The following is a 45540-nucleotide window of genomic DNA, read 5'->3' on the forward strand; positions in this document are numbered from 1 at the left end:
TTCGACTGCACTCCAAATTTAACACTTTCTGTACTTTGCGAAGGAATTACAAATACATCTTCAATACTTTTGGATTCGGTATTATATAGAGCAAACTCACGTCCATCCTCACTCTCGCCCATTAGATACAATGTAGAGCCATCATATACCATAACTTCTTTACCTTGATGTTCTTTCGGAAAATCCAATGCTTTCTTTTCCCCAGTTTCGAGGTTATATGCGAAGTATTGCTGGTTGCCTTTATCGGCCTCTTTAACTTCACCAGTCATATTTCCTTCAGGTCTCTGCCCTATATTTTCCTTGTTTATAGAAAAGACAATGTTCTTGTGGGCACTTAAAGCATCGGAGTCCCGAATCGAGCCTATATGTTTACGCATATTGTTGTTATTATTCTGTTCAACTGCTGCAAACTTCTCTTCTCCATTTATATTTTTCTTGGAGAGATTGAAACTATACAAATGCAATTCATTAGTACCAAAACCTCCCCCTGTTTGTTTAAGATTGTTTTGTGTAACTACCTTCAATTCTCCATCAATCATTTGTACATCTTCAACGTTAACGTTCATATACATAGCACGGTTAGGCACCGGTACATTAAATGATATTGTTTCATTACTTTCTTTATTCAGCACCTCTATATCAAACTCCATTTCGCTTGGTGAGTTGCCTAATCTCTGATTAATAATATCCACATATGCAAGTGTATCCTTCGTATCATAGTATGAAGATACAACTCCATTTTTCCCGCGCATGAAATTACGGTACTTATCTTGTAATTGGCTCATTTCAGGACTATACATACCCTGCATCCGCTCAAAAAATGATAGTTCTCCTCGATAAGTTGACCCCTCTGCAGTAGCCTGAACACTTTCACCTGTTCCATAACGACCTATACGGTAGTTGCCATTAATGATTACAGAATCTAATTCTTCTTCATTTCCGCTAACTTTTTCAAACACAATCTCCGGATAGCTGTTAGCCGATAAAGCAGAATTTATATAAAATGTGCCAACGGTGAGCACAATAATTAATGTGATAGCAATTAATTTCCAATAGCGTTTCATCCTATTACTCCTCTCAAACTGTTACTTTCTTCTTCAATAAGAAGTCGCTTATCCAGATAGAAGCTGCAAGTACAACTATCCCCAAAAATGTTTCCACAGCAAGCATTTCAAGTGGATACAAGTAATCCTGATTAAACACGATCATCAATAGTACAGGCATGGCAAATATCACGATAGAAAGCAGAGTATACCCGATTCCCATAAGAATTCCTTTCCACTTGTAGCTTCGCTCGAACAAAATAGCTGTGAATAATACAGAAACCACTATGAATCCTGCACCATAATATAAAATAAACTCAATAAAACTCTGAGGAACAAGGATTGTCAGGTAATCAAATTTAATTATTTCACTTAACGCCAAATCAACCCTGAAGTCTGTTGGAACAACCCACTTCAAAATAGTACTTTCCAACGGCAGGAGTATAAGCTGGACCGAAACAAGTCCGAGTACCATTAGAAAAATAGAAGTAGCCTTTGCAAAGAATACATTGATTCGGGCAGTTGGAATCATTAGCAAGCGATATATAAATGTATTTTTACCAAACCAGTCACGATACCAAATAAGAAAAATATAAAAGGCTAGTGCCGCAGCACATAAAGCAATCGGACCCATAAACCATAAGCTACGTGCAAAATTCAAAAATGACATTTGACCATATTGTTCAATAAATTGTGATTGAGGCATTAATTCTTCATATATAGCTTTATCTGCCTGTGCTAAATAGTCATTTGCCTTAACGATTATACCTGTAACTTGTACTATAATTGTTATGGCAATCAACACAAGATATACTTTTATAAAACGTCCTAATTCAAAGTTAACTAATTTTAAATAACGATTCATTTGTGATACACCTCTCTCATTACATCGACTACCGACTTCCCTTCATTTTCCCGAACTTCCTCACTGTTGAATTCCTTTAGTACAACGCCATTATCAAGTAACACAACTTTGTCGATTAAATGTTCAATATCATGTACTTCATGGGTTGTAATAATAACACCTCGACCTTCCACTAAATGACTTGTAAAGACTTCGGCAATCTGTTCACGGCTGAAAATATCAATCCCTGAAAACGGCTCATCCATTAAAAGAAAATCAACATCAAGTGCCAATCCAAGCAACAGGTTTATTTTTGCAGCGTTCCCTTTGGACAAGCTTGCGATTTTCTCCGTTTCCTCTAATTTAAAAAAACCAAGTAATTCCGTTGCACGCTCCTGATTCCAACCCTCATAAAAATCCTGCATAAATTGCATTGCGTCTGCAATCGTCATTTGCGGCAACATGGTAATGGCATCTGGGATGAACGTGACTTTTTCAAAGCTATGTTTATTTATTTTTTCTCCATTAATTAATATTTCACCTTTATTAAGTGGTGTTAAGGCCATAATTGCGTTTAATATGGTCGTTTTGCCAACCCCATTGATACCAATAAGGCATGTGATTTCACCTTTATTAGCAGTGAAAGATACGCCGTTTAATACTTTTTTACGACCGAATTTTTTCTTAATATCCTTTACTTCTATCATGTATAAACCTCCTACTCATTGCTCTCTTTTTCGTACTTTTTCTGAACTAAATCCAGCACTTCTTCAACCGGAACATTAATCGAACGGATAGAAGTAACGAAGGATTCCACCGCTTCGACAATAAGTTCCTCTCTAACCGCACCAAGAATCTGTTCATCCTTCGTGATACGGCTTGGCAAATTTCGTTCTGTATAAATCAATCCCTGCTCCTCCATTTCCTTATACGCTCGCTGCGCCGTATTCGGATTTATTTTTATCCTGTTTGCTAATTCTCTCCTTGAGGGAATCTCCTGCCCCGGCTCAAACATTCCAGTAGCAATCTGTTCCTTAAAATAACGGATCACCTGAATATAGACCGGGTCACGATTGTTTAAGTCTATTTGCATAAACACAGCTCCTATTTACCTCAGATGTGTAGCTTCTATTTGTTTTTGTGTATTAACCAATTAATACACCGAAGTCAAAAAACCCGTGTATTAATCAGTTAATACAACCATGAATGTATTATACGGTTAATACAGTTAGATTGTCAACATAGTTTATTAAATTATTTCAGACCAGACACTTAAAACACTAGTCATAACTTCTTGTATGTTAGAATTAAATTATAGATATCGTAATTTTCGGAAGGATTGATTACATATGACTGATTCAATAAAACTTACATCTTTATCTTCTAAAGGAGGCTGTGGCTGTAAAATTGGACCCGCTGATTTATCCGAGGTCTTACGCTCCCTTCCTCCCACCGCTTCTAACCCAAATTTACTTGTAGGGCTTGATACAAGTGATGATGCCGGAGTATACAAGCTAAATGATGAACTGGCTATCGTACAAACAGTTGATTTTTTCACTCCAATTGTTGATGATCCCTTTGCCTTTGGTCAAGTTGCTGCAGCAAATGCGATTAGTGATGTATATGCAATGGGAGGAAAGCCAATAACTGCTCTTAACATCGTTGCATTCCCAATATCTACTTTAGATAAAGGAATCCTTGCTGAAATATTGCATGGTGCCCAGGAAAAGCTGGCCGAGGCAGGGGTTGCACTAGTTGGCGGCCATTCCATTGATGACAAGGAACCAAAATTCGGACTTGCAGTAACAGGGACCGTAAATCCCCAAAAAATCCGAACAAATACAGGAGCTAAACCCGGGGATAAGCTTATTTTAACCAAACCAATTGGAGTCGGTATCTGTACAACTTCCATTAAAAATAACTTGTTAAATGATGAGGAAATAAACCGTGTTACAGAAGTCATGACAACGTTAAATAAAACAGCTACTGAGACAATGGAAGGATATGATGTCCATGCCTGTACCGATGTAACCGGGTTTGGTTTGCTGGGCCATGCTTCTGAAATGGCAGGAGGCAGTGACGTCGAAATCCAGATTAATTATAAAGAAGTTCCTCTTTTGCCAAGAGTTAAGGAGCTTGCTGAATCCGGGTCCGTACCTGGTGGAACAAAGAGTAACTTTAGCCATGTACAAGATATTGTATCTTATCCGGAAGAAATGGATCAGGTTGATAAATGGATTTTATGTGATGCTGTAACATCTGGGGGACTTTTCATTTCCATAGCAAATGAGGATGCAAACTCACTAGTTAGTGATTTACAGAAAAATGGAGTAGAAGCACAGATAATCGGGGATGTAGTAAACGGCGAAAACGGAAAAATCACCGTAAAATAGAATTAATTTTTTACTAGGAAGTGACGAATTTATGTTTCAGGATATAACGTTACAGGATTTATTTAATAAACAACATAATGAACCTCATACAGTAATTGATGTACGCTCTCCAAAAGAATATTATGATGCCACAATTCCAGGCAGCATTAACATTCCCGTTTTTTCAGATGATGAGCGCGCTGAGGTTGGAACACTTTACAAGCAAGTTGGTAAGGAAGCAGCGAAAGAGCGAGGACTTGCCATTTTTTCTGCTAAACTTCCGGAATTCATAGCAGCGTTTAATCAAATTGAAACACCTAAAACAGTATTTTGCTGGCGTGGTGGTATGCGCAGTAAAACGGCAGCAACTGTACTTGATTTGATGGGGCTAGAGGTGAAACGATTAACAGGTGGCTACAGAACCTACCGTCAATGGATAGTCAGTATGCTGGAAAATCCGGAATTTAAGCCTGAAGTCCTTGTGCTGAATGGGAATACAGGATCAGGCAAAACAGCTCTGTTAAAACAGCTTTCGCAAAAAGGGTACCCCGTATTTGATTTGGAAGGGATGGCTAGTCACCGTGGATCCATCTTTGGGCAAATTGGACTTGTGCCAAGCAATCAGAAGAAATTTGAGTCGCTGCTTGTTCAGAAAATGTTGCGTTATAAGGATGCACCATTTGTCTTATTAGAAGGTGAAAGCAAACGGATCGGGAAAGTAACTATTCCAGAGTTTCTATATGACAAAAAGGAACAAGGGATGCAGTTATTCATCGATCTGCCATTAGACGAGCGGGTACGAAACATTCTCGATGACTACCAGCCTTGGAATTCACCAGATGAATATCTTGAGGCATTTCGACTTATTAAAAAACGAATACATACACCGATTGCAGCTGAAATTGATTATGATCTGCAAAATGGTAATTATCATAATGCGATAAAGCTGCTGCTGGAATATTACTACGACCCGAAGTATGAGCATTCGGCAAAACAATACCCGAACGGAAGGAAAATTCACCTTCAAGCAACTGATACTAACGACGCCCTCCAACAGATTGAAGACGAATTGACAGAGGCAGTAAAAAAATAAAAATAAAGGCGAGGGATTTTAATGAAACTTGGTGTGCTTTCCGACATTCATGAAGACTTTAACCGTAAAGAAACCCAGTCAAATATCATGTCAATTTTAAGTGAATGGATAACAACGAAACGCCCTGATGTATTTATTATAGGCGGTGACATGACTGATAATCCAAATAAAGCACTTGCATTACTGAACCAGCTACAGAAGGAATGTCCCGACACAACAATTCTTTTTGTCCATGGTAATCATGATATTTATGACGAGAGCTCGGTAAATGCTTATGAAACGTTACTTAAATTTCCAGGAAATCTCGGAAATGGTGTCATTGAACTAAATGACGATTGGGTCGTTATAGGTGATGGCGGCTGGTATGATTACAGTTTCGGGGTTCCTGACTATTCAAAAAACGATTTTAAAAAAGGAACATTTAACAACTTTACATGGCCTGATAAACTGTATGCCAATTGGGCTGAGTCTGATTCAGATGTCGTTGGTCGTTACACACTCAAATTATCGTACTGGCTGGAAAAGTATCGTGACCGAAATATTGTTATGGTTACGCATTTCGTTCCCTTTGCCAAATATGTAGAATATAAAAACGAACCCGGTTGGGATTTTTTCAATTCCATGATGGGCAGTGAAAAATTTGGTCAATTAGCTGATAAGTACAATATTAAAAAATATATATTCGGACATGTGCATAAACGATACCATGAACAGCACAATGGTATGGAAATTATCTGTAATCCATTAGGATATTACCCACATGAATGGACACACGAATCAGCCGAAGAAGAAATAACGTCCACAATTAAAATGATTGAAATTTAGCCTTTTCCAGATGTAATGTATTATTCATACTCCGTTCATATGAGTAAGCTATTCTGTTATAAAGCTGATTTTATTAAGGAGAGAGAAACGTGAATACGTACAGTAAAACTTTACTGCGATTTTCGGCATTATTCGCATTAATAGGTGCATTCCTGGGCTCCCACATGGCAGGGGCAGGCAGTCTTGCGTTTAAAACCGTACACGCACACATATTAGTTGTCGGATGGCTAACCCTGTTCGCATGGGCAGTATATTACAAAATCTTCACACCAGCCAATAAGGTGCTGGCAGCATTCCATGTCTGGACAGCAATTATTGGGGCAGTTGGCTTAACAGTTGGCATGTGGCTTTATTACTTAAGACCATTTGATCTTGCTGATGGGATAGTAACCGTCTTCTTCATCGTTGGCGGATCCATATTGCTGTTAAGCTTTTTATTCTTTGCAGTACTAACGTTTATGAAAACCGAAGATGAGAAATAAAGGAACAAAAGCACAAGCGCCTGTTCAGCGCCGTATGGACTGTGCTCAGCGCTGCGGGTGGGTCGACGTTGCCGCGCAAAGCGGCGGTGTTAGTCGATCTTCCTTTTCCCGTGTGAGATAAAGGATACACGAAGAGCGTAAGCTGCCCCACAGGACATGGGGTAGTTCGACGTTGCCACAGGATGTGGTGGTTTTAGTCGAACATCCTTTATTTATTTCTTATCATAGACACGGGGAGGGAAGTCCACTAGGCGCTAGGCGCTGGCCGGTGACGCCACGTCCTGTGGCGTCACCGGCACTAGTACGTCCTGTACGTCGAAGCTGAACGTCGCTGATTCGGAAGTCCAAATATCCACAGCACTTAAATTTTATAATTTCCTATAAAATAAATCAGAACCTGTCCTCCTATAGCCTATGGTTGGACAGGTTTTTAATAGTTACTTTCGTATGTTGCTCAGCGATTTATTGAGCTTATTAACATTTACAGGATCTGTTCTTTCGTCATTAAGTCTGTATTTCTCTTTTAGTTCCATGATTCTCGTGACACTTTTGTTGATTCTTTCCTCGGTAATTTCTCCTTGTTCAACAGCCTCTTTCAACGCATTAATGACTGTCATCACCTTATTAAAATCGTGTGCAACCATTATCATATCGCTTCCGGATTTCACAGATTGAACCGCTGCATTTCCAATATCATAGTTATTTGTTATCGCCCTCATGGTCATGTCATCTGTTACAATCACCCCGGAAAAATTAAGCTGTTGCCGTAATAATCCGGAAATGATTTGTTGTGACATAGAAGATGGGTACTCCGAATCAATCTGAGGCAGTAATATATGAGCGACCATAACAACATCTGCACCATTATTGATTGCTTTTTTAAAGGGAATCAATTCAAGGTTCTCTAATTCCATTAGTGTTTTGTTAACTGTTGGCAGTTGAAGGTGGGAGTCAACCGAGGTATCACCATGTCCAGGAAAATGTTTTATAACAGATATGGTGCCTTGTGACTGTATTCCTTTCATTGTCTGGATACCGAGATTACTTACAACTTTAGGGTCCTCACCAAAAGATCGCTCACCAATAACCGGATTATCTGGATTGCTATTCACATCAAGAACAGGAGCGAAGTTAAGATTAAAACCAAAGGACTTTACCATCTTTCCTAAATGTGCTCCTATTTTATAGGAATACTCCTGGTTATTCCTGTCTCCAATTTTACCGTTTCCAGGAATCTCATTTAAGTCCCCAGGAAGCTTGGAAATCTCCCCACCCTCCTGATCAACTCCAAGTAGAATGGGCAAATGATTATCGCTATTTTCAGCCCTGATTTTGTTCGTTAATTTCACCGTCTGATCGGGTGTTTGCATATTTTCCCTATATAAAATAATCCCACCTATTTTATAGTGATTGACAAGTTTTTTTGTGTTTTTTGTTAACGTTGTGCCAGAAATTCCTGCAACTATCATTTGGCCAATCTTTTCATTTAGACTCATATCTTTAATAAGTGCCTTTTTATGATTCAAATCTGGTTCTGTAAATATAGAAATATGGTGTACTTTGGGATTAGGCTTATCGTCAGTTGGTTTTGGCATGATCCACTTTAACTGATAGTTTGAATTGACTTGATAAACTAAAATTATTTGATCATGGCTATCATCTTTGTAATAACGGGTCTCGTCAGGATTACCTTTTTGTTTTTTTAGATCATTAAAATGTATTTTCTTTAATTTTGAAGTATGTAAACGAATATCAAATACAATGCCATCATGATAACCCATATTAATATTGTGTTTTGGGTATTCAATATAGTGTCTATCTTTAGTTGTTTCAGATTGTATTGCGTCTCCCCATTTATCAGTTACCACTTCTATATTTGTCTCCCCAGCTACAAAGGAAGTATTGGGAACTTTGCCTTCTTCAGCTAAAGAAAATATCTTATCTATTAATGCATTAGTCTGATTCAAATTGTTCTCTTCTTTACCAGTTGGATTCTCGATTTTAGAGGTGTTTTCTTTTGGGTTGAATATAAACAAAGCCCCTGTAAGAACGATAATACCTATCAGAATGAAACTCAATTTTTGCAGCATTTGAACACCTCCAGCATTTCTATTTAAATAGACGATATTCATCTGAAAATGTTGCATGGCTTTGATTTATACCTGCCTGCAATTATTAGAAAACTAAGGCTTATCGCCAGGCTTTAATATAGATAAGCCTTAGTTGCACTTATGCAGTATAACTGCTCATAAAGACTGTTTCTAAAAGTTTGCTGTTTATGACACAAAAGATGTAAAATGCGAAGTAACATGGAAAATTGTTGAGTGCTATAACACCGCTTCGGAAATACACTTCGCGCACCTAGGGCGGCTGATGAGCCTCCTTGCTCCTACGTCGCTGGGTTGTTCTCATTTTATCCTAGCAATTAGCAAATATTTTAGATACATGCGGTTCTTTTTAATTCCAGCTATGGAAAAATACTTACCTTCACAGTGACATCTTAACCAGTGGAGGCAGAATACGTAGACTCCTATGGGAACAGCACGTTCCGAAGACCCCGGAAGAAGCGTTCTGTGCTTCTGAGGAGGCTGAGGTCGTGCCCATGGAAAGCGAAGTATTCTGCCGAAACGAGTCAAAGCACTTTACCCTCTTTAGAACTAGAAAAAAGGCTAAAAAATTTTTCCACAGTACGTCGCATTTTATATCAACTCCGATGGTTAAAGAGCAACAGATTTTACGAAAAGAGTTATAATAGAAATAGAAAATGGAGGTTTTTGTTAATGAAAAAGCTTGTACCACATATCAGAATTGAAAATTGTAAAGAAGAGGTCGAATACTACCAGCAAGTGTTTGGCGGGGAAATTAAAAACACACAACTAGCTGATGGGATCGACATGTTCAAAGGTCATGAAGGAAAGTATATCCACGCCGAGCTACACATAAATGAGGATTGTATTATCTATTTAGCTGACGTATTTGGTGATAAATTTCCTAAAGACAGTAATATTCTACTTGGACCTGATCTTGAAAGCGAAGAAGAAATTACAGCTATTTATAATAAGCTTGCAGAAGAAGGAAAAGTTAAGATGGAGTTGCAGGATACATTTTGGGGTGCAAAGCATGTATTGTAAAAGACCGAAACGGAATCTCCTGGGAATTAAATTATACAAAACAATAATTGGTTTATTATATAAAGTGCCTATCACCGATGATAGGCACTTTTCTTATTGCTTCACTTTGTTAAAATAATCTATAATCCCAAGTGCGCTAACTTGCATATCAAGATTGATCAGTACATAGACGTCATGGTCTTCAGGAACATTAAGACTGCTCAAGTGATCTTTTACACGATGAAGCAGTTTTCCAGCAAGTACATCATATGCTTTCCCCTCTGTTATCACTTCTTCACTGATCTCCATAAAGGTTTTCAGCCATTCCGAAACCTGATCTAGTGCATCGTCTACCTGCTCCGTCATTCCAAAATGCCCATAATATATTCTGCTTAAATTCATTTTCCGCATACGTTCAATCGCTGCTTGCATGGCGTTGGGATCAAATTGATTTGGTGATGTTGATGGCAGAAAAAAATCAATACCATCACGTACTAGCTGCTGATAGCGAATCCCAACAGTATCGCCGGTAAACATACCGTTACTAACTGGATCATAGATACTAAAATGATGTTTCGCATGTCCCGGTGTGTCCAGGAATTCCAAAGTACAATTAGTTCCGATTTTTAATATATCGCCTTCCCCTTTAACAAGCAGGCGTTCTTCTGGGATAGGGACAATCGGATCAAATAAATCACTAAAGCTATCTCCGTACACAGCCCTTGCACCTGCTGCTAATTTTTTAGGGTCTTCCAAATGTCGTGCACCCTTTGGATGAACAACTACCGTTGCATTCGGGCACTCCTTAAGGAATACACCAGCACCTCCAGCATGATCAAGATGAACATGTGTAACAATAATATATTTGATTTCTTCTAACGAAAACCCGAGTGATTCCAGTCCTTTTTTTATATACTTTACTGATGGGCTTGGTCCTGTTTCGACTAGTGTTAATTCATCATCATCAATCACATATGTACCGGTACGTTCCGGTATCGCCAAATCAAAGCCGTCAATTAAATGAATTCGCTTATCCAACTCAACTGGTTTTTTCTCCTCCATTTTCTTGCCCTCCTATCATAAAGTTTTGTTCTATTTCTCATAGCTATCGGTGATTAGAAAACTTGGCATTCGCCAAGCCTTTGGGCGAATTGCCTTAGTTGCACTTATGCAGTAAGAAAGTAGTTATACTTTCTTATCTGCTAAAATTATACATGAATTACCTTAAATAAACGAATAATCATAACTAGAATTTTCAATATATTATTGAAAAAATCCCCTTAAAGAGATTTTGCACAAGCTGTAAACGTTTCATCTGTCATTCAACATTAAACGTGCAAGGACAGGAACGAGAAAATTTACTTCGCCAGATACATAATAAGCCCTTTTTAGTTCAAAATAACATTGACTATTTAAAGGAGGTCATATATTTATGCATAATGAAGAACAACAAAATTTACAGGGAACTTCTCAAATGCCGCCCCAACAGCACTATGGCGGACATGATATGTTCGATGCCCATGAAGCCATGTCAACATTAGTAGGCGCAATGGAGCAAGGCGTATTATACGAACAGCATATTCAAGACCAGGAATTGAAGGCAATGTGCCAAAAGCATCGCGCATTCTGTACCCAACTTTACAATACAATTGTTGATACGCTAAAAACTGGACAAGACCCTGCTGTACCGACACAATCCTATAAAATGGACCAAAATAACGATGTCATGTATGGCATGCAGCCTTCACAGCCAAAAACACCTGCCCAATCTGTTACAGAGCTAAATGATCAAAGCATTTCCGGCTTCATGTTGGGTTCAATGAAAACTGCTGCATCTGCATTTACAATGACGTCACTGGAAATGACAAATCCAATTATGCGACGTATTATGGCAGATAGTGTTCCAAACATGGTTGAAATGGCTTATGAAGTATTTTTATATCAGAATAAGAATCAATATTATCAAGTTCCACAGCTACAGCAACAGCACATGCAAGCCTTCCAGAACAGCTATGCACCTGCTCAGGGGACAATGCCGCACTAATTGTTAGAAAACCAGGCTTCTCGCCAAGCTTTAAATATGGATAAGCCTTAGTTGCACTTATGCAGTAAGAAAGGACTTATACCTTCTTAACTGCTAAAAAACTACCTGTTCGCTTGATGCGAATAGGTAGTTTTTATTCGTCAATATTTGACAAAATTCGGGGAGTGACAGGCACCACGCAGGACAGGCACCATGCAGGCACTCTTAATCCAGCAGGCGGTTATTCTCGTCTACTTCCATTATTCTGGCTGATCTTGATATATCAGCTAGGTCGTATTGTCCGTCTCCGTGACACACACTGCATTGGTATTGCCAGCCTTCATCATCTGATAGCATTCCTGTTCCTTCACATGCTTTACAGGTATCTTCTCTATTCATAATTTAGCCTCCATTACTGTTTATTTTTCACCCAGTTAATAATTCCGCCTTTTAACATGATTTCAAGTTGGCGCTCTGATAGGGCATGTTGAACATTTATTTCTTGGTCCTTATCTTTTACTGTTATCGAAAATTGATTTCCCTGTTGAATTTTATTACACAAATCCGTTAATTCCAATACATCACCAGAGGAGAGTAAATCATAATCTTCTTCATTCACGAATGTTAGTGGTAATACACCAAAGTTAACTAGGTTCTGCCAATGAATCCGAGCAAAGTCCTTTACCAAAGCAACACGTAAACCAAGATATCTAGGTGCCAGTGCAGCATGTTCGCGGCTTGAACCTTGACCATAGTTATATCCACCGACTACAGCATGTCCTCCCTTATCTACCGTTGCTTTCCCTCGTTTATAGTAAGTATCATCAATAATCTCAAACGTAAACTTGCTAATTTCAGGCAAATTACTTCGAAATGGCAATACACGTGCCCCACCAGCTAATATTTCGTCTGTTGATATGTTATCTCCCATTTTTAAGAGTATAGGAAGTTCTAAACGGTCAGCCATTTCGTCCATTTTTGGAATGGAAGCAATATTTGGACCTTTGTATAACTCGACTTTCTTAGCTTCCTCAAGCGGAATTGGTGTATCCAATAAGCTGATATCATTCGTAGGATTCTTAGGATCTTTTAGCTTAGGATAATCCATTCCGAGTGTTCTAGGATCGGTAATTTGCCCAGTTAGAGCTGAAGCTGCTGCAGTTTCTGGACTGCATAAGTAAACACTATCTTCCTTCGTACCAGATCTGCCAGGAAAGTTCCTTGGAGTAGTACGCAAACTAATTCTGCCTGTTGCTGGAGCTTGCCCCATTCCAATACATCCGTTACAGCCGGCCTGATGCATCCGCGCGCCAGACTGAAGCAAACTCGCTATGTGACTCTCCTTAACTAAATCAGTCAACATCTGTCTCGACGTAGGATTAATGTCCAGCGAAACTCCATCTGCAATTTGCTTATCATGTACAATTTGTGCAGCTACAGCAAAGTCACGAAACCCTGGATTTGCTGATGATCCAATGTATGATTGATAAATTGGTGTGCCGACTAATTCAGATATCGACACTACGTTACCTGGACTTGATGGCTTAGCAATTAGCGGTTCAATTTGTGTCAGATCAATCTCTTCATATATATCATATGTTGCGTCCTTATCAGCAGTCAACTCAATCCAGTCATCTTCCCGATCCTGTTCCTTTAAAAATCGCTTAACTTCTTTGTCAGAAGGAAACACGGTACCAGTAGCACCAAGTTCAGCCCCCATATTGGCAATGACGTGACGATCCATTGCACTTAACTCCTTAAGTCCAGGACCGAAGTATTCGATTACCTTCCCAACACCGCCTTTTACATCATGTCGGCGAAGTAGTTCTAAAATAACATCCTTGGCACTAACCCAATCAGGTAATTTCCCTGTTAAATTTATACCCCATACTTTAGGCATTTTTACATAAAAAGGTTCACCCGCAATAGCAAGTGCTACATCTATCCCTCCAGCACCCATTGCCAGCATGCCCATGCATCCATTAGCACAAGTATGACTGTCTGATCCAAGTAACGTTTTTCCTGGTTTCGCTAATCGCTGCATATGAACCGGGTGACTAACACCGTTGCCAGGACGACTATAATACATCCCAAACCGTCTAGTTGCACTTTGTAAAAATAAATGATCGTCAGGATTCTTACTATCCACCTGAATCAAGTTATGATCCACGTATTGAGCTGAAGCTTCCGTCTTTGCACGTTCCAATTCCATTGCTTCTAGCTCAAGCATTACTAGTGTTCCGGTAGCATCCTGTGTTAACGTTTGATCAATTTTAAGACCTATCTCTTCCCCAGCCTCCATCTTACCTGCCATAAGATGGTCTTTTATAAGCTTCTGTGTAATATTTAGCGGCATAGAATTCCTCCTATTTACTTTTCATATAAATTTTTATACTCTAGTATACTTTTTTAGTATATGAAAAAAAGCCTATAATTATTTGTAAGATATACGAATCTCTTGATTAGTTATCACGTATTATCTAAAAACAAGGTAAAGGGGCTGTAAAAATTGAATAATCATGAAATCGATTACGAATTACATGGGGATGATATGCAATTTGTAGAGGTGGAGCTTGATCCGCAAGAAACTGTTATTGCCGAAGCAGGAAGCTTAATGATGATGGATGAGCAAATAAGCATGGAAACCATTTTTGGTGATGGTTCTTCTAATCAGGGAAGCGGTATAATGGGAAAACTTCTCGGCGCAGGTAAACGTGTGATTACTGGCGAGAGTCTATTCATGACTACTTTCACAAATGATGGATCAGGAAAAAAGCATCTATCCTTTGCTTCACCATATCCTGGAAAGATTATTCCGATGGATTTAAGTGAAATAAATGGAAAGCTAATTTGTCAAAAAGACGCATTCCTTGCCGCCGCAAAGGGGGTTTCTGTTGGTGTTGAATTCCAGAAGAAAGTTGGCGCAGGTTTCTTCGGTGGTGAAGGATTTATTATGCAAAAGCTTGAAGGTGATGGAATGGCTTTTGTTCACGCAGGTGGGACAATTCACAAAAAAGTACTTGAACCGGGTGAATCTTTAAAAGTGGATACCGGATGTCTTGTATCAATGACAGGGGATGTTGATTACAACGTTGAATTTGTAGGTGGTATTAAAACAGCTATGTTCGGTGGTGAAGGGCTATTTTTCGCAACATTGAGAGGTCCTGGAGAGGTTTGGATTCAATCGCTTCCGTTCAGCCGTCTGGCAAGCAGAATATTTGCGGCAGCACCAGAAAAAGGCGGATCAAAGGGAGAAGGAAGTGTAGCTGGAGGTTTATTCGATTTATTGGGCGGAGACAGAAAATAGAATTTATAAAGTCCTTTCATTTTGCACATACTACCCAGGAAACCATTAAAAAGAGGTGGATAACTTGGGTAGAGATGAACACAACAAACCCAGAGGAAGAAACTTTTTAGCACAAACACCAAAGAATCAAAAAACAGATGGCCGTGATGTTGAGTTTTCTAATGAATTTGCTGACCACGAAGATAAAGAAGCACAAGCGAGAAGTCAACAAGCAGATAAACGCGCCAAACGGAAGTAACATTCAACGTGCCCCAACAATTGGGGCACGTTTTTGATTGTTAGATGCGTGCCTGTCACTTCCCGGTTTTTGTCGAATAATATTTAAAATTGGATGATATGTTTATCATATTATACAATTAACTAAATTGGTTTTATAAATGAGGTGCAGACATGGGAAAAAAGAACGTTGAGGATTATCTGACGGAAGGAATTTATGGTTCCAAACAAACCAAAAAAGCAGAACGCAAGCAATTTTTAGGAACAATTAGAGAGAGAATAGTTATTGCACTTACTAAAGGTCAAGTGATGACAGACAAAGGTCTGATTAAACTGGATGAAGCAATGCAAAGCAATAAAGATGCCAAGCTACTAATCAACGGGCACGTGTCTTCCAAATTTTTAACAGAAGAAAAAGCTCTGGCTAAAAAGAACAATATCCCATACACCGTCATCACTAACAATGATGCCGATACAGATATAGGTGCCGTGTTAACATATGATTATGCTATCGACAAAGAAGATATCTTTGTACAAAACACAGAGGAAAAGGATGAACCCGAAGAACCTGCATCATTTCTTTCTAAAGTAAAACGATGGTTTACATAATAGCTGACCTCCAACTCATAATTTAATGCAATTCAGGAATAATAAGGGTTGGAGGTGTTTAAATGACACAACAATACCTTTGCCCAAATTGCAAAACAAATCGTTCACGCTTTAACATAATCGAACAAGTAGCAAAACCAGTAAAGCTGGATGCACAGACAGGTGAAATAACGAATGAATACACCAGTGATAATATGGATGTCTTCCACATTGCCTACAAAGGACCGGAATACAGAATTCAATGTGGTGCCTGCGGGCTTATTGAAGATGAAAACACGTTTGTGAAATTTGCCAAGTATAGTGGCCAGTAACACTATATTCGAAATGGCGGTATCCCTTTGGTACACTTGAAATAACATGGAGGGATTATTATGCGATTATCAGACAAAAAAGTAATTGCGCTTGTAGAAGATGACTTTGAAGATCTTGAATTATGGTATCCAGTTTTAAGACTCCAGGAAGAGGGAACTGAGGTTCACCTGGTTGGAAAAGAGGCAAAAAAGAAATATGTTGGAAAATATGGTGTTCCCGCAACATCAGACTATGCCTTTTCCGATGTTAATGGTGAAGATTATGATGCCATCCTTGTTCCAGGTGGCTGGGCACCAGATAAGTTAAGACGCTATCCGGAAGTTCTAAAATACGTTCGAGTAATGGACGATGCCAAAAAGCCAATCGGTCAAATCTGTCATGCAGGCTGGGTGCTTATTTCTGCTAACATTTTACAAGGGAGAACAGTTACCAGCACACCAGGCATTAAGGATGATATGTCAAATGCAGGCGCAACATGGATTGATGAAGCGGTTATTGTCGATGGACATATCGTTTCAAGTCGTCGTCCACCAGACCTGCCAGCCTATGTAAAAGCATTTGCCGACAAGTTAGCTGAAATAAACTAGAAAACTGGTATATCGAGATCTTAGAACTCCTATGATTTAAGAGTGCAGCATTAATATAGCGAGTTCAGGTCTATGGGAGAAAACAATATAAAATACAACTTAAACTGCTGGCTGAAGTATTGACGCTCGGAATAAGTATCCAACAATCAGTCGAATGAATCCTCGTTCCGCTATTTAGCAGAAAAGGTGCTCTCGGAAGGGGTGAGACGGATCCTCGTTCCGTTAAGTAGCAGAAAACCGGCCAAATTTGAGGCAGAAATGACAAATAGCGGAATGAGGATCCGCCAAGTCAATCGAAGCGGATCCTCATTCCGTTAATAAATGGGTTATTCAACAACAGGAGCGGAATAATGCTAATATTTTCTACATCATTTCCCTCTCCCGAAACTGAAGCTCAACCGCCGCCCCAAGCGCGCGCAGTGTATTTCGTTAGCGGTTGTCATAGCACTCAAGCATTACATCGTAAACATATCAAATATATTGTGATAAAGCATCTTCTAGCTCAAAGTTCCGTCCCACGATAAACGGCCATTCATGCTGCATATACAGCCTTGATTTAGACTCGCGCAGTTTACGGACACAATCAACCAGAAGCCCTAAGTTATTTGTTTCGAACGATAATAGCCATTCATAATCACCTAGCCCAAAGCCATACACGCCATTAGTTAAAATTCCAGGAATAAATTCATGTCCGATATTCCCATGATCACCAATTAGTGCTTTTCGTTCCCACTTTGGTAATAAATAGTATTCAGGGGTCCGGATAAACGGATAGAAGCACAAGTATTCTCTTGCAGGAACTCCCATTTGAAAAGAGGTCGGGTGCTCGGAAAACTCAAAAGGCTTAGTCATTCCTGTAAACGCATGTGGAATATCGATATATTTCCCCCATGTTGAACGACGTAAATCCAATTGGAGGTCCTGAATATCTTGGAATCGATCCGCATACATCCAAAATAATAAATCCGTATGCGCCTGAAATCCCTGTGTTACGTATGCCCCTCTTAGACCAACTGTATTCTCATACTTTTGAAAGATTGCTACAGCTTCCCTTACCGCTTCTTTCTTTTGATCGACTGAAAGCTCGTCCCACTGTGATGTATATTTAACTGCCAAATGATTCGTAAATTGCTCCTCCATGTGTATTCCTCCTTAAGTTTTAGTTATAAATTTAATTTCTCTCTGATTTCGTGAATTTGATAAATATGGCGTTTTTCATGCAGCCAGATAAGATCGACTGCATTCTTTAAACTTATTACTCCAAAATCCTGATGCTTCATAGACTTTTTAGCCAAAATTCGCTCGTGTGTTTCATTAAAGACGAATTGTAAGTGCTGAAATCTGGATTTCTCTAATAACTGAAGTAAATTTTCCTTTGTGATCATTTCATTCGGTGGTTCACTCATTGCTTTGGATTTTTTGGTTCTGTCAGTAATAAAAGTTAGGTCTTTTTCCTCCACCTTTTCTGTTTTAGCCTGCAAAGCGTCCAAAACAAGTCCTGCCATCGCTTTTTCTGATGTATATAAATGATGAAGCACCTGGGCAATACTCCAGCTTTTATTAGATGGATTCTGATTTAACTGCTCATCACTTAAATCTTGAAAGCTAGTTAATAGTTTCGTTCGCGTCCTGCCAAGATTAGAAATTAACATCCCTTTCACCTCGTATATGTAAAGTTTATTTTCTGTTTCACAAAGCAATCATAATTGAATTTTTTATTTCAATATGTGATATTTATCACATTTTTTATCTGATTATGGCTTTTTTGTGACTATTTAGGTTAACTACACTTACTTTCGTTTCCTTTACACCTGGTAAACGGTTTCATATAATAGGGTTAGTGACTGTTCAATCAAGGAGGGGTATGATGAGTGAAATTAAAGAGGGAACCCTGTTGTGGGAACCAGATGAAAAACGTAAACAGCAATCAAATATCTATGATTATATGAAATGGTTAAAACAACATAAAAACCTGCATTTTAACGACTATCATTCACTTTGGAAATGGTCTGTTCATGAGCTGGAGTTATTTTGGGAATCGATCTTTGAGTATTTCGATCTTCAAGCGGAACAACCTTACCAAACGGTATTAACCTCACACAATATGCCTGGGGCTAAATGGTTTCCAGAGGCGACAATCAATTATACCGAACATATTTTCAGGAATCGGGATGAAAATAAACCAGCAATCATCCACTCCTCAGAAACAAGGGAAAATGCAGAAATAACCTGGAAGCAGCTTTACCAGGAAACTGCTGCACTACAGCAAACCCTTAAAGATTTTGGCGTAACAAAAGGGGATCGTGTTGTTGCCTATGTAGCCAACATCTATGAATCAGTCGTTGCATTTCTAGCAACTGCAAGTCTTGGGGCAGTTTGGTCGAGTGCATCACCTGACTTTGGTACACAAAGTGTCATCGATCGCTTTAAGCAAATCGAACCAAAAGTAATGATTACCGTTGACGGATACAGCTATAGCGGGAAAGAATTCGATCGGACAGAAGTTGTAGAAAATATACAAGCAGAGATTCCAACGTTAGAAGCGACAATTGGAATACCTTATTTAAATGAAAACTCCAGTTTTAGTCATCTAAAAAATGTAACGCTCTGGAATGACGCAGTTCAAACCAGTAAGCAGCATACGCTCACATACGAGCATGTACCATTCAATGACCCATTATGGGTATTATTTTCATCAGGAACAACAGGTAAGCCAAAACCAATCGTCCAGAGTCAAGGTGGCATTTTACTCGAACATTTAAAAGCACTTACATTCCATGCCGACCTTGGAAAAGAAGACCGGTTCTTCTGGTTTACTACAACAGGCTGGATGATGTGGAACTACCTTGTTGGCGGGCTTCTTACAGGCAGTACGATTATTTTGTATGATGGGAATCCAGGCTACCCGGATAAAAAAATGCTGTGGAAATTTGCTGAAGATACAGGAATGACTGTCTTTGGTACAAGCGCAAGCTACATTACTGCATGCATGAAGGATGATGGGCTTACTCCTGGTGAAGAATTTGATTTGAGCCAGTTGAAGAATATCAGCTCAACAGGTTCACCTTTGCCACCTGAAGGATTCCAATGGTGCTATGACAATGTCAAAGAGGACCTGTGGATTGCATCTGCTAGCGGCGGTACAGATGTTTGTACAGCATTTATCCTTGGAATTCCGACTGAGCCGGTGTATGCCGGTGAGCTTCAATGTCGAGGACTTGGTGCCAAAATTGAAAGCTTTAGCGATGAAGGAAAGCCGCAAACAGAAGAAGTTGGCGAACTGGTTTTAACGGAACCTTTCCCATCAATGCCAATCTATTTTTGGAATGATGAGGATGGCAGCCGCTTACATGACAGCTATTTTGAGGTATTCCCAGGAATCTGGCGTCATGGGGATTACCTGAAAATTACCAACCGACACACATGTGTTATTTATGGACGGTCGGACGCAACAATTAACCGCGGAGGGATTCGGATCGGTACGAGCGAGATATATCGTGCTGTTGATCATGTGAAACAAGTAGCTGATAGCTTAATAGTAGATATCCCTGCCAACAATGGTGACTCAAGCACACCATTATTTGTCACCATGAAAGAAGGCGAGGAGTTAACAGATTCTATTAAAAAAACCATTAAAAACGAAATCAAAAAACACTGTTCACCACGTCATGTTCCAACTGGAATATACGAAGTACCTGAATTACCGACAACATTAAACGGTAAAAAGCTGGAGATTCCGGTCAAAAAAATCTTGATGGGTAAGCCAGTGGATAAAGTGGTAAATAAAGGCTCATTAAGTAATGAGGATTCATTGGATTATTTTATATCCTTTGCAAAGAAAGACAGTGAGCAACAAACCGAGCTTGATTGACCAAGCTCGGTTTTCTCTTACATCTAGGAAATTATCACATCACCTGATCCCGCTTTTAGCGAGATAGGATTTGCACCCTCTCCAACAACTCCCTCTAATTGATTATCTAAATGTTTTTTAACACTCATTAATGATAGCTTATTAAAAATATCTCCTGAACCAGTACTAACTTGGACAGTTGCATTCAAATTTACTTTTCCAGCAAGCAATGTTATATCTCCACTAAATGACTCAATATCAAGCGAGCTTTCATCTAGAAGTGACAACAATATATCCCCCGATATCGTGTAGCCTTTAGCATCTCCTGTAAAACGAGTACATTTAATATCACCAGAATTTGCGTGAAGCACCACTTTTTCGCCCTTTAGACTATCCGCTTGTATATTGCCAGACGAAGTGTTTAGACTCATATCTTCAACAATGCCATTACTATGCTGTATCTTTCCGGAAGAAGTAACAACATGAAAATTTTCTCCTTGAAAATTCATCACAGTAACATCTCCTGAACTCGTTGAACCATTAAAATCACCCTTTATTCCATAGAATGCTGCCTCTCCAGATGAAGTTTCAAAGTAAGTCTCACTTACATCGATATCACTGGCGGTTATTTTGCCGGATGATGTCTTTAAATGTAGTTTTTGCGCTTCTAAATTAGCAAGATTTAATTCGCCAGAACTTGTTCTAATATCGAATGAATCGGATATTAGATTTCCTGCAGAAACGTCTCCCGAACATGAAATGATACTCCAATTTCCAGAAATCTCACTGGGAACAACAATATGAAGCATGCAGGGAGGAGTATTAAAGGACTTATACGTTTTTGATCCTTTTGCCGATATGTTCAGACTGTCCTCAAAGTGATCTATTATTAATTCCGGTCCACCCTCATATGTTTCCAGCAACAGATCTACTCGCTTATCTTTATGGGTACTAATGTTAACGGATGCTTCAGAAGTTGAAATGTTCAACTCTTTTAACTTAGCGACATTATCAATCGTATCTTTTTGTGTGATAACTTCTTTGTAAACCGCTTTTCTGCCGCCATGTATAACGCTGTCAATAACCTTACCAACTGTCTTCCCTTCCTTCATTATTTCCACCTCTATCTTCTCTATTAGTAACTCTAGTTTAGCTAAAATATTTTTTCAAGAAACCTGCCTTAGATTGATTCGTGCTCCATCTTAAGGCTTAAAGAATAAAAGCGCTCCCGAATTCATCGAAAGCGCAAAACAATTAAATATGTCTATTTTGAGTACTCAGGCTAGCCACAACATACGCAACGAACGACAATACAATCGGCAACACAACCGAATGAAGTCCCAGTGGTTGAGGGAAGAATGATTCTGATAAGATATATAGGCCTACCCCAACAACCATTGAAGCAAGCGCACCATATTTATTTCCTTTCTTCCAGTAGAGCCCCATCACAATTGGCCAAATAAATGCTGCTTCCAGTCCACCAAACGCAAATAAATTTAACCATATTATTAAATCTGGCGGGTTTAATGCCATTATAAAAATAATAATTCCTAATACAGCAGTAATTCCAATACTCAACCGTTTAACCTTAACATGTGATGCGTCAGGCCTGACATAATTTAAGTATAGATCCTTAACTATTGATGAACTAACAAGCAGCAATAGTGAATCTACTGTCGACATAATTGCTGCCATTGGTGCCGCCAAAACAACGCCCGCGAGCCAGTTCGGTAAAACCTCCAGCGCAATCAGCGGCATTACCTTATCACCCACTTCAATCCCTGGTAAAACCGGGCGGGCAAATACGCCGATTAAATGCATATTCAGCATAATAAAGCCGACAACAATTGTTCCGATAATCAGGGCACGATGCATGGAACGGGCATTCTTGTAGGACATTGCCCGGACAGCGATTTGCGGTAAGGCAACAACACCGACACCGACAAGAATCCAAAAAGATGAAACATATGTAGGCGTGAGACTGCCATCTGCTCCAAATGGGGTAATCAAATTTGGATTCTCTGCACTGAGATCTGTCATAATAGCGGGAATCCCGCCCCCGGCAATCACAACCGCAATAAGTAATATAAGCGTTCCAATAAACATGATTGTTCCTTGAATCGCATCCGTTAATGCAACTGCTCTGAATCCACCGATGGTCACATAAATCAGTACTGACAGCGCGAAAATAAACAATGCACTCGTGTACGAAATACCAACAAGTGACTCAATTAACCGAGCACCGCCAATCCATTGGGCTGCCATCGCTGAAAATAGAAATATAATAATGCTGAATGCAGAAAGTAAGACAACCCATTTAGATTTATAGCGTTCTTTCAAAAAGTCCACCATCGTTACCGCATTATATTTACGGGTAACAATCGCAAATTTTTTGCCTAGTATCATTAAAACAAAATACCCAGTTGCAACCTGAGACATTGCCAATAATACCCAGCCAAGACCTTCATTATATGCTACACCAGGACCACCAATAAAACTGCTTGCACTTCCATAGGTAGCAGTCATCGTCATTGCTAAAACGAAGCCGCCCATGTTCCGTCCACCAAGGAAGTACTCATGCAGAAATGTATTTGATGACTTTATATACTTTCCTGCCCATATACCCACACCAAAAATTATCAGTAACAGACCAATTAACGGTATTAACGCCTGCCAGTTCATTCGTCTTGCTCCTCGTCATCAAAGGGTGTATCCACGAACCATTTTTTGACAATTATCGTCACCAATACTGCCATTACTACAAATCCAAGCACACAACTGTAAAAGAACCATGCAGGAAACCCCATTACATATGAATACTCAGACGGGTCTTTCCCACCTAATCCATATGCAAATGCGAACCACCAAACAAAATTAAAAATAACCAGTCCAACCCCTATTAATGCCTCGCGATTTGCAATCTTATAACGATGATCATTGTCTTGCACCTGATAATCTCTCATTTTCCACGCTCCCTTTAAATCTAGAGCTAACTGTTTATAATATAACGGAAAGCACCTGCAGTTGTAAATTTGAAAATTACATATTTTGCACTTTAATGCTGATACTCCCCTAAATCAACTGTATTTCCATTTAATAAAATACCTTCACTTTCGAGTGATAGTTTCTGAACATTGTATAACTCCTCGTCTTTAATACTAATCTCCCCTTGGGCATTTATAACCCGGTGCCAAGGAAGGTTATATTTTCTGCTCATGGAATGCAGGATTCGAGATACCTGCCTTGCTCCTCTAGGGCTGCCAGCCAGTCTAGCAATCTGTCCATATGTCATTACTTTTCCACTTGGTATGTTTGATATAATGTCTATTACATCAGCCGTGAACTTTTGCATAACTACCTCCGTCATAATATCGTCCGCTTATATTCTATCATTTTCATTGGAGAAACACCTTTTTAGAAAACTTGGCATTCGACATGTTTTAATGCCGATGCCTCAATTAGATGAACTGATAACAGCCCATTCAGAAAAAGTATATCTGCTTGCCTACTCTTTTGTAAAAGATCGTGGAATGACAGAAGCTATCTTTCAGGAAGTTTTCATCAATTGCTTCAGACACATGGATAAGTGCCATGGCCAGGATTCTGTAACTTCCTGGATTCTCATAACCCTAATGAGTTACAATTTTACGCAATTTAAATAGATTTCGAGTCCTCATAACACTAATGAGGACCCGTTTCGCGCACTCCAAACTGATTTTGAGCTCTCATTACTCCAATGAGTGCGCGTTTCACGCACTCCAAACTTAGTTCGCGCTCTCATTACTCCGATGAAGACCTGTTTCGCACTTTCCAAACTATATTTGCGCTCTCATAACCCTAATGAGGACACCTTTCACGCCTCCCAAACTAAATTCGCGCTCTCATTACTCCGATGAGTACGCGTATTACGCTTTTCAAACTGAGTTCGAGCATTCATTACCTCAATGAGTGACCGTTTCACGCACTCCAAACTGATTTTGAGCTCTCATTCCTCCGATGAGTCACACTATGCAAAGCGAACCCAGACACTAACTCCACCTATAAACAACTTATAGGCGAACAAAAACGCATCGACATCGTCAATGCGTTTTTGCTTTGATATATTAAGTGTTTCGCTAGTGTTTTTTAAAGCCTTTTCCGTTACTGTCATGCAAACTAACCTTCAGCACCTTACCTGAGAATTCCTGCATAATAAACTCAGCAGATTTTTCACCATTGGTAACGATCAATGTTACTTCTTTATCTTTCAAAATATCCACCTGTTTTTTATTCAGTAACAATTTCCTTGGCTTTTTATCATTTTGAATGTCAATAACAACTCGAACACCGGCATCAAGAGCCTCTAAATCCTCCGTATGAACTGTTGCTGTGCCATTGTTATCCTTTGGTGCAACAACAACTTCAGGTGGATCTTCTTCAGCTGTTCCCTCTGTAATACGTCCTTCAGGTCCATATTCAAACGGATCTGCTTCAGAGCTGTTCAGGCTCTCGACAAAGTTTACTGTTGCATCAAGGTCGGATGGACCCATTACTGGATTTTCACCCAATTCTCCAATTGGTGCGTATTTAGATCCTGTTGACGTACCCATATAATTATTTACCGTCAGGGTATATGTTTTATCCATATCAACTGGTGATCCATCAGGCAATGTCACGTCAACAACCGAACTTGTTTCAGGATCCCAGGTATAATGAAATCCGCTTATACTGTAGTCAGGACCATAAACTGATGAAAGCTGTGCCTCAATAATCGGGTAAAGATCTGCACCCTTTATCTCAAACATCATCAGTGTATTGCCAAATGGCTGGATGTTATATAGATCTCCCCAGGTAACTTCACCGGCTAGTAGGTCATCTCGGATTCCGCCACCATTCATCATCGCAAAATCACTATCCATTTGGGCATTCATTCCGTCAGCAATTAGGTTCCCTAGACCATGATCGCCATCATTGGAATAATCACCCGTTAAGTCTGTTGCATTGTAGCCTATTACTTCATTCATAATTGGTGCGATCTGATTTGCATATTTATCCAGAATCCCAGTCACTGCTGGATCAGGGGTTACCTTGCTTTGATCTACAAAAACAACTTCTGCTTCTTTTTTTACAATGTCACCTGTCGTGCGGTCAATCTCCAGGTCAACGTCTGAGAACGCTTTTCCATATTCGGATGCTTGAACAATTAGTTTGTTATCCACGACACCATTGTTAACCAAATGGTTATGTGCAGCGTAAATAACATCAACCTCATCATCAACCGCATTCGCTAAGTCTGCAACCTGACCTGTCACCGTATCACCATTCTGTTCACCTGGAATGTGTGACAGCAGCACAATTGATTTCACACCTTGTGCTTTAAGTTCTGCGACAGATTCGTTCACAGCCTCAGTTGCATTTGTGAACTCGATATCCTGAATCCCTGCAGGCATTACCATTCCAGCGGCTTCCTGTGTGATAACACCAACGAATCCAATTTTTTCACCATCAACTTCCTCTACATAATGTGGGGGCAAGACAGTGTCACCAGAATCCTTGTAAACACAATTTGCACATAGTAACGGGAAGTTCATTCCATCATAGTTATCGGTACCTAAGCCTTCTGGATGTTCTCCGCCATTTACCATGCGTAGTAGTTCGTCTGTCCCTTCATCAAATTCATGGTTTCCTACTGTACCGACATCAAATCCGATTTCTTCCATAATCTCGACAGTTGGTTCATCCTGAAGCAAACCTGATACTGGTGAACTACCACCAATCATATCACCGGCATGAACAATCAGCGTATTTGGATTTGTTTGCTCCCGTGCTTCAATAGCCGCAGCAGTATAATCCATTTTACCGTAAGTACTGAATGTTCCATCACCGTCTGGGTCAAGCTCATATTCCTGATCAATTTTTCCATGCAGGTCATTCATGCTTAATAACTGAACCGATAAATTTTCAGTTGAGCCATCATCGCCACCGACAAATGTATAGCCATACGATTCTGCCTCTTCTTCACTTGCAAAGAATACTCTTTTTTCTACTGGAACTTCAGCCCAATTTTCAGGCATAACGTACTCCATTGTATCGGAATTACCAACATATCTTAAAAATCCTTTTTGATCATCGTTTGCCCGGAATTCAAATGGTAATTCCAGCAATGGATCTTCCGGATTCCAAATACCAAGACCAGCATCTTTCGCTTCTTTCACCGCATCCTGATATGTCGGATATACCTCCTCATTATATGGCGCGATAAAATAGGTTGATGCTAACCCTTCCCGTACCATCTCCAGGTTGATATTCATACCATCTTCCTGACGAATAACTTCTGCCAGCAATCTGCCATAATCATCAGTTGGTTCCTCACCTATTCTAACAAGAACCTCATCACCTGGCTGAATAAGTTCATTCATATATGCTTTCGCTTCTTCACCAAAGGCTTTCTGATTTGCGTTTATCTCATCTCTGGCAGGATCGTCATTATGAGCTGCGTATGTTTCAGCTGTGTCCATATTCAGAAAACGCACCTTTGTCCCACCAAGGACTGGTGTTTGTAAATGAATCGTATCGCCATCTACAACACTCTCAACAGTAGATTCATAAACACCTGCTGCTGATGGCGGTTCCGGTTGTTCATCAGCCAATTGAATATCCGTTTGTTCAGTTGGTATTAACTGATACGAATTATACTGGCTGACAATTGCCGTAACGTTATACCACATATCTTCCTCTACCAATGAAATATCAAGGGCATTCTCCATCACCCTGAGCGTTGTTCCATTGAAGTCCGAATCAATCAACGAAACATTATATCCGCCACCTGCAGGACTACCAGGGACATCATTAATAAATCCTGTAAGCTGAACTAATTCCCCTTCATAGGATTCGGCAACAGCAGAATCCTGAAGATCAGCTAATGTGACAGATTGTGCTTGCGGTAATTCCTGTCCGCTCTCTACTACTTCAATTGAAGTCGGGATAACTTCTTTTAAGCCATTATATGAATCTAGTTCACCAGAAACTCGGACTCTATCCCCTTTAGCAAGGTCAGGAATTTCACCTTGTTCGAATGCAAAAAGATTAATGCCGCCTGTCTCGTCTTGTATGTATGTTGAAAATTGTGCGCCATTACTTATTGCATTATTATTAACCGTTACTATCCCTTCTACTGTTACTGCAGTTCCATCACTTAGCTCACGAGCATCAGCAATAGAATATTCCTCACCAGGATCACCTGGGTCTGTAGGCGGGTCTTCCCCACCGGCACCGTCCATAGTGTGACTCCCAAGATATGCAAATGTATCTTTCGCATAATCTGACCATTCTGCCTCATTGTATGATGAGCTTGCCTGTGTAACAGATGCATCTCTTACTAATGTGATGTCTTTTGCATAATCACTATCAGTTCCAATGTCACCTAATACATCCATTGCACTATCATTCTTTTTTAACACAAATGCATCGTCACCATTAAAATTAGCTATCGCAGAGCTTTCCAAGTCCGTCTGGGATAAAATTTCTGCATCAGCACTTGAATGGGCAACAACAAATACATCATTATGTTCCAAAGTACCTGATAGCTGTACCGACTGACTTGCTTCTGTAGCACCATTACTATACAATTCCAATTCGTAATTTGATAAATCTACTGGATCGCCTGTACCATTATAAATCTCGATTGCCTTGTTATACGAACTTCCTTCAATATACTCTGAGATGAATAAGTCCTCTGCCACTACCTCATTACTTTCCGCTTTCACTAGGATCGTAGAATAATTCATGAACACTAGCGTGAAAATAAGAAGCAAATTCAGCATCTTCTTCACAGTCGAATTTTTCATTGGTACCCTCCATTAATATGATATTGTGACACAATTGTGACTGTGGCACACTTTTAATATGGCATATTAAATAAGAGGATACAATTAAGATTTTGTAAATTTATAGTAAATTCTTACTATTTCAACAGTGATTAGGTAAAAACAGTTAAAAATACCCACTCAGATAACATGTCTAATAACCTACAAATTACTCGATTTTAAAATTTTTCTTGTAAAAAATGCGATGGAATAAATTAAATTACGTCTAATAAATAGAGTCGCGGAGGTGAGGAGTTTTGGACAACAAAGAGATAATCTCGGATTGGTTTGAGAAATATGGCAATGATATCTATCATTTTTTAATTTATCGTATAGGTCCAGTCGATGCAGAAGACTTACTTCAGGAGGTATTCATAAAGGCATTGAGAGGATTTAACAGTTACCAGGAAAAATCAAACCCAAAAACCTGGCTCTTCAGTATAGCCAGAAATGTTGCTGTCGATGAGATTAGGAAACGTAAGGTCAGAAAGTGGATGAGCCACATACCTTTAGAGAAAACAAATGAACCAGAAACAACTATTTCACCACAATCTATTCTTGACCATGAAGAGGAGCACCAGACCATTTACCGGGCCATTAAACAATTAAAGTCAAACTACCAGGATGTGATTATTCTCAGAGGGATTAAAGAACTATCCATAGCTGAAACAGCCGATGTACTTAAATGGAGCAAAAGCAAAGTCCGATCTACACAGCATCGTGCAATAATAGCTCTACACGAAGCTTTAAGGAGGTGCTACTATAATGAGTAAACAAGATCAGAATGAATTAGAAGATCTTCTTAAGGATATGCCAAAACCTGACCTGAGCAAGCGAAAACGGAATGAAATTCACCATGCAATTATGAATTCAAATAATTCATTCTCAATCAAAAAATATGCAGCTATATTCGGGGCAGTTGCAGCTGGTTTTTTATTCTTCCTGTTAATATTCTCATCCACGAATACCAATAACCAGCAAGCAGTAATGCATACGTATAATGATATCGTCAAAGGGGAGATTTCAGTTATTGAAGGAGCAACTGAAGGTAGTTTGTATTCATCATCAGACCAAAAAGTAATCGATAATTTCCACGAGACTATAGGGTCCATGAATTATAAAAAAACAACTCAAGAAAGCTCAGTTTTTGAAAAAACCATCACGCTTTATAATAATGATAATGAAAAAGTAACTACCATGACTTTTACAGGTGAAAATATTACCACGATTGACGGTAAACAATATAAAATTGATGAAAAACAATTGAACCAATTTACTAGTGAATTCTTTACTGAAAAATATAAAACAAATAACGAGAAGAAACCAAGTCTAAAAGAACAGGCAAATAAAGTTCTCACTCTATTGGCGAATGAAAATATGGAGGCACTAGCAAATCAGGTCCATCCTGAAAAAGGATTACTGTTCTCTCCTTATGTATACGTTAAATCAAATGCTGTCACATTTTCACAGGATGAGATCACTAAATTACTAGAAGATAACACCGTTTATGAATGGGGAACCCAGGATGGCAGCGGAAAACCAATTGAGCTGACACCGAGAGAATACTTTGATGAATATGTTAACGCATCTGCCTTTTCTAATGCGGATGAAGTTAATGTAAACAATCTAAAAAATCGCGGAACCATGTTAAATAACATTCGTGAAGTTTTTCCGAATGCACAAACGGTTGAATTTTACCAAAATGGAAAAGAAGAATTGGCTTGGGAGAGCTTAACTCTCGTTTTTGAAGATATGGATGGCAGCAGAAAACTAGTCGCAATCGTTCATGGAGAGTGGACTTCATAAGCATTAAACCGGAAGATGCCAGGCTAGGATGTTTAAAAGGAATTCATCTTCAATGGCTGTAACTAATGCGTACTTGAGTTAAACTGCTACGTAACTTTGCATCCATCTATTAAAAAAAATGAGTGCTACGACGAACAGGACGTGACCGGCTTTAGCTGTTTCCCAGTCGAGTATGCGGGAGCGCACCCCAAATTATGTGGGCGTGCTCCTCAACTCCTCATAGAACCGTGCTTACCGCATACGGATCTCCCTATCATTGTTTACAGAATATACCTGAACCATTTATTTATCGGCATATTAGCAGGATTTTTCATTGGTACTCTCCATTAATAGGATATTGTGACAAAATTGTGACTCTGGTACACTTTTAATATGGAAGGATACAAATAAGTATTTGTAAATTTATAGTAAACTCTTACTATTTTAGCAGTAATTAGTTAAAAACAGACAGTTAAAATCACCCATTCCACGCATCCTCCCTTTCGCCTGGTGCATATTTGAATAAACCAAGTACATACGTTTAAAGCAGTTAAAAACTAAATGGAGGACGACAAATGAAAAGAAAGGGAATTTTAGGGGCAGGAGTAATATTAATAGTCATCATTTTTACCTTTACAGTCAGTTATAATGCCAATAATGAAAAAGTGATTGCTGAAAGCTTGCGAGATAGCATTAAAAAAAGTATGAAGGAAACAGAAAAACAAAAGGAAGCGATTCGGAAATTCCGTATGCAGGTTTATGAAAAGTTTAGAGAAGAGGGATATGAAGGTAATGTTTCAATTCCAAGCGTTTCTCTCTTTTCTTCTAAACCAAAACAACTAACGCTTCATGTAAAGAACAAAAGTGATTCTAGCAAAGAAATGAAACAGATTATTAAAGATATTGCTAAATCCAACCAACTAGGCAAGGTGGAAGTTACAGTAAAAGTACAGAGAATGAAAGAAGAAGAGATAAGTGAAGAAGCCAAAGAAAGGAGACAACTCTCGCAGGATATATTTGAAATTACCAGCGAAATATTACAAGAAAAAGGTTACAAACACAGCGGGATGAACATTATGACTAAGCCCAACCCGACCATTGAAATAACAATTGATGAATCAGAGGAAAACTTTAGCAAAAACAAAAAAGCTATCGAAAAACTTATCCATAATACTATCTATTCAAAGAAAAAAGTGGATTATAATGTAAAAGTCGAAAAAAGAACTGAAGCACAGTTAACAGAAGAGAAATGGTATCCTATTCTGGGATCAATACGGGAAGAAACAAACAAAAATTTTGATAAAGTTACCGGTTATACTCATTCGTTCAACCCCGCTCCCTTACAGATAACAATTAAAACCTCTTTATCAAAAGGATGGACGTCGAATATAAAGGCAAAGCAAATTAAAATGTACGTACATGAAATAATCGATATAAAAAGAGAAGAATTATCACTGCTTAAGGAAGAACCTTATAAAATAATTATACACGATAAAGGAAATGACAAGTTGAATTGGATGAGCAAGTAAGGCTAAAAAATAAATCTTCCTGGTTGAAAAAGAGTAACCTTAATGGCTACTCTTTACTACTTTCTATTCCATTGTTATTGGTTTTTGTTCCTTTCGTGCCAGACACATAATTCCAGCGACTAGATAAAATATCCCGCTAAATATTCCGGCGCCTACTGTTATAATTGCTGCAAGTACAGACGTTACAATCAAAATAATTCCTGCTGCTTTCGGTTTCTTATCGCCTTTTACCAATATGATTGAAATAATACCTAAAACCAATGCAATGATTGAAACAACCGCTAGTACTAATCCTCCACCTTGAAGGACTTCCAGCATAGCCTGCATATCACCCGTTCCCATTCCAGGTTGTTGCATTATTTCATCCGAAGCCTCATTCAAGACTTGCTCATTGTTAAATAGCCAAGCTGCAAATATACCTACTCCAGCAAACAGCATATAGATTAATGCACCAACAATCGTTAATACAATTTCTCCTGTCCGATTCATAACAAACCCTCCCCATTTTTGACTTCACTTATTCTATGCAGTAATTTGAATGGATTATTCTAATTACCATGTACTACCTTACCATATAACATTATACATTCTAACTTTTATCATAACATTTATCTGCTAGAATTCGACAAACCCTAAATTAAATTTAGAAAACTTGGCTTATCGTGCCAAGCCTTAATGGCGAAATCTTTAGGTGCACTTATGCAGTAAGAAAGGAGTTATACTTTTGTATATAACTTGATTTTAGCGGACACAGGAGACGCTATTTCTATTTAAAAGCTACTTTCTCGAATTATCCGGACACAGTAGCCCTTATTATACATATATCAGGTTATTTAACTGTATTTGTGTGAAATAAGGTCCTTGGTGTCCGCATACACCACCATTTTCGTGGATTTTTGCCAAATAAGGTCGCTGGTGTCCGCTAACCTCAAATTTGCTAAATGAAAAATAATTTTCATGATAGATGGGTGCTGCGCATTCAGCAGCCATAGTGATTTCTTATCTGCCAAAAAAATAAGCCAACAATCGAAGGCTTGTATGCTTCAGTGACTATTCTATTAAATTAGCAGCATTCAGATAGCCATGACCTTGAACATTGGGGGATTGTCCTAAATCAACACAAGAATTTATAAGTCGTTCCTTAACTAAGTCCGGGGGTAGATTCGGTTCTTTTTGGAGTAATTGTGCAACTACACCTGCACATATTGGTGTAGCCATTGAGGTTCCTGATAAGGAAAAATAGTTAGTACCTACTCGTGACCCTGAATTTGTTTTATCGAGAAAAGATCCGGGTGATCGCAGAGAGATAATATTTACACCGGGCGTTAATAAATCCGGCTTCAACAGACCATCAATTGTTGGACCGCGACTTGAGAAATCCGCTATCAAATCATCAGAACGATTAACTGTATTACTATCGTTGGCAGCACCTACTGTAATTACTTTAGGACTAATTCCCGGGCTCCCGACCGATTCCGCAGATGGCCCTGAGTTTCCAGCGGCTACACAAACAACCATACCATTATCCCACGCAGCTTCAACTGCTTTTACAACAGGGTCCTCTTCTGCAGATTGTTCTGCAGGTGAGCCAAGAGATAACGATAGTACATCAATGCTAAATTGCGATTTATTTTGAATACACCAATCAATTCCGGCTATGACTGTAGAAAGTGAACCAGACCCCATTTTATTTAATACTTTTACGCCAATTAAGTTAGAATCTGGTGCTGGTCCTTGATAAATTCCATCAGACAAAAGCCCGTTACCTGCCGCATCTCCTGCACAATGAGTACCATGTCCATTATCATCATATGGGTTCGTATTGTTTTTAACAAAATCTTTAAAGGCGATAATCCTCCCCTCTAAATCATTGTGTGGGTATATTCCCGTATCAATAACAGAAATGTTGACACCTTTTCCGGTTAAGCCAGACTGCTTCAACTGATCAGAATTAATAGCCGGTGTGGCTTTATCTAACAACGTGGTAACTTTTTTATCATGATAAAACTTTTTAATGTGATTACAGTTTTCAGTTAAATATTCTATTTTTTCAATTGATAGTTTGGTGGAACAACATGATATGGAAGGAAATTGTTTAATATGGGGGCACTTAGCACTTTTTACATCATTAATGCCAGCCTCAAACGTATCTATCTCAAACTCAATAACTACAGGTAACCTCTTTGCCTTTTTTCTAATATATTCTAAAGGTCGGTGTAAGAAACATGGAACTGAACGAAAAGGGTGATAAAATTGAATTAGTTGTCGGCGTAAATCTTTATCAAATTTATGTCCCATTCGCCGAACCATTTGAACTATAGAAAAGCCTAGCATGATAATTTCATCCTCTCTTAATATTTACGTGACACGATATAATACGTAATTTACTAAGAGAGGTAATAATGAATTGGTACAGAAAATGATGAAAAAGGCAAATAACCAGTGAATTGTGAAGTTAACTTTCTATCTTTTGCAGGGTTTCTTCCAAACTTTGCATCGTACTATCTATCATTCGCTCATATAGATTTAAAATAGATTTCCCATAATTGTCACCTGGCACAGCCCACTTTCCATTTAAACCAGCCCATGTTGAAGCAGATCCCCTGTCTACTAAATCAAAACGAGGATCAACTAATGGATACGCATCCGGCAATGAGTTAGTCGATGCATAGGCATATAAATGTTGTATATGGGCTAGCACTCCTTCTCTTGGCGTATCAAAGCTTGCACCGGGTTTATCTGGCCCTGTTGCCCCTAGTCCACAAAAGTTGTTCTGATCAGGTTGTACGACCCCAGTAAATCGGAGAAAGTCTGTTTCATGCATAGCTTGGGCAAAAGCAACGTCTCCTCTAACTCCATAATACTCTCCAAAGGTTAAATAATAATTACCTAACTCGATTGCGTCAGGATTAATTTCATTAACATACATATTCATGTGTTGTGGTGATTGAAACGTCTGACCTAATATGGAATAGCCAGTAATATCATCTTGATTGGAATCGGTACTCTCCGAAATAATATAGGCATCGTCAATTCCTGCATTTTTGACTTCCTCTAAACGTCTTTCTGCATTTTCTCTGCTTGAAAAAGCACCAGCCTGAACACGATACCAGAGTTCATTGGAAATAGTGGTGGAATAAACAAAAGCTTCAATGCTGTTTGATTGAAGAAAGTCCGACCTTTCTTCTGCATTTTCTTTTGATTTAAACGAACCAGCAATTACCTTATAAATTGTTCCGGAACCGTCTTGTTTTGGCTGAAGATTAAACGCTCGTGCTAATCCATTCACATGACCTTGGGCAACCCTTTCACGCCATGATGATTTTTTTAACAAAGCACCATCATGTGCGTTATCGATAAACCCATTTTCTGTTAATAATGCTGACATAGTCGTTTCACGTAATACGTGGAAGTTTGCTTTTTTCTGCCCACGGTCTCGCAGTTGATTAACTTTAATAACTTCTGCATGGATAATATCCTGGTAACCTGCTGTTGTGGACGAGTCGGATAAGCTACTGTGAATATAGTCCTCATACCCTTGAGCAGTACCATCAAATGCATTACAGTGAATAGACAAATAATAGTCGGCACCCCAAGCATTAGCCTCATTTGTCCGCTGGGCTAAACTTTTAAAGGTATCACTAGTACGGCTCATCTCAACTTCAACATTATCGTATCCATTGATTACTTTTTCACGAATTCTAAGCGCTATATCCAGGTTTACATCCTTTTCCTGTAATCCATTCCCTTGCGCCCCAGGATCTGATCCACCATGACCTGGATCTAAATAAAGTTTCATCAAATACCTCCATTCTATTAATTTTGGTACTACATTTATATAATATGAAAAATAGCAAGAATGAAATGGACAAATGTTTCTTTTATACAAAACTTGGCGAAAAATGTTCGGTTGCCTCAACTATCTTGATTTATTAGACTCACAACGTATTTATCCAATCGTTTTTTCATCATATCATTTGTTAATCCTGATACACCGAATGCTTCCCACCCAGGATACACCTCAGGAGGCCCAACTAGCATATCACTCAAAGAAAGCAAGTCCCAATACCGATTATAGGTAAAACAAGAACCTGCCTGTTGCTGATATGCCTTCAGAAAACCATCTGCTGTTTCAACACCATATAGCATGGCCAGGTTCACTCTGCAATGTCCGACATCAACTCCGCGGGGGCCTCTGCAGCCATTCACCCAATCTACCACTCCACTAACTGAGCCTTCATTCCATAAAACATTGGCTGGATGATAGTCTCGGTGAATGAAGCAATCTGTCGTCTTTGGTCGAGGCCCTGTTAAGATATTAATAGCACTTTCCCATGTTTTCGGCTCCTTCGACCAGCCTGGCACCTTAAACGTTGATATGTCATTATAGCTATAATGCTGATATGGAAAGTCACTCGCTTCAACTGCATGAATTTTCTCAAGCCCTTTCGCCAATCCAGTTAGCCACTCATCCATATTGGCAGGTTTTAATTCTACAGCACCTTCAAGTTTCGTCATGAGAATTGCTGGAATTCCACATTTTTCTCCAGTTTCATCGGAGGCGACAACTTGTGGAGTCGTAACACCTGTTTTAGCAGCCATAAGTAAACTTTCCTTTTCATGCAAAACCAAATCCGGTTCTTCCGCAAGCCATTCCTTATTATCAAATTGCCTGACAACATACCTTTTTACTGACTGACCCACCTTTAGTGTGATGCTATGTAACGTGGATGAGGTACTTCCTTTCAGTCGACTAACCGATTCCACTACTGCATTCGAATCGACATTATCTACTACCCATTCAATAATCCGATTCGACAAATATTCGTTATTTTGTTCCAAAAAAATCCACCCCGATTCTTAATATAGATATAATTTTAATATAATTACTCTGAAATTAAAGGGATTTGATATCATTTTGGTGAAAAACATACAAAGGACGAGTATCATAATAACAGGTTATACTGCCTAAGATTACTTTAGTGGACACCAAAGCCCTTATTTGACAAAAACAGCCCTTTTTCCTTAGATATATGTGAAATAAGGTATCTGATGACCGCATATTACAAAAAAAGCACTTTTTTGCAGAAAAAACGTATCCTGTGTCCGCTTACTACAGTTACGTAAGAACAATAATATAAAAGGAGAGTCAGAAAGCATGGAACCAATCCAAACGAAAGAAGTAGATCAATTCATTGAAAGTTTAAATGACCATACAAAGGAAATTACCGAAAGCCTACGAGAGCTTATTTTTCAAACGTCCCCCAATATAACTGAAGAAATGAAATGGGGAAAGCCATGTTATATTGAGAATGGTCTTGTATGCTATCTTCAGACTGCCAAGAATCATGTTAATCTGGGTTTCTACTTCGGTGCCGCACTCAAGGATAAGGATAACCTGCTTGAAGGAACTGGCAAAAAAATGCGTCATATCAGAGTTAAGCAACTCGATGATATACAGCCCAATGAATTTTCAGCATTAATACAGGAAGCCGTTGATCTAGAAACATGACTTTCTTCACTACATTCATGAACCTGAAATAAACCATGACAAAAGTGATTTCTTTTGTTATCCTTAAATTGAAAACATAATATTTTAAAAATTACTACTAGGGGTGCCCAAAATCGAGGGCTGAGAGGAAAGCACGTATTAGCTTTCTGACTCTTACGGACCTGATCTGGTTAATACCAGCGGAGGGAAGTAGACTGACGATATACTTACTTATATCAGCTATTTCAAGCCAGGTCCATTAATGGATCTGGCTTTTTTCGTTGTCTAGGAAGTTATAAAATGGAGCACTGTGGATGACTGAACTACAGTATCAGCCACGTCCAGCTCCAGCGCCAAGCGCCTAGTGGACTTCCCTCCCCGTGTCTACGATAAGTCAATATCGAATCGCTACGCTCTTCGTATTTCCTTTATCTTACACGGGTCAGTCCAGTCCATACGGCACTGAACAGGCGCTTGCGCTTTTGTTCTGCGCCCCTTTCATGGAAAGGAGGATTTGATTGAACCGAACTCGATTACTTACGACAATGGCAGTCTTTGTGGCAATAGGTACATTGGGTGCACAGTTACTTTGGTTTCCAGCAGGCGTCGCAAAAGCCTATCCTGTCCAGCATGCCGTCAATGTCATGGCCGCAGTAACACTTGGCCCTGGTCCTGCGGTCGGTATTGCATTTATGATTGGACTGCTCCGCAACATGCTTGGACTTGGTACATTACTGGCGTTTCCCGGCGGCATGATTGGAGCATTTCTAGCTGGATACTTATTTCAGAAGACTCATAAAAAAGCCATGGCTGCTGTGGGAGAGGCAATTGGTACCGGGGTCATCGGAGCACTTTTTGCTGTTCCCTTTGCTAAGCTATTGGTGGGTAGTTCAGCTGGTGCATTGTTCTTTATACCATCGTTTCTTATTAGCAGTGTTACTGGAGCATTGATAGGCTGGTTTGTTATTTCACGTGTTAATCAGGAAAGACTAGTTCAAAATAAAATATAGGAAAAACTACTAGGGGCGCTGTACTGGCTGAGAAACGGAAATATTCCTTGTCCCTTGAAACCTGATCTGGATAATGCCTGCGCAGGGAAGTAGTTGAGGGCCGCATTCTGTACCTCTAGTAATCTACTTTTATCCCCTAGTAGCTTCCTAAATCATTGGAGGCTTTGTTATGTCATTCACACGACAATTAAGAGATGAGAACCAAGATATTTTTCAAGCAATATTTAATCACCCATTTGTCGATGGTATTGGAAAAAAAGATGTCCCGAACGATTCTATTGCGCATTATATTAAAGCAGATTTTGAGTATTTGAATGCATTTATGCGAATTTATGGAATTGCTCTTTCCAAATCTGATAAGCGCGAGGACATCCGCTTCTTCGGTGAACAAATTCAATTTGTTTTAAATAGTGAAAACCACCCACATCATAACTTTTGCGACCATATAGGGATTGGCTACGAGGAGCTCCAAGGTCACCCGCTTCCGCCAACTGCTGATCATTACATTAAGCATATGATGTATCACGCACAAACGGGTGGTTTAGCTGAAACCATTAGTGCTCTGCTTCCTTGTCCATGGACATACTTGGAAATAGGTCAAGAGTTAATGAGCAAATATAAACCAAAAAAGAATCATCCATTTTATCCCTGGATCAGCTTTTATGCCGATGAACGATTTGGCAAGATTGTCACAGAAATGCGAAACCGCTTGGATGAATTTGCTGAACATACTTCATGGGATGAACAAAAAAAGATAAAAGAAGCATTCCGTAAAAGCTGCCAATTAGAGCTGGCTTTTTGGGAAATGGCCTATACTTGTGAAGATTGGCCAATGAAAGAGCTGGTGATTGGCCGATGAAAATCATTCCATGTGCACTTACAATCGCTGGTACTGACCCCAGTGGTGGAGCCGGAATTCAAGCAGACTTAAAAACCTTTCAGGAACTGAAGACTTACGGAATGTCAGTCATTACATCCGTTGTTGCCCAAAATACAACAGGTGTCCAGAATGTGCACCATCTCCCTGTTGAAATGATTAAACAACAATTGGATTCCGTTATTACAGATATCCCATTTCAAGCATTTAAGACTGGTATGATCGCCAATATTGACATGATGGAGGCTATTGCTCAAAGAATTAACGGTTTAAACATCCCTTATGTTATGGACCCGGTAATGGTCGCAACAAGTGGCGATCCATTAATCGCAAGCAATGCCCGGGATTTCTTACGTAAGAATCTATTGCCACTGACATCGTTAGTAACGCCAAATATCCCTGAGGCAGAAATTATTACGGGTGAAAAAATTGAAACACTGAACAACATGAAAAAGGCTGCGAAACAAATAGTTCACGAATTTGGAGCAGGTGCATCTTTGGTTAAAGGTGGCCATTTGCAAGGTGAAGCCATTGATTTTTTATATGACGGAAGTTCGATACACACTTTTTCAGCCAAACGAATTGATACAAAAAATACGCACGGAACTGGCTGTACTTATTCAGCAGCCATTACAGCCTACTTAAGCCAGGGAGATTCTTTACCAGAGGCCGTTAAGAAAGCAAAAGATTACGTAACTGCTGCAATCCGTCATTCATTTTCACTTGGTCATGGAAGTGGGCCGACAAATCATTGGGCACAACACATGGAAAGGGTGAGGTAAATGAACAAAGATATAATTCAAAAAGTTAGAGATCAAAGTCCGTTGATTCACCATCTGACAAATCAAGTTGTGATGAATTTTACAGCAAATGGCTTGTTATCCTTTGGCGGAACACCAGTCATGGCTAAAGCTGAAGAGGAAGCGAAGGACATGGCATCCATTGCGGATGGCGTACTTTTAAACATTGGGACTATAACAGCTCAGGATCTTCCAGCAATAATCACAGCAGGGAAAACAGCTAATGATAAAGGAATACCAGTGGTTCTTGATCCTGTTGGTGTCGCGGCAACACCATTTCGGACATCAGTTGTAAAAGAAATTCTGAATGCAGTGCAGCCAACCGTCATCAAGGGAAATGCTGGCGAAATTGCACACCTCGTAGAAATTCCCTGGCAAACAAAGGGCGTCGAATCGGTAGGTAATGGAAATTCTGTGGAAATAGCTTTAAAAGCTGCCGATACTTATCAAACTACTGCCGTTGTCACAGGGGAAACGGATGTTATCTGCTCCGGAAAAGAATATCTTTCGAACAATTCCGGGCACCCGATTCTTGGCAAAATAACTGGTGCTGGCTGTCTGCTTGGTTCCATCCTAACTGCATGTTTAACCACAAATGAACCAATCGAGCAGCAGGTGTTAACTGCAGTTGAGTTTTACGGACTAGCTGCGGAATATGCTGCCGACTACTCAAAAGTAAGTGGACCCGGGACTTTCCTTCCTCATTTTATTGATGCATTATCATTTGAAGTCGATAAACTGGAGAAGCTTAATTGATGAATCTAAGAAAATATTTGATAATGGGCAGTCAAAATTGTGATCGTGATCCAGCTTTTATTTTAGAACTAGCGATAAAAGCTGGAATTACAGCATTCCAATTTCGCGAAAAAGGAGCTGGATCATTAAAAGGAAATGATAAATTAGAGTTAGGAAGTAAATTGAGACATCTTTGTGCGCATCATAAAGTAGCATTTTTCGTCAATGATGATATCGACCTTGTTGAACCTCTTGGAGCCGATGGAATCCATGTTGGACAGGATGATGTTTCAGTTGAAAAACTACGCGCACGATTTCCTAATAAAATCATTGGCCTTTCTGTATCGAATCCAACCGAAGTATCTAATAGTCCGATTCAAATGGCCGATTACCTTGGTGCTGGTCCAATTTTTAATACATCCACAAAACCCGACGCAAAGTCAGCAGTCGGTGTGGAATGGATTAAAGTGTTACGAAACCAGTTTCCAAGCATTCCTATTGTAGGAATTGGTGGAATAACCACCCAAAATGCAGCTTCTGTAATAAATGCCGGGGCTGACGGTGTTGCGGTTATTTCAGCTGTGACAAAGGCAAATGATATAAAAACTGCTGTTCAAATTTTATAAACCTTACTTTCATATATACTATCGTTTCTCACATACAAAAGGTGGCATAAGATAAATAATTAAATATTTCATGCCACCTTTTAAAGATGGGGTCCGATTATAGTAGTAGAACCGACTTACTTTTTATTTCTGTCAGCATACACAGCCATGGCATCACGCATGAAGACTGACAAACCTTGACCATACTTATCGATGTTCTTGGTGAAACGTTCATCATCGACATACATTTGCCCAAGTCCTTTGAATGCATCAAGTGAATAGTTTCCGATTTTGTTCAAATAGTCATACCAGACCTTAATACCCGCTTGTGCTTCATCCGATTCAGGTGATTCATGACGGATTGATGCAAGCTCTTGATAGATTCTATCAAATTCTTCACCCATTGCTTTTTGTTCATTTTTTGACATCTTATTTATTTTCGCATTGGATTGATCGACATCCTTGCCACCCCAACGATCACGTGCTTCTTGTTCGTATGGGTTATGACTGAAATCAAATCCTGCAAACTTTTCTTTATTACTCATATTAATTTCTCCTTTCGAGTGTTGCGTGGTTTTATCAATCGTCGCAATCATTTTATCGATTCTGCTGCGTTTCTCAAGGAGCATTTTACGGTGAAGTTCAAGCGCCTCCTTCCGATCAAATGATGGACTGTAGATAATTTCTTTTATTTTTTTCAAAGGGAAGCCAAGTTCTTTAAAAAATAAAATTTGCTGTAAAACCTCAAGATCATTGTTTGAATAAATACGATAGCCAGATTCGGTTGTTTCCTCTGGGGATAACAATCCGATAGCATCATAATGATGTAGTGTGCGCACACTAATTCCAACCAAATCAGCAACTTCCTTAACTCTCATCAGTGTAACCTCCCTTCAATTATCACTATAAAGTATCACGCAACGTTAGAGTCAATATTTATTTTTAAAAGCTTTTTTAGTTTTTATAAGGATAACCGATTCGTAGTATTTAGTATGACTCTCTTACCTCGCAGCTGGAATATACTCGCGCACCTAGGGCTCACCACGAGCCTCCTCGCTCGCAAAGAACGCTCCCTGTGGGGTCTCTTAGGATTCGCTGTCCCACAGGAGTCTCGCATATTCCAACTGCTGGTTTAAATGGTTTTAAATCCTTTTAGGGTAAAGTGAGCAAAATTCAGCGAAGGAAATTCACGGAGACTCCTGTGGGAACCGGCTAAAACCGGTCACGTCCTGTGACCAACGCCGGCACTAGAGCGTCCTGCTCGTCGCAGCAACAGCTGAAGATCCCGCAGGAAGCGGTTTTTGCTTCCGAGGAAGCTGAAGCGTTGCCCACGGAAAGCGAAGTGTATTTCCGCAGCGGTTACATAGCACTTAATTATTTTTCCACAGAGATTGGATTACAACTCACCTAATAAAGGATGGAAAGAAATCACAATAATGTTATGTCACTGTTAAACATACAAAACCGCTATTCGAATGAACAGCGGCTTTTGATTATTTACTATTTGATGGTAGATCTTCCAATTCTGTCGGCTGCGCGCGATATACAAACAACGCCATAATAAAGGCGACGATAGCTAACACAAATGCTATAAAGTATACAAGTTCAACACCCGCAACCATAGACTCACTTATTGTAACAGGATTTCCTGGATCAGCAGCATGTGTTAGATAACTATTTTGTCTTGCACTCATAATACTGATGAATACAGATACTCCGACCGCTCCTGCAACAGGCTGTAATGTCGTCATTACTGCAGTACCATGCGGATACAAATGTTTAGGGAGCTGATTTAAGCCATTTGTTTCAGCCGGCATCATCATAGCCGAGACAGAAAGCATTAGTAAGATATACCCAACAATAATCATCCATATCGGTGTATTCATATCCAGCCTGCTCATCATAAACATCGTTCCGCATAACACTGCTGAAGCGGGTATTAGCAATAATCTGGGTCCAAACTTATCAAATAAATGCCCCATAACAGGTGACATCAATCCATTCAGAATTGCACCAGGCAGCAGGATTAAACCAGCCGTGGCTGGCGTGACTCCCAACGGTCCTTGCATATACATTGGCAGGATAATCTCAGAAGAAAACATCGCCATAATTATAATTATAAATAGGATAATTGCATGTGAATACATAGGGAACCTAAACACCCGTAGATTCAGTAACGGATCTTCTAGTTTAAATTGTCTTATTGAAAACAATATCAGCGCCACGACTCCCGAGACAATTGGAACAAACACAACAGGATTTAGAAACCTGGTCTCACCTTCACCTGCTGAACTAAAACCGAACACGATACCACCAAATCCAACAGTCGAAAAAATTAGTGATAAAATATCTATTTTGGGTTTGGTAACTTCTGATACATTAATCAAATATCGATAGGCAAACGCTATCGAAAATAGTGCAAATGGAATTACTGTGATAAATAAAAAACGCCAGCCCAAATGATCAACTATTACTCCTGATAGTGTTGGACCAATTGCAGGTGCGAACATTATAACAAGCCCGACAAAGCCCATTACTTTCCCACGACGTGCTGGCGGGAATATTAATAAAAAGACATTAAAAATGATGGGTATAAGCAGCCCAGTTCCAATCGCTTGAATTAACCTGCCCGCCAGCAGAACAGGAAAAGTGGGAGCGGCAGCACAAATCGCCGTTCCAATCGAAAATATCACCATCGTTCCCAAAAATAACTGCCTTGTCGAAAACCATTGCAATAATACTGCCGATGCTGGTGTGACAACTCCCATTACTAACAAAAACCCTGTTGCCATCCATTGGACAGTAGTTACAGTAATACCGAACTCGTCCATTAAGGTTGACAGTGCAATATTAAGTAATGTCTCATTTAAAATCGCGAAGAATGCCCCAATGATTAAAGAAAGCATAATAGGCATGACTTTCACATTGGGATCTTCAGCTAAATACTCATATTTGGTTGATTGATTACCATTATCCATACAAAAAATCTCCTTTGAAAAAATAAACACAAGCATTAGTTATTAGCTTGCGTAAGAAGTACAGAGATATTTACCAAATTGAAAAGAGGAAAAAAACCACTCTCCAACTTATTTATTCGAAAATAACAGGATAATTTTACCACTACTATGCCTTATTAACAAGGGCACATTTTACTGAATATCCACAACTATTTAATACTATTAAACATTGTCAGCTGCCCATACAAAATTGGACGTATCCCCATATAGTAAAAGGAAGGACTTTTTAGAGGAGGACATTAAATCATGAATTATAATCAACCACCATATGGAGATGAAAGGCAATTTAATTTTCAAGGGATGCTGGACGGCTTATTTTCCGGATTTCCTGGCGGCGGACAACAATATGGCCCCCCAGGTGGAGGACCGCCATTCGGGGGACCGCCGGGACAGCCTGGCGGCGGGCCGCCAGGGTTTCAGGGTGGGCAACCATCTGCCGGTCCACCTAGTAGCCCACCACCATCATTTACACCTTCACAACCGCAAACCTTGCAATCCCAGCAGTTCGGCGTTTATGCAATCGATCCAGGAGCAATTCGACGTTGTCTTTTCCAGTTCACGTATATCTGGCTACGACGGGATGCCTTTTGGTTTTTCCCAGTCTTTGTAGGAAGAAATTCAATCGCTGGCTTCAGATGGAGCAGAAACAGATGGGTTTACTACGGCATAGACTTAGATAGAATTCAAGCATTCCAGTGCTATTAATACCTGTCTCACCTCATTTTTTGTCATTTATTACGAAATGAGTCTTTCCTTGCTCAATACAGTAAGCGAAGGGAGGATTTTTAATGCATCAAACAGTATTGCTATATTTGGCATGTATTTTAGCTGGCTTTGCACTTGCGAACGTACCGACATCTTCAGTAATTACTGCAGGTATAGCCACTTTCTTTCAAATAATAGGGGGAATTGCGGTAATTGTTTTTTCTCTTGCCATCCTATATTTGGGAGTCAAAACCTTGCTCGATAAGTAAAAAAGAGGCCGTTTGAATGGTAACGATAAGAATCCGCCGTCAAACAGGTCGAAGTGAATCCTCATTCCGCTAAATGGCAGAAAAGGTACTCTCGGAAGGGCGAGACGGATCCTCGTTCCGCTGATATGAACAAAACTGTCAAGTCCCAAGCTGTTTTTCCCTTTTTTGGGTATACTTAATACAAGAAGCCATTTTAACTT

The 45540-nt window shown here is 39.4% G+C and carries 44 protein-coding genes and 2 riboswitches (1 of these 46 running past the window's edge); of the genes, 23 read left to right on the forward strand and 21 right to left on the reverse strand.

The genetic code is table 11. The features are described from left to right. The 4 genes in view from J2Z82_RS07305 to J2Z82_RS07320 are tightly spaced (at most 13 nt apart) and all read right to left on the reverse strand, a layout consistent with a single transcriptional unit that may run on beyond the window. Positions 1 to 1064, reverse strand: the 5' portion of a protein-coding gene (locus tag J2Z82_RS07305) for a hypothetical protein (protein WP_209480126.1). It extends 187 nt beyond the left edge of the window; 1064 of the gene's 1251 nt are visible here — the first part of the coding sequence; its start codon is at positions 1062 to 1064; its stop codon lies off the left edge, out of view. A gap of 13 nt (positions 1065 to 1077) precedes the next feature. Beyond that, on the reverse strand, positions 1078 to 1908 hold the full coding sequence (locus tag J2Z82_RS07310; RefSeq protein WP_209480127.1) for a hypothetical protein: 831 nt from the start codon (positions 1906 to 1908) through the stop codon (positions 1078 to 1080). Next, a complete protein-coding gene (locus J2Z82_RS07315) occupies positions 1905 to 2594 on the reverse strand; it encodes an ATP-binding cassette domain-containing protein (RefSeq protein WP_209480128.1) in 690 nt (229 codons plus the stop codon). The genes J2Z82_RS07310 and J2Z82_RS07315 overlap by 4 nt, the downstream gene beginning before the upstream one ends. Before the next feature lie 11 nt (positions 2595 to 2605). Next, positions 2606 to 2980, reverse strand: a complete 375-nt coding sequence (locus tag J2Z82_RS07320; protein ID WP_209480129.1) for a GntR family transcriptional regulator — start codon at positions 2978 to 2980, stop codon at positions 2606 to 2608. A 256-nt stretch (positions 2981 to 3236) separates the two neighbouring features. On the opposite strand from J2Z82_RS07320, the gene selD reads away from it, so the two are divergent. The 4 genes from selD to J2Z82_RS07340 all read left to right on the forward strand — a co-directional run bounded on the left by selD (position 3237) and on the right by J2Z82_RS07340 (position 6659). Next, positions 3237 to 4280, forward strand: a complete 1044-nt coding sequence (gene selD / locus J2Z82_RS07325) for a selenide, water dikinase SelD (RefSeq protein ID WP_209480130.1) — start codon at positions 3237 to 3239, stop codon at positions 4278 to 4280. Positions 4281 to 4311: 31 nt separating this feature from the next. Further along, complete coding sequence (gene mnmH, locus J2Z82_RS07330) at positions 4312 to 5352, forward strand: tRNA 2-selenouridine(34) synthase MnmH (protein ID WP_209480131.1); 1041 nt, start codon at positions 4312 to 4314, stop codon at positions 5350 to 5352. Positions 5353 to 5373: 21 nt separating this feature from the next. Continuing rightward, positions 5374 to 6177, forward strand: coding sequence for a metallophosphoesterase (locus J2Z82_RS07335; protein ID WP_209480132.1), 804 nt, complete (start codon positions 5374 to 5376; stop codon positions 6175 to 6177). Between the two features lie 89 nt (positions 6178 to 6266). Continuing rightward, a complete protein-coding gene (locus tag J2Z82_RS07340) occupies positions 6267 to 6659 on the forward strand; it encodes a hypothetical protein (RefSeq protein ID WP_209480133.1) in 393 nt (130 codons plus the stop codon). A gap of 437 nt (positions 6660 to 7096) precedes the next feature. On the opposite strand, the gene nagZ is transcribed toward J2Z82_RS07340, so the two are convergent. Continuing rightward, entirely contained in the window at positions 7097 to 8749 is a 1653-nt protein-coding gene (nagZ, locus tag J2Z82_RS07345) for a beta-N-acetylhexosaminidase (protein ID WP_209480134.1), read from the reverse strand. A 690-nt stretch (positions 8750 to 9439) separates the two neighbouring features. Between nagZ and J2Z82_RS07350 the strand changes: the two genes are divergently transcribed. Then, the gene (locus J2Z82_RS07350) at positions 9440 to 9790 is read left to right on the forward strand and encodes a VOC family protein (protein WP_245251192.1); all 351 of its coding nucleotides are present in this window, start codon (positions 9440 to 9442) and stop codon (positions 9788 to 9790) included. A gap of 93 nt (positions 9791 to 9883) precedes the next feature. Here the strand turns inward: J2Z82_RS07350 and J2Z82_RS07355 are convergent, their stop codons facing one another. Beyond that, positions 9884 to 10831, reverse strand: a complete 948-nt coding sequence (locus J2Z82_RS07355) for an MBL fold metallo-hydrolase (RefSeq protein WP_209480135.1) — start codon at positions 10829 to 10831, stop codon at positions 9884 to 9886. A 370-nt stretch (positions 10832 to 11201) separates the two neighbouring features. Here J2Z82_RS07355 and J2Z82_RS07360 point away from each other — a divergent pair, with 370 nt between their 5' ends. After that, entirely contained in the window at positions 11202 to 11813 is a 612-nt protein-coding gene (locus J2Z82_RS07360; RefSeq protein ID WP_209480136.1) for a spore coat protein, read from the forward strand. Positions 11814 to 12017: 204 nt separating this feature from the next. On the opposite strand, the gene J2Z82_RS07365 is transcribed toward J2Z82_RS07360, so the two are convergent. Together J2Z82_RS07365 and J2Z82_RS07370 are read right to left on the reverse strand one after the other, a co-directional pair. Then, positions 12018 to 12191, reverse strand: a complete 174-nt coding sequence (locus J2Z82_RS07365; RefSeq protein WP_209480137.1) for a hypothetical protein — start codon at positions 12189 to 12191, stop codon at positions 12018 to 12020. Positions 12192 to 12204: 13 nt separating this feature from the next. Beyond that, positions 12205 to 14148, reverse strand: a complete 1944-nt coding sequence (locus J2Z82_RS07370; RefSeq protein WP_209480138.1) for an aconitate hydratase — start codon at positions 14146 to 14148, stop codon at positions 12205 to 12207. Positions 14149 to 14301: 153 nt separating this feature from the next. On the opposite strand from J2Z82_RS07370, the gene J2Z82_RS07375 reads away from it, so the two are divergent. From J2Z82_RS07375 to J2Z82_RS07395, 5 genes are all read left to right on the forward strand, one after another. Then, positions 14302 to 15099 carry a TIGR00266 family protein gene (locus tag J2Z82_RS07375; RefSeq protein WP_209480139.1) on the forward strand — a complete coding sequence of 266 codons (798 nt, stop codon included), beginning with the start codon at positions 14302 to 14304 and terminating at the stop codon, positions 15097 to 15099. A gap of 64 nt (positions 15100 to 15163) precedes the next feature. Continuing rightward, the gene (locus J2Z82_RS07380; RefSeq protein ID WP_209480140.1) at positions 15164 to 15337 is read left to right on the forward strand and encodes a YfhD family protein; all 174 of its coding nucleotides are present in this window, start codon (positions 15164 to 15166) and stop codon (positions 15335 to 15337) included. 152 nt (positions 15338 to 15489) lie between these two features. After that, positions 15490 to 15924: a YueI family protein gene (locus tag J2Z82_RS07385; protein WP_209480141.1), complete on the forward strand. Its 435-nt coding sequence runs from the start codon at positions 15490 to 15492 to the stop codon at positions 15922 to 15924. A 62-nt stretch (positions 15925 to 15986) separates the two neighbouring features. Beyond that, positions 15987 to 16235 (forward strand): DNA alkylation repair protein, encoded by a 249-nt coding sequence (locus J2Z82_RS07390; protein WP_209480142.1) that lies wholly within the window; start codon positions 15987 to 15989, stop codon positions 16233 to 16235. A gap of 60 nt (positions 16236 to 16295) precedes the next feature. Then, complete coding sequence (locus tag J2Z82_RS07395; protein WP_209480143.1) at positions 16296 to 16823, forward strand: type 1 glutamine amidotransferase domain-containing protein; 528 nt, start codon at positions 16296 to 16298, stop codon at positions 16821 to 16823. Positions 16824 to 17294: 471 nt separating this feature from the next. Here the strand turns inward: J2Z82_RS07395 and J2Z82_RS07400 are convergent, their stop codons facing one another. Next, positions 17295 to 17963: a chlorite dismutase family protein gene (locus J2Z82_RS07400; protein WP_209480144.1), complete on the reverse strand. Its 669-nt coding sequence runs from the start codon at positions 17961 to 17963 to the stop codon at positions 17295 to 17297. A gap of 23 nt (positions 17964 to 17986) precedes the next feature. After that, complete coding sequence (locus tag J2Z82_RS07405) at positions 17987 to 18475, reverse strand: DinB family protein (RefSeq protein WP_209480145.1); 489 nt, start codon at positions 18473 to 18475, stop codon at positions 17987 to 17989. Positions 18476 to 18690: 215 nt separating this feature from the next. On the opposite strand from J2Z82_RS07405, the gene J2Z82_RS07410 reads away from it, so the two are divergent. After that, the gene (locus J2Z82_RS07410; RefSeq protein ID WP_209480146.1) at positions 18691 to 20694 is read left to right on the forward strand and encodes an acetoacetate--CoA ligase; all 2004 of its coding nucleotides are present in this window, start codon (positions 18691 to 18693) and stop codon (positions 20692 to 20694) included. A gap of 23 nt (positions 20695 to 20717) precedes the next feature. Here the strand turns inward: J2Z82_RS07410 and J2Z82_RS07415 are convergent, their stop codons facing one another. The 5 genes from J2Z82_RS07415 to J2Z82_RS07435 form a co-directional block, all read right to left on the reverse strand. Then, positions 20718 to 21785 carry a DUF4097 family beta strand repeat-containing protein gene (locus J2Z82_RS07415; RefSeq protein ID WP_209480147.1) on the reverse strand — a complete coding sequence of 356 codons (1068 nt, stop codon included), beginning with the start codon at positions 21783 to 21785 and terminating at the stop codon, positions 20718 to 20720. Positions 21786 to 21927: 142 nt separating this feature from the next. Next, positions 21928 to 23355, reverse strand: a complete 1428-nt coding sequence (gene panF / locus J2Z82_RS07420; protein WP_209480148.1) for a sodium/pantothenate symporter — start codon at positions 23353 to 23355, stop codon at positions 21928 to 21930. After that, on the reverse strand, positions 23352 to 23636 hold the full coding sequence (locus tag J2Z82_RS07425) for a YhdT family protein (RefSeq protein WP_209480149.1): 285 nt from the start codon (positions 23634 to 23636) through the stop codon (positions 23352 to 23354). The genes panF and J2Z82_RS07425 overlap by 4 nt, the downstream gene beginning before the upstream one ends. A 92-nt stretch (positions 23637 to 23728) precedes the next feature. Next, positions 23729 to 24025, reverse strand: a complete 297-nt coding sequence (locus J2Z82_RS07430; RefSeq protein WP_209480150.1) for an MGMT family protein — start codon at positions 24023 to 24025, stop codon at positions 23729 to 23731. 763 nt (positions 24026 to 24788) lie between these two features. Continuing rightward, positions 24789 to 28499, reverse strand: a complete 3711-nt coding sequence (locus tag J2Z82_RS07435; protein WP_209480151.1) for a 5'-nucleotidase C-terminal domain-containing protein — start codon at positions 28497 to 28499, stop codon at positions 24789 to 24791. A gap of 275 nt (positions 28500 to 28774) precedes the next feature. Here J2Z82_RS07435 and J2Z82_RS07440 point away from each other — a divergent pair, with 275 nt between their 5' ends. The 3 genes from J2Z82_RS07440 to J2Z82_RS07450 all read left to right on the forward strand — a co-directional run bounded on the left by J2Z82_RS07440 (position 28775) and on the right by J2Z82_RS07450 (position 31831). Further along, positions 28775 to 29290: an RNA polymerase sigma factor gene (locus J2Z82_RS07440; protein ID WP_209480152.1), complete on the forward strand. Its 516-nt coding sequence runs from the start codon at positions 28775 to 28777 to the stop codon at positions 29288 to 29290. Beyond that, positions 29283 to 30323, forward strand: coding sequence for a hypothetical protein (locus J2Z82_RS07445; RefSeq protein WP_209480153.1), 1041 nt, complete (start codon positions 29283 to 29285; stop codon positions 30321 to 30323). Before J2Z82_RS07440 ends, J2Z82_RS07445 begins: the two co-directional genes overlap by 8 nt. Before the next feature lie 554 nt (positions 30324 to 30877). After that, the gene (locus J2Z82_RS07450; RefSeq protein WP_209480154.1) at positions 30878 to 31831 is read left to right on the forward strand and encodes a hypothetical protein; all 954 of its coding nucleotides are present in this window, start codon (positions 30878 to 30880) and stop codon (positions 31829 to 31831) included. 63 nt (positions 31832 to 31894) lie between these two features. Here J2Z82_RS07450 and J2Z82_RS07455 read toward each other — a convergent pair whose 3' ends face one another. The 4 genes from J2Z82_RS07455 to J2Z82_RS07470 form a co-directional block, all read right to left on the reverse strand. Then, positions 31895 to 32320 carry a DUF4064 domain-containing protein gene (locus J2Z82_RS07455; RefSeq protein WP_209480155.1) on the reverse strand — a complete coding sequence of 142 codons (426 nt, stop codon included), beginning with the start codon at positions 32318 to 32320 and terminating at the stop codon, positions 31895 to 31897. Between the two features lie 561 nt (positions 32321 to 32881). Next, positions 32882 to 34165: a S8 family peptidase gene (locus tag J2Z82_RS07460; protein WP_209480156.1), complete on the reverse strand. Its 1284-nt coding sequence runs from the start codon at positions 34163 to 34165 to the stop codon at positions 32882 to 32884. A gap of 121 nt (positions 34166 to 34286) precedes the next feature. Then, entirely contained in the window at positions 34287 to 35630 is a 1344-nt protein-coding gene (locus tag J2Z82_RS07465; RefSeq protein WP_245251194.1) for an N-acetylmuramoyl-L-alanine amidase, read from the reverse strand. Between the two features lie 116 nt (positions 35631 to 35746). Continuing rightward, positions 35747 to 36673: an aminoglycoside phosphotransferase family protein gene (locus J2Z82_RS07470; protein WP_209480158.1), complete on the reverse strand. Its 927-nt coding sequence runs from the start codon at positions 36671 to 36673 to the stop codon at positions 35747 to 35749. A 316-nt stretch (positions 36674 to 36989) separates the two neighbouring features. Here J2Z82_RS07470 and J2Z82_RS07475 point away from each other — a divergent pair, with 316 nt between their 5' ends. The 6 genes from J2Z82_RS07475 (at position 36990) to thiE (ending at position 41370) form a co-directional block, all read left to right on the forward strand. Then, positions 36990 to 37343 carry a DUF1801 domain-containing protein gene (locus tag J2Z82_RS07475; protein WP_209480159.1) on the forward strand — a complete coding sequence of 118 codons (354 nt, stop codon included), beginning with the start codon at positions 36990 to 36992 and terminating at the stop codon, positions 37341 to 37343. An 89-nt stretch (positions 37344 to 37432) separates the two neighbouring features. Continuing rightward, positions 37433 to 37548: riboswitch (TPP riboswitch) on the forward strand. Positions 37549 to 37840: 292 nt separating this feature from the next. After that, entirely contained in the window at positions 37841 to 38332 is a 492-nt protein-coding gene (gene thiW, locus J2Z82_RS07480; RefSeq protein WP_209480160.1) for an energy coupling factor transporter S component ThiW, read from the forward strand. 1 nt (position 38333) lies between these two features. Then, positions 38334 to 38437, forward strand: a riboswitch (TPP riboswitch). Positions 38438 to 38501: 64 nt separating this feature from the next. Continuing rightward, positions 38502 to 39191, forward strand: coding sequence for a thiaminase II (tenA, locus tag J2Z82_RS07485; protein WP_209480161.1), 690 nt, complete (start codon positions 38502 to 38504; stop codon positions 39189 to 39191). Continuing rightward, on the forward strand, positions 39188 to 39991 hold the full coding sequence (gene thiD, locus J2Z82_RS07490; protein WP_209480162.1) for a bifunctional hydroxymethylpyrimidine kinase/phosphomethylpyrimidine kinase: 804 nt from the start codon (positions 39188 to 39190) through the stop codon (positions 39989 to 39991). Before tenA ends, thiD begins: the two co-directional genes overlap by 4 nt. After that, positions 39992 to 40765 (forward strand): hydroxyethylthiazole kinase, encoded by a 774-nt coding sequence (gene thiM, locus J2Z82_RS07495; protein WP_209480163.1) that lies wholly within the window; start codon positions 39992 to 39994, stop codon positions 40763 to 40765. Beyond that, on the forward strand, positions 40765 to 41370 hold the full coding sequence (thiE, locus tag J2Z82_RS07500; RefSeq protein WP_209480164.1) for a thiamine phosphate synthase: 606 nt from the start codon (positions 40765 to 40767) through the stop codon (positions 41368 to 41370). The genes thiM and thiE overlap by 1 nt, the downstream gene beginning before the upstream one ends. 116 nt (positions 41371 to 41486) lie before the next feature. On the opposite strand, the gene J2Z82_RS07505 is transcribed toward thiE, so the two are convergent. Together J2Z82_RS07505 and J2Z82_RS07510 are read right to left on the reverse strand one after the other, a co-directional pair. Continuing rightward, the gene (locus J2Z82_RS07505) at positions 41487 to 42227 is read right to left on the reverse strand and encodes a MerR family transcriptional regulator (RefSeq protein WP_209480165.1); all 741 of its coding nucleotides are present in this window, start codon (positions 42225 to 42227) and stop codon (positions 41487 to 41489) included. 615 nt (positions 42228 to 42842) lie between these two features. Next, positions 42843 to 44327 carry an MDR family MFS transporter gene (locus J2Z82_RS07510; protein WP_209480166.1) on the reverse strand — a complete coding sequence of 495 codons (1485 nt, stop codon included), beginning with the start codon at positions 44325 to 44327 and terminating at the stop codon, positions 42843 to 42845. Between the two features lie 285 nt (positions 44328 to 44612). Between J2Z82_RS07510 and J2Z82_RS07515 the strand changes: the two genes are divergently transcribed. Then, positions 44613 to 45071: a hypothetical protein gene (locus J2Z82_RS07515; protein WP_209480167.1), complete on the forward strand. Its 459-nt coding sequence runs from the start codon at positions 44613 to 44615 to the stop codon at positions 45069 to 45071. Positions 45072 to 45154: 83 nt separating this feature from the next. Then, a complete protein-coding gene (locus J2Z82_RS07520; protein ID WP_092494054.1) occupies positions 45155 to 45340 on the forward strand; it encodes a hypothetical protein in 186 nt (61 codons plus the stop codon). The last annotated feature ends 200 nt before the right edge of the window (positions 45341 to 45540 follow it).

This window comes from Virgibacillus litoralis (assembly GCF_017873675.1).
In the GTDB taxonomy this organism is placed as follows: domain Bacteria; phylum Bacillota; class Bacilli; order Bacillales; family Amphibacillaceae; genus Lentibacillus; species Lentibacillus litoralis.

Coding starts and splice junctions, on each gene's coding strand:
- J2Z82_RS07310 (WP_209480127.1), bottom strand. CDS start 1,908: ATGAATCGTTATTTAAAATTAGTTAACTTTGAATTAGGACGTTTTATA.
- J2Z82_RS07315 (WP_209480128.1), bottom strand. CDS start 2,594: ATGATAGAAGTAAAGGATATTAAGAAAAAATTCGGTCGTAAAAAAGTA.
- J2Z82_RS07320 (WP_209480129.1), bottom strand. CDS start 2,980: ATGCAAATAGACTTAAACAATCGTGACCCGGTCTATATTCAGGTGATC.
- selD (WP_209480130.1), top strand. CDS start 3,237: ATGACTGATTCAATAAAACTTACATCTTTATCTTCTAAAGGAGGCTGT.
- mnmH (WP_209480131.1), top strand. CDS start 4,312: ATGTTTCAGGATATAACGTTACAGGATTTATTTAATAAACAACATAAT.
- J2Z82_RS07335 (WP_209480132.1), top strand. CDS start 5,374: ATGAAACTTGGTGTGCTTTCCGACATTCATGAAGACTTTAACCGTAAA.
- nagZ (WP_209480134.1), bottom strand. CDS start 8,749: ATGCTGCAAAAATTGAGTTTCATTCTGATAGGTATTATCGTTCTTACA.
- J2Z82_RS07350 (WP_245251192.1), top strand. CDS start 9,440: ATGAAAAAGCTTGTACCACATATCAGAATTGAAAATTGTAAAGAAGAG.
- J2Z82_RS07355 (WP_209480135.1), bottom strand. CDS start 10,831: ATGGAGGAGAAAAAACCAGTTGAGTTGGATAAGCGAATTCATTTAATT.
- J2Z82_RS07360 (WP_209480136.1), top strand. CDS start 11,202: ATGCATAATGAAGAACAACAAAATTTACAGGGAACTTCTCAAATGCCG.
- J2Z82_RS07365 (WP_209480137.1), bottom strand. CDS start 12,191: ATGAATAGAGAAGATACCTGTAAAGCATGTGAAGGAACAGGAATGCTA.
- J2Z82_RS07370 (WP_209480138.1), bottom strand. CDS start 14,148: ATGCCGCTAAATATTACACAGAAGCTTATAAAAGACCATCTTATGGCA.
- J2Z82_RS07385 (WP_209480141.1), top strand. CDS start 15,490: ATGGGAAAAAAGAACGTTGAGGATTATCTGACGGAAGGAATTTATGGT.
- J2Z82_RS07390 (WP_209480142.1), top strand. CDS start 15,987: ATGACACAACAATACCTTTGCCCAAATTGCAAAACAAATCGTTCACGC.
- J2Z82_RS07395 (WP_209480143.1), top strand. CDS start 16,296: ATGCGATTATCAGACAAAAAAGTAATTGCGCTTGTAGAAGATGACTTT.
- J2Z82_RS07400 (WP_209480144.1), bottom strand. CDS start 17,963: ATGGAGGAGCAATTTACGAATCATTTGGCAGTTAAATATACATCACAG.
- J2Z82_RS07405 (WP_209480145.1), bottom strand. CDS start 18,475: ATGTTAATTTCTAATCTTGGCAGGACGCGAACGAAACTATTAACTAGC.
- J2Z82_RS07410 (WP_209480146.1), top strand. CDS start 18,691: ATGAGTGAAATTAAAGAGGGAACCCTGTTGTGGGAACCAGATGAAAAA.
- J2Z82_RS07415 (WP_209480147.1), bottom strand. CDS start 21,785: ATGAAGGAAGGGAAGACAGTTGGTAAGGTTATTGACAGCGTTATACAT.
- panF (WP_209480148.1), bottom strand. CDS start 23,355: ATGAACTGGCAGGCGTTAATACCGTTAATTGGTCTGTTACTGATAATT.
- J2Z82_RS07425 (WP_209480149.1), bottom strand. CDS start 23,636: ATGAGAGATTATCAGGTGCAAGACAATGATCATCGTTATAAGATTGCA.
- J2Z82_RS07430 (WP_209480150.1), bottom strand. CDS start 24,025: ATGCAAAAGTTCACGGCTGATGTAATAGACATTATATCAAACATACCA.
- J2Z82_RS07435 (WP_209480151.1), bottom strand. CDS start 28,499: ATGAAAAATTCGACTGTGAAGAAGATGCTGAATTTGCTTCTTATTTTC.
- J2Z82_RS07445 (WP_209480153.1), top strand. CDS start 29,283: ATGAGTAAACAAGATCAGAATGAATTAGAAGATCTTCTTAAGGATATG.
- J2Z82_RS07450 (WP_209480154.1), top strand. CDS start 30,878: ATGAAAAGAAAGGGAATTTTAGGGGCAGGAGTAATATTAATAGTCATC.
- J2Z82_RS07455 (WP_209480155.1), bottom strand. CDS start 32,320: ATGAATCGGACAGGAGAAATTGTATTAACGATTGTTGGTGCATTAATC.
- J2Z82_RS07460 (WP_209480156.1), bottom strand. CDS start 34,165: ATGCTAGGCTTTTCTATAGTTCAAATGGTTCGGCGAATGGGACATAAA.
- J2Z82_RS07465 (WP_245251194.1), bottom strand. CDS start 35,630: ATGAAACTTTATTTAGATCCAGGTCATGGTGGATCAGATCCTGGGGCG.
- J2Z82_RS07475 (WP_209480159.1), top strand. CDS start 36,990: ATGGAACCAATCCAAACGAAAGAAGTAGATCAATTCATTGAAAGTTTA.
- tenA (WP_209480161.1), top strand. CDS start 38,502: ATGTCATTCACACGACAATTAAGAGATGAGAACCAAGATATTTTTCAA.
- thiD (WP_209480162.1), top strand. CDS start 39,188: ATGAAAATCATTCCATGTGCACTTACAATCGCTGGTACTGACCCCAGT.
- thiM (WP_209480163.1), top strand. CDS start 39,992: ATGAACAAAGATATAATTCAAAAAGTTAGAGATCAAAGTCCGTTGATT.
- thiE (WP_209480164.1), top strand. CDS start 40,765: ATGAATCTAAGAAAATATTTGATAATGGGCAGTCAAAATTGTGATCGT.
- J2Z82_RS07505 (WP_209480165.1), bottom strand. CDS start 42,227: ATGAGAGTTAAGGAAGTTGCTGATTTGGTTGGAATTAGTGTGCGCACA.
- J2Z82_RS07510 (WP_209480166.1), bottom strand. CDS start 44,327: ATGGATAATGGTAATCAATCAACCAAATATGAGTATTTAGCTGAAGAT.
- J2Z82_RS07515 (WP_209480167.1), top strand. CDS start 44,613: ATGAATTATAATCAACCACCATATGGAGATGAAAGGCAATTTAATTTT.
- J2Z82_RS07520 (WP_092494054.1), top strand. CDS start 45,155: ATGCATCAAACAGTATTGCTATATTTGGCATGTATTTTAGCTGGCTTT.